Genomic DNA, 57,671 nt, shown 5'->3' on the forward strand with positions numbered 1-57,671 from the left:
TTCAGCCGCGGTCACTCCGTGCTGGAGGGCGAACTTGATCAGCGAGGCCATGTTGGGCACCCGGAGCTTCTCCATGATCCGGCTGCGGTACGTCTCCACGGTCTTGGCGGAAAGCGAGAGGGTAGTGGCGATGGTGGCGCTCGATTTCCCCTCGGCGACCAGTTGCAGCACCTCGCGCTCGCGCTGGCTGAGGCTCTCCAGCGGACTGGCCTCCCGGGCGACCGGCACCTCGGAACCGTAGTAGCGGCGCCCCCTCCCGACCGCCCGCACCGCGGTGAGGAGCTCCTCCCCGGCGGACTCCTTGAGCAGATAGCCGCGGGCGCCGGCCTGGAGCGCGCGGTGGACGTGCTCGGAGGTGTGGTGCATGGTGAGGATGAGGACGTAGGTGGAGGGGAGCTGCCGGGAGATGATCGAGGCGGCCTCGATGCCGTTGAGCCCCGGCATGGCGATGTCCATCACCACGACGTCGGGTTTTAAGTCCATCGCTTCCCTGACCGCGGAGCGGCCGTCGGCGGCCATGCCGACCACCTTGAGGTCCTCCTGGGCGTCCAGGATCATCCGGAGGCCGTCCCGCACCACGGCGTGGTCGTCGGCCAAAAGCAGCGTTATCGGCATGCACTCTCCTCCAGCTCGACGGTCACCGAGCACCCCTCGCCGGGAAACGCTTCCATGCGGAAACGCCCGCCGATGGTCATGGCCCGTTCTCTCATGATGGTGGTCCCCCACCCGCCCCCTTCCCTCTTGGGGGGAGCCGCCAGCGAGAATCCCTTGCCGTCGTCCACCACCGAAAGCGTGAGCATCCCCTTTTCGCACCCTAAGGTGACCGTGACCATCCCCGCCTCCGCGTGCTTGGCGGCGTTGGTGAGCGCCTCCTGGGCGATGCGGAAAAGCGCAGTCTCGCACTCCTGGGTAAGGCGCGGGAAGGGGTCGGCACAGAGTACCGAGATGGGAACCCCGCTCTTCTCCGAAAAGAACTCGGCGTACCAGGTGAGGGCGACCTTCAGGCCGTAGTCGTCGAGGACCGGCGGTCTCAGGTTCACCATCATGGTGCGCAGGGTGCGGGTGAGATTCTTGAGGAGGAGGGTGGCGTCGTCCAGTCGGCTTCCCAGCATCCTGCGGGAATCCTCCGGGAGCATCTCCTTCATGAGCGCCCAGTGGAGCCCCAGGGTGGTGAGATCCCTCCCCATCTCGTCGTGGATCTCGGCGGCGAGCTTTTTCCTGGTATCCTCGTCGATCTCCACGAGCCGCCGCGAAAGGTTCCGGAGCGAGCTCTCCATCCGTTTGCGGTCGGTAATGTCGCGCCCTACCCCCTGGGTTTCCACCAGCCTTCCCTCCCCGTCGAAGATCCCCCGGTTGACGAACTGCATCCAGCGGACCTCGCCGCTCCCCGCGTAGACCCGGTTCTCTACCGTCACCACCGGGTTTCCGGGAGACAGGGCGCTCAGGCGCTCCAGCACCATGGGGAGGTCCTCCGGGTAGGCGTCCGGCATCCAGGGATGCCCTTCCAGCTCCTCGCGGGACTTGCCGAAGAAACGGCAGAAGGTCTCGTTGACGAAGGTGTAGGTTCCGTCCGGGAGGTAACGGCTGATGACCTCGGTCTGGTCCTCGACCACCTTCCGGTAGCGCTCCTCGCTCGCCTGGAGCGCCTCGGCGACCGCCCTGCGCCGGCCGATCTCCTCCACCAGGAGCTCGTTCAGCTTCTCCAGCTCGCTCGTACGCGCCGCCACGTGCCACTCCAGGGCCGTCTCGCGCTGGCGGTACTCCCGCTCCTTCTCCACGTCGCCGCTGATGTCCTTGAGCAGGTGGAGCGAGGCGGCCATCCTCCCGTTGCCGTCGAGGATCGGGATGCTGACGATCAGAAAGGTCCCCCCCAGCCGCTCCAGGGTCCTCTCGCACCGGTGCTCACGCCCGTCCGCGAGGGTGCGCTGGTGAGGACAATCCTCCGGAGCATACTGCGGGCCGTGGAGAAGCTCGCGGCAGAGCGCTCCCCGGAAATCCCCGGGATCTCCGCCAAGACGCCGGGCCAGGACACGGTTGACCATGACGATGCGGGATTGGTTGTCGATGATGGCGACGGGATCGGGGAGGGTATCGACCACCCCTTCCCACCCGACACCGGGAAGCGGGTCGTTCCCGCTCCCCGGGTTGCGGCCGGCAGGCTGGACGCCCATCCTTTCCCCCTGGAAACTGCTTGGAATCAACTTGACGCGGCGCGGAAGTCTCAGACTTATTCTGATGAGCTAAGATTCTGTCTGTGATGAAGTGGGCATATGCCTTACAATAAATCTACCGGCAGAGCAACAGTATTGTCAAATTCGGATTTATGAATCAATAACGGGAAGGAAGGTGCGGCACAGTTCGAGCCGGGGAGATGAGAGAGACGTATCGGGCGGGAAAGGGTAATGAAAACGGCAAGAAAGAAGGGAAACGGGGCGGCCTCGATTCAGGTAGAGACCGCCCCGTTCGTCATACAGAAATTAGGAAAAATCAGCAGAGCCCGTGAGAGTTGAAAAGCCGGGAATAGCTGGAGTCGGTGCCGAGGATGTGGTTTTGCAGCCAGTCCTTGAGGAAGGAGAGTACCTCCAGGGTCAGGATGAAACCGTCCTCGTCCGCGCGGTTCTTGAGGTCGAGAGCCTTGGTGGTGAAGTCGTCGTGCTCGAGCTTGTGGGTCGGGTACTCGGGGTAATTGAAGCGCCGCATGTAGCGCTCTTCGGTGGAGAAGTGGATGGTCGCGTAGTCGACCATCTCGTAGATAATCTTCTTCTGGACCTCGCGCCCCTTGTTGGCCAGCATGGCGTCGTGGAGGGTATTGACCATGCCGAGAAGCACCTTGTGCTGGTCGTCGAGCTCCTTCACCTTCACCGAAAACGAGTCCTGCCATTGCATGTACGCCATGAAACCTCCTTCACACAATCGATAACAGGGTGCGCCGGGGGCACCGCAAAACAAACCTTAACGTGAGGGACAACGGGGGGATATTACCGTCCTTACAGATCAATTTCAACGGTTTTATCGATATCCCCGCAAAATCGGTCCCCTTCCCGTCCCCCCGCCACCGGCAAGAGCCGCCGCCCCCCTCCGGATAGCAGTGCCTCCGGAGGGATCCCCTTTTCCCTCCCTCACCGCGTCCTGATCTCTACGATACTGAGGTTGTACCGGTCGCCGGTTGGCGCCGTGTCGTTGATGGTCACCGTGCTCCCGGCCAGCGGCGTCGCCGCCGACTGGCTCTGCACCCAATAGGTGTCTCCGGTCCCGTTGGACAGGAACTGATGCACCATCGTCTGGTTGGCTCCCACCGTGCGGCCGATGGCCGCGCTCCAGTCGTTCCCGGTGCCGAACACCCACGAATTGGCCCTGGTGGTCACGAGCGAAGCCGTCGGCGCCCCCGACAGTGAATTTCCGCTCCCTACCGCCCCGATCGCCGAGGCCCCGCTGGCGGTTCCGGTGAAGGAAAGCACGGTCAACGACCCGGAGGAGACGTTTCTGCTCAGGGAGGCGGTGACCGTCCCGCTCAGCGTGGAGGGGGCATACGCCCACCAGATCTCCGCCGTCCCCCGCTGCCCGTTGGTGATCACCGCGCGGCTCCAGGTGAGCGGCGTCCCGCTGTTGGTTATCCCGGTGACCGAGGTGTTGGTCCCGGTGGCAGGAGCACTCGCCGTGACGAAGGCGACCAGGAGCTCGTTGGCCGCGTGGGTGGTCAGGGTCGGGGTCGCCAGGCTTCGCACCGTGCCGGGGGCATCGGTGGAGACCGAAGCATCAATGGCCAGCGGCGGCACCAGCGATACCGTCAGGTTCAGGGTCGCCGCCGCGGAGCCCTGGGCGCTGTCGGTAACCTGGATGGCGACCGCGAAGGTCCCGGCGGCGGACGGCGTCCCGCCGATCGATCCGCCGCTGGTCATGGAAAGCCCGGGAGGAAGCCCGGCCGCCGTCCAGCTGTAGGGGGGCGAGCCGCCGGTGGCGGCCATCGCCTGCCCCGGATAGGGGACCCCCACGGTCCCGGTGGCGAGTGAGGCAGTGGTGATGGAGAGCGGCAGCGGCCCGGCGGGGACCCGGATCTCCACCAGGCTCAGGTTGTACATGTCGGTGGAGGGGGCCGTGTCGTTGAGGGTCACCGCGGTCCCCGCGCTGGGGGTGGCCGCCGACTGGCTCTGTACCCAGTAGGTATCGCCGGTGGCGGTGGAGAGGTACTGGTGGACGAGCGACTGGCCGGGGCCGACGGTCCTGGCGACCGCCGCGCTCCAGTCGTTGCCGGTTCCGAAGACCCAGGAGTTGGCCCGGGTGGTGGTGAGCGTGGCGGCGGGTGCCCCCGAGGAAGCGCTGCCGCTCCCCACCGCCCCGATGGCATCGGCACCGGCCGCCGCCCCGGTGAAGGTCATCACGGTGAGCGAGCGCGAGGAGACGCTCTGGTTGAGGGTGGCGGTAACCGTCCCGCTCAAAGCGCCGGTCGCATAGGCCCACCAGATCTCGGCGGTCCCGCGCTGGGCGTTGGTGACCACCGCCCGGCTCCAGGTCAACGCCCCGCCGGTATTGGAGACGCCGGTCACCGTGGCGTTGGTGCCGGTGGTGGGGCCGGAGGCGGAGACGAAGGCGACCAGGAGCTCGTTGGCCGCCGCGGTGGTCACCGTCGGCGAGGTAATCGCGCTCCCCGCGGCGGCGGTATCGGTGGAGACGCGGACATCCACCGCGAGCCCCGAATTGGAGGCGACGGTGAGGCTGTAGCTCTGGGTCGCCGACGCCTGGCTGGCATCCACCACCCGCACCGTGAAACTGCTGGTCCCCGCCGCGGTCGGGGTCCCGGAGACCGTCCCGCTCCCGGCGTCGATAGCGAGTCCGGGAGGGAGGGTCCCGGCGCTGATCGACCAGCTGTAGGGGGGCTTTCCCCCGGCGGCGTTGATCGCCTGGCTGTAGGGGGTTCCCACGCTGCCGCCTGGAAGGGCCCCCGTGGTGATGGCCAGGGCGGGGGCCGCGGTGGCGAGGGGGCGGATCTCCACTAGGCTCAGGTTGAACATGTCCGCGGTCGGCGAGGTGTCGTTGATGGTCACCGCGGTCCCGGAGGCCGGGGTGAGGCCGGTCTGGTCCTGCACCCAGTAGGTGTCCGCAGTGGTGGAGGAGACGAACTGATGGATGAGCGCCTGGCCGCTTCCGGGCGTGCGTGCGGTTGCCGAGGTCCAGTCGTTGCCGGTCCCGAACACCCAGGAGTTGTTCCGGGTGGTGGTCAGGGTGGCGGTGGGGGCTCCCGCCGAGAGGCTGTTGCCGGCGGTGGCCCCCGGCAGGTCGGCGCCAATGAAGGTGAGCACGGTGAGCGAGCGCGACGAGACGCTCTGGCTCAAGGTGGCGGTGACGGTGCCGGTCAGCGGAGCGGAGGCGTAGGCCCACCAGATCTCGGCGGTTCCCTGCTGGGCATTGGTGGTCACCGCCCGGTTCCAGGTCAGGGCGCCGCCGGTATTGGCTATCCCCTGCACGAAGGTGTTAGCGCCCGTCCCCGGCGAGCTCGCCCCGACGAAGGCAACCAGAAGCTCGTTTCCCGAGGAGGTGGCGACCGTGGGCGACGTGATGGTGGCCCCCGCGGTGGCCGCATCGGTGGAGACGTTGACGTCGATGGCGAGCGTCGGGGCGACGGCGTAGATGCCGATGCTGAGGTTCCTGGAGGCGCTCGCCAAGGCGGCATCCTGCACCGTGACGGTGAAGGTGGAGGTCCCGGCCGCGGCCGGCGTTCCGGATATCACCCCGGTGGTGGGGTTGAGGGTCAGTCCGGCGGGAAGAGTTCCGGCGCTCACCGACCAGCTGTAGGGAGTCTGCCCTCCCCCCGCGGCCACCGCCTGGCTGTACCCCTCCCCTACCACCCCCGCCACAAGATAGCTCGAGGTGACGGTGAGTCCCAAAAGCCCGTAGGCGTGCAGCTGGTTGGAGAAGGTCGCCAGGTAGACCTTGCCGTTGGCGACCGTGGGCGGGGAGAACTTGGCGTAGTTCCCGACGTCGTCGCGCGCGGCGTTGAGCTTGCTGTTCCAGAGCTCGGCCGAGAGGTTCCCGGCGTCGAGGGCGCGCAGGATCCCCGGGACCGTCTGCTGGTTGGGGTCCTGCTGGTAGGCCGCCGAGGCCCAGACGATCCCGCTCCCCGCCAGGCTGCCGTTGGCCGAAAGCGACAGCGGCACCGAGTTGGAGCTCCCCCCGAACTCGGTCATGGTGCTCTGGGAGACCGGGGTCGTCTGCAGCGCGCTCCCGGTAAACCGGTACTGCTTGAGGTAGTCGTTGGGCCCCCAGACGTAGAGCGACGGCCCGCTGCCCGGGCTGTTCCAGTAGATCGTCCCCCCCATGAAGATCGATCCCGACGGTACCGCCTGGAACTCCTGGACGTCGTTGTTGGTGGTCGAGCTGAACTTCCCGAGGTTGAGGGTGTCGATGAGCCGCATCACGCCGTCTTTCCCCATGCAGGCCATGAGGTTGCTTCCGGGGATCAGCATCGGGCCACCGGAGCCGAGGTCGGCGTCATTGGCACTGAGGGTCGCCTGGTTGAAGGGGGTGAAGTAGTCGGCCACCGAGAGCCCGGAGGCGGTGGAGAGCTTCAGGACGCTGTCCCCGTAGTCGCTCCCCCCGGTGTTGGCGTCGAAGGTCCCGTTGCCGGTCATGAGGTAGATATTGCCGGCGGCGTCGGCGGCGAGTCCCTTCCCCGCCTGCCAGATGGCCCCCTGGCTCCCGTTGGGGGTGACGTTGAAGACGCTCGTCTGCTGCAGCGTCCCGGCGTTGTAGGCGAGTACCCAGCCGTGGTAGGGAGAGATGTCCCCTACCGAGCCGAAGCCGAGGTAGACGGTGCCGTTCAAAAGGAGCAGTCCCGGGCGGTTCAGGTGGTGCAGCGGGTCGAGGGTGACCACGCCGCCCGAGCTCCCGTCCCCGCTCCCCCTGACCTGGGCGGTGATCTCCACCGGGCCGCCGAACTTCTCCCCACCCGAGGCGGCGTCGAGGGCGTGGAGCCGGAAGTGATAGGTGCCGGTGGCGGTGTCCTTCGTCTTGGCCACCACGTAGATGGTGCCGGTGGCGGGATCGATGACCGGGGTGGCGAGGATCCCGATCTCGGGGGTGATGTCGAGGTAGGAGGAGCTGATGTCGGTGGCGGGGACCGGGGTGCCGAGATTGACCTGCCAAAGCGGGGAGGATGAGGCCGGGTCGTCGGCGTCGAAGGCGTAGACGCTGTTGTGCATGGTGGCCGCGAAGACCACGTTGCGGGAGGTACCCTGGATGGTGACGTTGGGGAGGTAGAGCGGCTGGGCGTAGATCTGTCCGTCAACCGAGCGCGAGAACAGTTTCCCGAAGGTGCTCACACTCACATTGGCGGTGGTGAGGACCGTTTCGCTCACATTCTGTCCGGTCCTGGCGGCATCGTTGTGTTGGGTGAGGACACTGACAGCGGACGACGAAGCAGGAAAAGAGAGCAAACAGAGCAGGGTCGCGGTGTGAATGGTGACAGCAAGACTTGCTATGCATGACTTCCTCATGGATCCCCCCGGTCTCACCATGGCTCGCGTGTGGACGGGGCGAAAGAATTAATGACAATGGGCATTACAGGATCAGACCGAAAACCATCAACCCCGCTACTCAATTGGGCGATGAACGATGCAATTGGCATTCCGCCGGGAAGTCGCTGAATTCATTGCGAGGGGAGAGTGGGAAGTGCGTGGAAAGTGTAAAGCTCACCGACTGTGTCGGCCTGGATGGCGACGGTTATCCCATTCCCACCCCTCCCCGAAGGGAGGGATAGGCAGGTGCCGATCGGGATGTGGGTAATGGAGGATGGTGCCAAGCACCTAGAGCCGGAAGGAACCGACCAGTTCCTGCAGCTCGCCGGACTGCCGGGCCAGCATCCCGGCCGCCCTCGAGGTCTCCTGGGCGCCGCTGGCCGTCCCCTGCACCACCTCGGAGACCTGCTGGACGTTGTTGGTGATCTCGCCGGTGGTGGCGGTCTGCTCCTCGGCGGCGGTGGCGATCTGGTTGATCTGCATGGTAAGGTCGTGGACCTGTTCGAGGATCCGCTCCAGCGCCTGTCCGGAGCGTTTCGACGACTCCGCTCCCCGCTCGGCCTCCTCGACCCCCTCCTCCATGGAACGGACCGCCTCCCTGGTCTCGCGCTGGATAGCGAGGATCATCTCCCCGATCTCCCGGGTCGCCTTGGTGGTCCTCTCCGCCAGCGCCCGCACCTCGTCGGCGACCACGGCGAACCCTCTCCCCTGCTCGCCCGCCCGGGCGGCCTCGATGGCGGCATTGAGCGCCAGCAGGTTGGTCTGGTCCGCGATGTCCTCGATGGTCCCGATGATCTCACCGATCTGATCGGAGCGCTCACCCAGGGTGCCCACCACGTCCGCAGAGTGTTTCACCCGCTCGGCGATCCTGGTCATCCCGCTGACCGTTTCCTGCACGACCTGCGCCCCTTGGGTGGCCATCTCGGTGGTGGAGCGGGAGGCTTCGGCAGCCATGCTGCAGTTGCGGGCGATGTCCTCGCTGGTGGCCGCCATCTCCTCGCTTGCGGTGGCCACCGAACCGGTCTGGGCGGCCACCTGGTGGGCCGCGGTGGCGATGTGATCGGCGGTGGCATTCAGCTGGGTCGAGGCCGATGCGATGCTTGCCGAGATGGTGACCGTGCTCTGGACGAGCCGCCGGAGGTTCTCGATCATGTTCTTCATCGACGCCATGAGCATCCCCGTCTCGTCCCCGGAGGTCACCGGGATCTCCTCGGTGAGGTCGCCGGTGGCGAGGCGGTCGGCGATCTCCACGCAGCGCCCGAGCGGGCGGGTGACCGAACGGGAGATGACCAGGCTGAGGAGGATCGAGGCGGCCAGGATCGCCAACCCCACCAGGCACAGGACGATCTCGGACAACCGCAGCGCCTTCGCGGCCTCCAGCTCGGACTTCTTGCAGAAATCGTCGCTCATCTTCACCAGCCGGTCGACCTGCTGGCGGTGCTGGCGGTAGCTCTCCTTGAGGGTGGTCCTCAAGAGCCGCTCGCTGGTGGCGGTGTCGTCCGCTAAAAGGGCCGGGAAAAACTTGTTGAGAGCCACCTCGTAGAAGGAGACCGCCGGGTTGTAGACGTCCTCCATCATCACCTTCTTCATTTCCCCTTCCGGAAGATCCTTCTTCCAGTGGTCGTGGCTTTCGTCGAACTCCTTCTTGAGCCTTTTGAAATCCTCGAACAGCCGCTGCCTTTCGGCGGCGTCACCCGCCTGGGCGAGCTGGAGATCCAGGTAGGACTCCAGGATGTACGACGGCGGCGGAAGAATGTCGGCGGCCAGATCCTTCCCCATGACGATCTGCCGGTAAATCGGCCCGTTCACCTTCACCTTTCCGATGATGCCCATGGCCAGGGCGAAAACGATCAGCAGCCCCCCTACCGTCACCCCGAGATTGATCTTCATTCGGGTTGTAATTTTCATATGTTCTCCTCCGGATAGTTCCGCTCACAGGTTGGGACAGGTATATGCGCTTATGGTCTGTTCGGAGAGGGCGGCGAAAACTTGAGTCAGGAAAAGCGAGGCAAAGCCTGCCGTGACGGCGGATTTTTACTGAGGGGGGTGGTGCAGCCCGCGGCCTGCGGCGGCGAAGAGAAGGGAGAAAACGGGGGAAGAGCCGGGAGCGCTCCCCTCGGCGGAGAGGAAAGCGCGGTGCTTGCTACCTTTTGTAATAGACCTTTCCGCTGGCGGTGACCGTAGCTCCCAGCGAAGGATCGATGACGTCGATGGCGGGGGTGTCCCCGGTCTGCGGCACGATGCCGCTACCCATCTGCTGGTAGTAGACGGCATCCATCCCGCTGGTGGTGACGAAATACTTTTCGCCTTCCCGGTGTTTGGTCCCGATGCTGTAGTAGTCGTGGCCGTCCGTCCCGCTGTAGTTGAGGGTGACCCCATTGGACGCGGTGAAGCCGACGCCGGCGGGAACGCCCTGTATTTGGAGCCCCACGGCGGCAAAGGTGCAGACGGCGGTGCCTGCCAGGAGAAGTCCGAGCGATATCGTTGCCTTCTTGCCCATCTCAATCCCTCCTACGGGTACTGCAGGTGATCGGAGTGGTACACCGACAGGGCCATCTTGAAGTTGGTCAGATCGGCCAGTGCCGCACTGTCGTAAACGGTCTTCTTGTACGAGGCGTACTTAGGAATGGCAATGGAAACCAGAATGGCTATGATTGCGACAACTATCAAGACTTCAATCAGGGTAAACCCCTTCTGCCCCAATACCAGTGACGACATTTCCCCCTCCTTAAAACCAGCCCCGGATTCCTTCCACTGATTGGCGATCCAGCGAGAGATAAAATATCCCTCAAACGGGGATCATGCCGTCAAAACTGTTACACAGAGATAACATAATATCGCATATAGCATCCATTTATCACTAAGTAAATAAAAGTTATTCTCAGGAGCGGTGGTAAAGAAGCAAACCGGCGTGGAGCAGCTCCGGCGAGAGAGAGTGGGGCAGGAGTGGGAAACGAGGGGGGGTGAGAGAGGGGCCGTGATTGAGAGAGTGGAATCGGGTCGTGGTTGAGAGAGGGGGCGTGATTGAGAGAGTGGAATCGGCTTAGAGTTCGCTTTTCCGCGGCCGGGCCGTTTGTGCTGCGGCCGGCTCGGAAGCGGTATCGGCGCTGACCCGGGTGACGATCCAGTACACCGCCATCGGGAGGGAAAGATGGACGATGCTCCCGATGGAAAGGAAGCCGACCGCCGCGCTTTTCCCGGCCGTGACGGCGAAGCCGCAATCGATGGCGATGAAGGTGGCACCCATCGCCATCATGCTGACGAGCCCCATCAGGGTCAGCACGGCGACGTTCCATCCTCCCCTCTTCTGCAGGGGCGCCATCAGCCCCAGGTAGGCGGCGATGTTGACCTCTTCGGTCATCGTGTGGAGGCTGAACCGCCTGCCGGCATGGACGTACTCCATGGCATCCCCGCTGCGAACGATCTGTCCCCCGTGGTCATCGTACAGGAAGCCGTAGATGAAGGTTCCTGCCCGCGCCATGAGGTCGCCGTAAGCGTCATGAACCAGGTGAAAGAGGCCGTAGACCCCAGCCGACACCGCGACCGCCAGGACGATCCCCCTCACCGCCTTGGACGAAGGGAGCAGACGGCCGTTCAGCCAAAGGGTCCAAAGTCCGAAGACGAAGAGGGCGAAGGCAACCACCCAGAGGTAATCGTGGGCGAATTCGAAGGCCCTCCGGGAACCGGTGCCGACCAAACCCGATACGACCAGGCGAACGGCATTGGCCAGTACGATAATGGGGACCGCCACCGCGACGCCCAAAAGCCGGTAGGAGAGACGGTGACGGCGATAGAGAAGGATGGCGATGGAGAGAAAGGCCAGGTAGTCGATGGCGGTACACTGGCGGATGATCCTCATGGAGAAGCCGTTGACGGTGAGGATGTCCCCGTCGCTCAGCATCGCCAGGCCGCAGAGGGCACCGACCCCCTTGGCGGCGGCGATGGTGACGTCCCGCAGCCCCGTCCAGATCGGCTCCGGCAGGTACAGCATGAAAGCGGCAGCCATGATCGCGCAGGCCATGAAGGAAAGCGCGAACACCAGTCCCGGCTGTCCTTCTTGCCCCTCTTGATCTACAGCCGCCAGCAATTTCATTGAACTATCCCTCCTCCGTGGCCGGCGTGAAGAACAAGCCGGCCGCCGCTCCGGAACCTGCGTCATTCGGCTTGTTGTGACCTGATTAAGAAAAGCGCTCTATCAGTAACTATGCCAAGCCTAACGGCCGGCGTATCTCAGTAATTTAAGCCTGTTACACATAACAATATTTTATGCTTCAGCAAGTATCACGCGAAAAGGCTTAGCCTCGCCGCTATATAGCGTCAACAGCTTGAATATATTGCAACAGATTTTTAAAATACTGTTAGCAACATGCAAAAGCATGTCAACCAGTATGGCACCAAGGCGGGCACCTCCCGGCTGTGAGAGGCCTAGGCATCCCGGTTGATCCATTGGCCATTTTTAGTTGAATTCACTTAATCGTTTTGCTATTCTGCCGCCACTTTCCGTGCCAATACAGCACCGATGATTGCAGGGCACAACCTGCCCTTACCTGGGATGACTCCGGCCGTTCCGATCGGGGAATCAAGATGCCTGCCACGCATGCCGTCTCCAGTCAGCTACGTTTGGTGAACGCTGCCCTCTTTCCGCTCACCACGCTCCTCCTAACCGTCCTTTGCGCCGTCGTCACCACAGCCAACATCATGCAGGGGCTCCCGCTCCCCCTCAACCTGGCGGTTTTGGCCTACGGCGCGGCGATCTTCTGGATGCACCAGGAGTCGCGCAAGGGACGCATCCGGGTACTTTCGTTCTACCTCGCCACCCTGGCCGTATTGGACACCAGCTGGTTCTTCAACGCGGGGTCCCAGGGCAGCGTGGCGTACTTCTTCTTCGCCGCCGGCCTCATCCCCATCATCTTCTTCGAGGGTGCCACCCAGGTTTCCCTCTTCCTGCTGGTGCCCGCCAACGGCTGCGTCCTGCTCGCCATCGAGGCCTACTCACCCGAGAAGATCGTCCCCTATCCCACCGCGGCGGCGCGGCTGCTCGACCTCTCCACCGGCTTCATCTTCAGCACGCTCACCGCGGGAGCCTTCGTCTGGGCCGTCCTTCTCGTCCTCAAAAAGGAACTGGCCGAAAGAGTCACTGCCGAGGAGGCTCTTGTCCAAAGCGAGGAGCGCTACCGTGCCCTGGCGACGGTAACCTCCAAGGTGCTCTACCGGATGAGTCCGGACTGGAGCGAGATGTACTACCTCAACGGCAACCGTTTCCTGACCGGCACCGAATCCCCCCGCACCGGCTGGATGGAAACCTACATACCTCCCTGCGACCGCGACCTGCTGGCCGCCGCCATCAGGGAAACCGTCGAGCAGGCCCGCCCCTTCCATCTCGAGCACCGGGTCTTCCGGATCGACGGTACCGAGGGATGGGTATCCTCGCGCGCCGTTCCGCTGTTCGACGAAAACGGGGATATCGTCGAGTGGGTAGGCGGGGCCTCCGACATAACGGATCGCAAGGAACACGAGGAAAGGATCCGGCGGCAGAACACCCTCCTGATGGGAATCGACCGCATCCTCAGGGCCTCCTTCACCGCCAGCGAAACCGAACTGTGCAAGCTTTGCCTGGAGGTCGCGGAGAAGGTGACCGCAAGCAGCTACGGGTTCATCGGCGAGATTGTGAAAGGTGGCGTGCTGGCCAATTTGGAGATCAGCCAGCGGGCAATCGAAGAGTGCGGAGGGGCTTCACCTTTCGACCCGCAAAACCCTCTTTTCCCGGTCCGCGGCCTCTTCGGGCACGCACTCGGTCAGAGCGAGGCATTTTTTACCAACTCTCCCTCCACCCACGCGGCATTCAGTGGTCTTCCCGGCGGGCACCCTCCGGTTGCCGCCTTCCTGGGGGTTCCGGTCAGGGACGGCGAGCGGATCATCGGAGTCATCGCCCTGGCCAAGCGGGAGGGGGGATACGACGAACAGGACCTGGAGACCATGAACGCCCTCTCCGCCGTAGCCGGCGAAGCTTTCACCAGGAAGCGGGCCGAGGATTCCCTGCGCGAAAGCCAGCTGCGCCTGATGCTGGCTCTGGACGGCGGGAAGATGGGGTTGTGCGAATTCGACCTGGAAAGCCGCGAGGCCACCTGGAGTCCCCTGGAGTACGAGCTCATGGGGCTGCCGGTGGGCGATGGGCACCCCTCGGTGGAGACCTTCTTCAGCCGCGTTCACCCCGAGGACCTTGACCTGCTGAGATCGTCCATCAGATCGGCCTTGAAGCAGTGCCGCAACTGGGAACACGAGTTCCGGATACTTTTACCGGGCGGGGAGGTCCGGTGGCTGATGGGGGCCGGCCATGTACTGATGAACGCCGAGGGGAAGGCGGTCAAGATGGTCGGGGTCAACTACGACATCACCGAGCGCAAGCTGATCGAGCAGGAGCTAAGACTGACCCACGACACCCTCGAGCACCGGGTCCTGGAGCGGACCGTCGAGCTGCGCGCCCTCAACCGGGAGCTGGAATCCTTCTGCTACTCGGTAACCCACGAGCTGGGGGCACCTTTGCGCGGCATGAACTGTTTCGCGAACATCCTTCTCGAGGAACACCGGGACAAGCTGGACCAGGATGGGGTGGAGCACCTGGTGAGGATCAGCTCGGCGGCGGGGAGGATGGGCTCCCTCATCGAGGACCTCTTGAAGCTTTCCCGGGTGACCCGCCGGAAGCTCGTCCGCGAAAACGTCTCCTTGAGCGACGTCGCGTCCCGGGTCGCCGGCGAACTGAGCGGCCAGGCCCCCGAGCGGGAGGTGGAGATCACCGTCCCCGCGGGGATCGAAGGGGAATGGGACCCGGCCTTAGCCGAGCTCGCCCTCCAGAATCTGCTGGGAAACGCCTGGAAGTACACCCGCAAGACCGCGACCCCGAAAATCGAATTCGGCTGTCTTTCCGGCCACTTCCCGGTCGTCTACTACGTGCGGGACAACGGGATCGGGTTCGACATGACCTACGCGGACAAGATATTCCTCCCCTTCGAGAGGCTGCACCGGACCGGAGAGTACGAGGGGACCGGCATCGGGCTCGCCACCGTGCAGCGGGTGATCACCATGCACGGCGGAAAGATCTGGGCCGAGGCCGAACCGGGCCAGGGAGCCACCTTCTACTTCACCGGGGGATGCTGATCCTCGTTTCCCTCCTTTGGTTGCACGACGACGAGCACCACCTCAGCCGGTGACGAAGGCTTGGGAGCCGGCATCGTATAATTCCCCTTTTGCAGATCGATCTCTTTGCCGTCCGCCGTCCTGACGGTCACCGCGATTCCTTTCGGGATCCTGGTACGCTCCGGTTGTATCTCCAGGGTCAGCGGCGTCCCGGCGGGGAGGCTGGAGGTGATCTTCAGCCGCCATTCCTGGCGGGGAGCCAGCGCCCTGATATCGCCCCGCATCTCGCGCAGGGACGGTTTCCAGCCGGGATGGAGCACCACCGCGCTAATGTAGGGCTCCCCCATGTCCGCGTTGAGGTTCCCCGGCGAGACCGTGTCGTAGGCGTTGTCGTACCCGTCGGTCGCCTTGGGATGCTCCCCGATCACCACGTAATCGTAAAGCGCCCCGCTGGAAACCCGCACGCTGGCGGTCACCGGCTGGTAACCCATGGCGGGCGCCAAGGCGAGGGTCATCATAATGAGGGCTGTCGGTAACATCCGGTTCGTCTCCCTTGGCTGTCAGTGTACCGGGCAAGAGGGTTTACATTTTCCGTGCCCACTCCGGCGCGGAAAAAGTGACAGTAAAATCGATGACTTGATTTGTGGCAAGGGTGAGAGGATTCCCTCTGCTGCGTTAAATGACCGCTAACGCGCGGTGAAAACACCCCACTGATTTTAGAAGGGGGAGAGGGTTCCCTCCCCTTCAAGGGGAGGGACAGGGTGAGGATGGGGATGGGGGTCCGTTCCGATGGGGCCTACGCCGGTTTCACCTTGGGGATGAAGATCTGCTCCGGATCGAGGACCTCGTGGATCAGGTGGAGCTCCTCCCTGGTGGGAGGGAGCGTTTCCCCGGAGACGCGGCTGATGTCGAGGTCGAAGTGGCACATCTCGCGGATCTCTTCCGGGCTCTTGCCGGGGTGACAGGTGTCGAGGTAGATCCTGCCGGTCTCGTCGTCGAAGCGGAAGACGCCGGCGGTGCTGATCACGGCGGAGGGGCCGCCCCGGTAGGCGGAGCCGTAGAGCTCGCGGCGGTGGACGAACTCCCCTTCCGGCCACTTCTTCACCCGCCACCCGGGGCTCGTGATGTAGCTCACCCGCGGGGTGAAGCGCCGCTTCTCGTGCACCATGATGAAGACGGTCCGCTTGGCAAAGGAGTTGATGTCCGGGTTGCCGCCGCTCCCGGTGAGTCTCAGCTCCGGGTTCAGATAGTCGCCGATGCAGGTGGTGTTGACGTTGCCGTATTCATCCACCTCCGCTCCCCCGAGGAACCCGAGATCGACATAACCGCGCTGGGCGATGCTGAAGGCGTCGTTCAACCCGGAGGCGCGGGAGGCCCCCATCTCGCAGCGGGCATCCCCTACCGAGGTCGGGATCTGGGGCGGCCGGCCGTCCAAGGTCCCCGCCTCGAAGATCAGCTTGAGGTTAGGGGCGTGGGTCTTCTGGGCCAGCATGATGGCAACCATGGGAAGCCCCGTCCCGGCGAAGACGATCTCGTTGTCCTGGACCTCGCGGGCGGCCGCGCAGCAGAGAAGATCCGCCAGCCCGAACTCTTCCGGTTTCGCATATTCACTGGTCATCTCATGCCCCCCTCTTCACGCTGGTCGAGTAGTTGACGGCGGTGTTGGCCTTCAGGTTCAGCATCCGCGGCCAGCCAAGTTTCTCCAGGTAGCTCATGTGGTCCTGACCGTAGATCCACTCCTTGGCGAAGGCGTCAAACCCTTCCTGGGTGCGGGTCTTGCCGTAGAAATCCTTCAGGAAGGCGCCGTCCACGTCGTAGCGCCCGAACATCCCGGTGGGATGGGCTCCGAACGGGACCTCGACGATGTGATCAACCTCGAAGCTCGTTATGGTGTTACGGTCGGCTTCCCGGCGCAGGTACTCCTCGGGGACGATCTCTTCGGCCATGACGATGGTGATATCCGCGGCGCGGGCCGCCTCGGGATCCGAGTAGTACTGGCCGGACACCCGGACGGTCCCCTCCTCCCCCACCTGCTGCACGCACATGACCGCCACGTCCACCTTGGCCGCCGGGACCAGCACCTGCGGCCCGGCGTCGAAGAAGGGATCGTGGCTGAAGACGTACTTCTGCTTGGGAAACCTCTTCCCGTCCCTGAGCCCCGCCCGCCCGAGGGTGTCGTACTCGGGGTTATGGATATCGGTCCCGAGGGAGGTCTGGGTCACCGCGTAGGGAGCACCCGAGGCCGCCGCGGTGAAGCGGAAGAGCATCTCCGCGTGGCTGTAATCCTCGACCAGGATCTCCTTGCTTCCCACCTTGCGCGACAGGTTGGCGCCGTACTTCCCGTAGAGCTCGTGCCCCACCCAGCAGGACTCCCAGATGTCCACGCACCCCGCGCCGACCAGGAACTCGGTCTGGGGGCCGCCGTTCACCTCGATGAGGTGCAGCCCCTTCCGGTGCTGGCGGATCAGCTCGTAAATGATGGCGAACGGCCGTCGCCAGATGGTGAAGCCGGAGAAGGTGAGGCTGGAGCCATCCTTGATGATCTCCGCCGCCTGTTGCAGGGTAATGCGCTTGCTGTTGCCCATCGTCTCCCTCCTTTGAAATCTCTCTGCCTGCCGCAGCCGCCCATTTAAAGAATCCCCCTTGAACTGGATCCCCCTCCCCCCTCGAGGGGGAGGGCCGGGGTGGGGGGGAGGCTGGCTGTGGCACTCCGTGGACGCTTCCCCCACCCCCTCGCCCCCTCCCTCCAGGGGAGGGGGGATGGTGGATCAAGGGGGAGATTGGCGGCCTGGCGCCTCTGCTTCAGTTGAAGTTTCTCAGAATCTCCCGCGAGATGATCACCCGCTGGATCTCGTTGGTTCCCTCGTAGATGGCGGTGATGCGGGCGTCGCGGGCGTAGCGCTCGACCGGGAAGTCGGCCGTGTAGCCGTAGCCGCCGAGCATCTGGACCGCCTTGTAGCACGCCTTGTTGGCCGCCTCGGTGGCGAACATCTTGGCCATGGAAGCTTCTTTCGCGAATGACTTCCCGCTCTGCTTCCGGAAGGCGGCATTCATCAAGAGGAGCCGCGCCGCCTCCAGTTCGGTGTATCCATCGGCGACCATCCACTGCAACGCCTGGAAGTTGCTGATCTTCTGCCCGAACTGGGAGCGCTCGGTGGAGTACTTCGTGGCGTAGTCCATGGCGGCAAGGCCGACCCCCAGGGCCAGCGAGCCGATGCCGATTCGTCCCCCGGCGAGTTCGGCCACCGCGGTCCTGAAGCCGTCGTTCGGTTTCCCCATCATGGCGCTCTTGGGAACCCGGCAGTCCTGGAAGATCACCTCGTTGGTGGCCGAGGCGTGCTGCCCCATCTTCTTCTCCTCCTTGCCGATCACGAGCCCCGGAGTCCCCGCCTCGACAAGGAAGCAGCTGATCCCCTTTCCTTTGGGCGCCTCGCGGTCGGTGACCGCCCAGACGATGAAGACGCCCGCGTAGGGGGCCGAAGTGATGAAGATCTTGGAGCCGTTGAGTATGTAGGAATCGCCGTCGTCGACCGCCTGGGTACACATACCCGCGGGATCCGACCCGGCGCAGTTTTCGGTCAGGGCGAAGCTTGCGGCGGCGAACTCGCCGGAACAGATCTTGGGGATGTAGGCGTTTTTCTGGGCCTCGCTGCCGATCGTCTGGATGACCTCGGCGGCCATGTTGTTGACCGAAACAGTGACCGCGGTGGAAGCGCAGGCGCGGGCGATCTCGGTCATGGCGACGCTGAAGGCGACCGTGCCGGCCTGCGAGCCTCCGAACTCCTCCCGCACGTTCAACCCCATGAAGCCAAGCTCGGCCAGCTTCTTGAGGTTGGATAGCATGAGGCTGCGGTCGCCCCCCTCGTCCAGTTGGGCCGCCACCGGTTCGAGTTCCGCGCGAGCGAAGTCGCGGGCGGTATCCTGGATCAGTTTCTGCTCCTCGTTGAGTTCAAGATGCATCGTCGCCTCCCTTATTAATTCGTGCTCGCTACTGACTTGCTTTCGTGCGCCATTCCCTCACCCCGTTACCCCTCTAGGCCCCCGCTACGGCGACAATGGGGATATCGCGCTCCTGTGCCCAGGCCTCCCACTCTTGCGAGCTCCGGGCAAGAAACGCCTCCCGGTAATCGGCCGCACCCGTAGCCGACAGCTCGACGTCGAGCCGTGACTTGAAGTGCGGTTCCAGAGCCGCCACCGCCACCCACCCCTCGCGGGCCTGATAGATGTTGTACTCGGGAATACCTCCGCCAAGAACCGCGCCTGCCGCGGTGGCGCCGTAGCGAAGAGGCTCCGCCATGCGCGCGGCCGCCTCCGACAGCGCGACCTCCGCGTACCCGCCCCCCTGCCCTTGCTCGCGCGCCAGCAGCAGCGACAGCGCCGCGGAAATAGTCTCCTCAGCCCCCGCCATGTCGGCCATGAGCGTGCGCGGCATCTGGGGCGGCGCGATGAGGCCGAGATTCGCCTGGTAGGTCAGATCGTGCCCGGCCTCGTTCTCACGGGGAGCGGGAAATCCGACGATGGCGACCTGGCAGAGACGGGGGAAACGCCGATGCAGGGTTTCGAAGTCGAGCGAGAGCCGGGCGAGCGCGGCAGGCCGGTTGGCGGTTATCAGGAGGTCGGCCCCCTCAAGGAGCGCATCCAGCTCGCGGCGCCCGTCCACGCCCTTCAGGTCGATGGTCGCCACCTCCTGCCCCTCGGCCATGTCCCGGTACCACCCTTCGTGGTAGCTTCGCATCGGATCACCAGCGGGAGGCTCGACCTTCACCACCTCGGCCCCGAGCTGGCGGAACCGCTGGGCGGCTGCCGGGCCGGGAAGATTCAAGGCGAGGTTGACGACCCGCAGGCCGGAGAGAGGCTTATTCGCTTCATTGGTCATGGCGGCTCCTCTTTTTCACATCTCGATGCCGACTCGCGCCGGAACGCCCTGGCGGAAGTAATGTTTCACCTCCCGCATTTCGGTCACCAGGTCGGCTGCTTCCATCACCCGCTCGTCCGCGCTGCGTCCGGTCAGCACCAGTTCGACCCCTCCGGGTTTGGCGGCGATAAGGGCGAGGATCTCGTCGACCGTGACCAGGTCGAACCAGGCAGCGCCGTTGATCTCGTCCACGATGACCAAGTCATACTGCCCGCAGGCGAGCGCCTTGTGCGCGAGATCGAGCGCCAGCCGGGCCTGCGACAGGTCCTCCGGATGGGGATTACCCTTCGTTACCCAGCCGTCGCGGCCGGTCCGGTGAATGGTGAGGTTCGGGAAGAGCCGTTCCGCGGCCACGTGCTCGCCGTAATCGCCGCTCCCCTTCATGAACTGGACGATGCAGACCTTCAGCTCCCTCCCGACTGCACGGAGAGCGAGCCCCAGCGATGCCGTCGTTTTCCCCTTCCCGTTTCCGGTATAGACCTGCACCTGTCCACCGCGCTGCTTCATCTTGGCCTCCGCTGGGTCAGCCACTTTCATGACCGCCCTATTTTTCCTCAATACTCTTCCCCCTCCCCTTGAGGGAGGGGGTCAGGGGGTGGGGGAGGCCTCAACAGAGGATGAAGCCGGCCTCTGCTGAAATCCCCCCTGTCCCCCCTTCGCAAAGGGGGGAACCCGATGCCCGCATTTCCTATCGTTCCCCCTCCCCTTGAGGGAGGGGGTCAGGGGGTGGGGGAGGCCTGCCCTACCCCGCCGCCCGTACCGGCTGTCTTTCCGCTTCCCCCTCCGCCGGCGGTTCGGCCGGACGGTGCGGAAGATGAATCACCGCAATCCTCTCGGCCACCACTTCCGCCAGGTCCCTGACCACGATCCCCCCTTCGAAACCGCCCGTCTTGATCCCATCCTCGAACATAGTGAGGCAGAACGGACAGTTGGAGATGAGGACCGGCGCGCCGGTGTCGGAGGCCATCTGCACCCTTTCCACGTTGATCCTTCTTCCGAGCTTCTCCTCGGCGAGGATGCGGCCGCCCCCGGCGCTGCAGCAGAAGCTGTCGTAGCCCGATCGGGACATCTCCTGGATCCGCCCCCCCGCCGCCGCCAGCACCGCACGGGGCTCGTCGATCACGTCCATGTACCTGCCGAGGTAGCAGGAATCGTGATAGGTTGCGACGAACGGTTCGGGGTGCAGGTGCAGCTCCCCCTCTTCCAGGAGGCGGTGGATGAAGGTGGTGTAGTGCTCGACCGGTACGTCCAGACCGAGGTCGCGGTAATCGCGCCCAAGCGTGTTGAAGCAATGCGGGCAGGTGGTGACGATCTTCTTCACGCCGTACCCCTTGATCAACTCGATGTTCTCGGCGGCAAGCGTCTGGTAAAGGTACTCGTTGCCGAGCTTTCTGGCCGGTTCGCCGCAGCACTTCTCCTCTTTGCCGAGGATGCCGACCCTGACCCCGGCGGCGTTGCAGATCCTGAGGAACTTCTCGGCGATAGCGCGGTTACGCTTGTCGAAGGAGGCATAGCAGCCGACGAAATAGAGGACATCGACCTCCTCCCCCTCCTCCATCAGCGTCGCGCCGTGGCCGGTAGCCCAGTCGCCGCGCCCCGCGTAGGCGAGCCCGAACGGATTGCCGTTCACCTCGATGTTGCCGATGGCAGTGCGCACCTCGTCGCCGGGGAAGCTTCCCTCCATCAGCATCAGGTTGCGGCGCATCTCGATAATCTTGTTCACGTGCTCGTTGTTGGCCGGGCAGATGTCCTGGCAGGCGCGGCAGGTAGTGCAGGACCAGACGGCGTCCTCGGCGATGGACTCCGCCAGCACCGTCTCCTGCCCGGCCTCTGCCGCCTCGCCGATCTGCTTGATCACCTTCATGGGCGAAAGCGGCTTTTCGGTGGCGTGGGCGGGGCAGCGGTCCTGGCAGCGGCCACAGCTCGTACAGGCGTCGGCATCGAAGATGTCCTTCCAGGTGAGATCCGCTACCTTGGCGGCGCCGAACTGCTGGAGGTCCTCATCCTCGAGATTGATGGTGGCCAGCGTCCCCTTTGGCTCCAGCGGAGCGAAGAAGGCATTGAGGCTGGTGGTGACGATGTGCCTGAGGCGGCTGTACGGGATCATGCAGATGAAGCCTGCCACGAGCCCCATGTGGATCCACCAGAGGACCTGGTGCGAAGTGCGGATCGACTCCTCGGTGAAGGGGAGAAAGAGGTTGGCGGCGAGGAGCCCGACCGGGGAGAAGCGCGCGAGAGTGGGATTCTGTACCACCTCGGTGGCGGCCATCCGTGCCCCTTCCACCATGAAGCCGGTGATAAGGATGGCGAAGAGAAGAAGGTGGATCCGGTAGTCGTCCTCGGTGATCTCCAGCGAGGCCGGCTGGATCACGAAGCGGCGGACGAAGAGCCCTCCCAGCATGAAGATGGCGGTAAGCCCGGCGAGATCCAGCACCGCCGAGAAGCCCTGGTAGAAGGTGCCGGAGAGGAGATTCACCTTGATGACCGGGGTGAGGTAATCGGCCTGGGCCATCACCAGCAGCGTCCCCGCGAAGAGGGTCAAAAAGCCCCAGAAAAAGAGGTTATGGAATATGCCCCCCGCCTTCACCCGGGCGACCTTCTCCTGGCCGAGGACCTCGGTGACCATCCGTTTGGCCCGCTCCGGAAAATGGTCGAAGCGGTCGAGCGGCTTCCCCTGCCGGTAGAGCGGGAGCCTTTTGATGAATCCCCAGCCGCAGACCGCGAAGGCGGCAAAGACGAGGATGTACATCGGCACCACCACCCCGTGCCCCACGTTCCAGTATATTTCCCGTGTCATTTCCATAGCATTCTCCACATCTTCAGACTTTTCTTCACTTCCCCTTCACTGCCCCTTCCCTTCCACTTCACTTCACCCACCCGCATCCCATAACCGATGCAGATGGCCCAACCGTCCCCCCCTTGTCAAAGGGGGGACAGGGAGGATTTGCATCTCAGAAATCAATTGAAGCCTTACCCCAGCAGCATCTTCGAGATAACCACCCTCTGAACCTCGTTCGTCCCTTCGTAGATCTCGGTGATCTTGGCGTCGCGGTACATCCTCTCCACCTCGTAATCCGCGATATACCCGTACCCGCCGTGGATCTGCACCGCCTCCTTGGTGACCCAGGTAGCCGCCTCCGACGCGCACATCTTGCACATGGCGCTCTCCATTGCGTAGTTCAGTTTGCTGTCCTTCATCCAGGCAGCCTTATGGGTGAGGAGCTTGGCCATCTCGATCTTCGAGTACATGTCGGCGAGCTTGAACTGGATCGCCTGCAGATCCGAAAGCGGAGCCCCGAACTGCTTGCGCTCCTTCGAGTAGGAGAGAGCCCGGTCGAAGGCGCCGCCGGCGATCCCGAGCGCCTGCGAGGCGATTCCGATCCTTCCGCCGTTGAGTGTTTCCATGGCGATCTTGAATCCCTGCCCCTCGCTCCCGAGGAGGTTGGAAGCCGGAATGCGCAGGTCGTCGAAAGCAAATGCGGTTGTGTAGCTCCCGCGGATCCCCATCTTCACCTCGTTCTTGAGGATGGTTACCCCCGGCGAAGAAAGATCGACGATGAAGGCCGAGATCCCTTTGTGTTTGAGGCTCTTGTCGTGGGTGGCGAAGAGGACGCCGGTACCGAGGAAGCCGCCGTTGGTGATGAAGGTCTTGCCGCCGTTGATGACGATCTCGTCCCCTTCGCGGCGGTAGGTGGTCGCCATCCCGGAGACGTCGCTCCCGACGTCCGGCTCGGTCAGGAGGATGCAGCCGATCTTGCGGCCGGTGGCGAGATCCGGGAGGTATTGCTTCTTCTGCTCGGGGGTACCGAAACGGTAGATGGGATCGCAGGCGAGCGAGGTGTGGGCGGAGATGAGAACGCCGCTGGAGGCGCAGGCCTTGGAGACCTCCTCGACCACGATAGAGTAGGAGAGCATGTCGAGCCCGGCGCCTTCGTACTCCTCGGGGATGTAGCTCCCCATGAGTCCCATCTCGCTCATCTTGGCGACCAGCTCCTCCGGAATCCGGTGCTCCTCGTCGATCTTGATGGCCAGCGGCTTGATCTCCTTCTCGACAAACTCGCGTACCGAGTCCCGCAAAACCTTGTGATCCTGGCTGAGTTCGAAATTCATGGTGCTACCCCCTTTCGATATGTTTTCGATTTAGACCAATTCGTAGATTCGTAGGGTGGGCAGCCCCTGCCCACCATTTACTTGTAAACCCGCTCGGTCAGCCCCGCGTGGGCACGGTGTGCCCACCCTACTCAAACCGATCCCCCCTCCCCTTGAGGGAGGGGGCCAGGGGGTGGGGGAAGCCTACCTCAAAGGAAAGGCCGGCCCCGCCTAAAATCCCCCCTGTCCCCTTCGCAAAGGGGGGAACGTAAGGGCGGCTACTTCCCGCTAAAGGCCGCCTTCCTCTTGTCAACGAAGGCCGCCATACCCTCCTTCTGGTCCTCGGTAGCGAAGAGGACGCCGAAGAGAGAAGCCTCGTAGCGGAAGCCGTCCTCTTTGGTCATGTTGAGACCGTTGGCGATGGCGTTCTTGGCGTAGGAAACGCCCAGCGTTCCGACACCGGCGATGGCAGCCGCCGTCTCTCTTGCCTTGGCCATGAGTTCCTCGGGAGCCACCAACTCATTGACGAGTCCCCAGGCCAGAGCCTTCTCCGCATCGATCATCTTTCCGGTGAAGATCAATTCGTTGGCCCGGTTGGGGCCGATCAGCCTGGCCAGGTTCTGCGTACCGCCGAAGCCCGGCATGATCCCGAGTGTCACCTCCGGGAAGCCGAGCTTGGCCTTGCTCGAGGCGTAGATGAAGTCGCAGGCCAGCGCCAGTTCCAGCCCGCCACCGAGAGCGTAGCCGTTGACCGCGGCGATGACCGGCTTGGTCATCTTCTCGATCAGCATCATGACCCGCTGCCCCTTCAGGCCGAACTGGTGCCCCTGGTAGGCGTTCATCGAGGCCATCTCCTTGATGTCGGCGCCCGCCACGAAGGCCTTGTCCCCCGCGCCGGTGACGATGACCGCCTTGACCGCCTCGTCGAGGTTGAGCTCGAAGAGGGCGCACTCGATCTCGCCGAGGACCTCGCTATTGAGAGCGTTCAGCGTCTTCGGGCTGTTGATGGTAAGCACCGCCACCCCGTGGGCAGCTTCAATGATCAGGTTTTTGAATTCCATGAGAGCTCCTTTGCCTCGCGTCACTCTCCCCCCTTTGAAAAAGGGGGGCTGGGGGGGATTTGTGGGCTTGTCAGCAGGAAAAAATCCCCCTAAATCCCCCTTTTACAAAGGGGGACTTTTCCCTGCTGCGGCTCACCTCAGTAGCTATAGAACCCGCGCCCGGACTTCCTTCCGAGGTACCCGGCGTTAACCATCTTCACCAGCAGCGGGCACGGACGGTATTTGGGATCCTTGAAGCCGTCGTAGAGGACGTTGGCGATCGCGAGCACCGTATCCAGCCCGATGAAGTCCGCCAAAGTCAGCGGCCCCATCGGCTGGTTGGTCCCCAGTTTCATACCCTTATCGATATCCTCCGCCGTGGCGATCCCCTCGTAGAGCGCGAAGACCGCCTCGTTGATCATGGGGATGAGGACGCGGTTGACGATGAAGCCGGGGTAGTCCTGGGAAACCGCCATCTCCTTCTCGAGCTTCGCCACCAGGGCCGCGGTCGTCTGGAAGGTCTCCTCGCTGGTAGCGTGGCCGCGGATCACCTCCACCAGCTTCATGATCGGCACCGGGTTCATGAAGTGCATGCCGATCACCTTTTCCGGGCGCTTGGTGACCGAGGCGATCTTGGTGATGGGAATGGAAGACGTGTTGGAGGCGAGGATGGCATCCGGCTGCACGACCTCGTCCAGCTTCCTGAAGATCTCCAGCTTGAGCGGCTCATGCTCGGTGACCGCCTCGACCGCGAACTGGACGCCGGAGAGGTCGGTGAGGTTCTGGGTGGTCCTGATCCGCTTCATGGTCTCCGCGACCAGCGATTCGGGGATCGCCCCTTTCTTGGCCTGCCGCTCCAGGTTCTGGCGGATGGTAGCCACCGCCTTCTCCAACTGCTGGCTGGCGATGTCGTAGAGCACCACGTCGTATCCGAACTGAGCGAACACGTGCGCGATGCCGTTCCCCATCTGTCCCGCCCCGAGTACACCTACCGTCTTAATCATCCTTCTCCTCCTTGAAGAGATTAGTTATTCATGTCCCCGCCAACAGTGCCCCAGTTGCCACGCCGGCGTCAGCCCCCCCCTTTGCCAAGGTTCTTCCGGCAATTCCGGTGGGAAAGAGGTCCCCCCCTTGTCAAAGGGGGGACAGGGGGGATTTTTCTACACCCTCTCGAAAACCGCCGCCACAGCCTCTCCCCCGCCGATGCAGAGCGTCGCCAGCCCGTACCGCGCCTTCCTGCGGTGGAGCTCATGGATCACCGTCCCCACCAGCCTTGCGCCGCTCGCACCGATCGGATGTCCGATGGCGCAGGCGCCGCCGTTGACGTTGATTTTCTCCAGAGGGATGCCGAGCTTCTTCATGGCGATAAGCGGCACCGTCGAGAACGCCTCATTTATTTCGAAGAGATCGACCTGGTCCACGGAGATCCCCGCCCTTGCGCAGGCGCGCTCGATCGCCCCCACCGGAGCCTCCGGGAATTCATCCGGATGGAGGCTGTTGGTAGCGGAAGCGAGCAGCCTCGCCTTGGGATGGAGGTTGTACTTCTTGAGCGCGGAGCCATTGGTGATCAGCGTCAGCGCGGCACCGTCGTTGATGGTGGAGGCATTGCCCGCCGTGATGGTGCCGTCCTTGCGGAAAACCGCCCTCAACTGGGTGATTTTCTCGAAATCGACCTTGAACGGCTCCTCGTCGCGGCCTACCACCGCCTCGCCGTTGCGGGTTTTCTTGACCACCGGGACGATCTCGTTAGCGAAGAGTCCGCCAGTCACCGCCCCCTGGGCAAGCCGGTACGAGCGGAGAGCGAATTCGTCCTGCTCCTGCCTGCTGATGCCGTTGCGGACGGCGCTGTCTTCACCGATCTCCCCCATGTGCCTTCCAGTAAAGGGATCCTGCAGACCGTCGTGGATCATCAGGTCGAAGAGCTGGTCATGGCCCATCCGGTAACCGTTTCTCCCCTTCTTGAGGATGAAGGGAGCAAGCGACATGTTCTCCATCCCGCCGGCGACCACCACCTCGGAGTTGCCGACGAGGACCGAGTCCGCCGCGAGCATGATCGATTTAAGGCCGGAGCCGCACACCTTGTTGATGGTGAGGGCCGGGACGCGGTCGGGGATCCCCGCCGCGCGCATCGCCTGACGGGCAGGAGCCTGTCCGCAGCCGCCCGAAAGCACCTGCCCCATGATCACCTCATCGACCGCCGACGGGTCCAGCCCCGACCTCTCGAAAAGCCCCTTCATAGCCGTAGCCGCCAGCGACGGCGCCTCGACATCCGAAAGTGCTCCGTTAAACGAACCGAAGGGGGTCCTGACGCAGTCAACGACGAAGATCTCTTCCATTTCCACTCTCCTTTCGTGCTTGGATGTCGGGGATTATATGGTCCGTTTACGTGAATGTCAACGATTTTTAGAACAGATTTTTATGTGTAGCAAACGTTAAAGTAACAACACGTCAAAGATTAGGTTTAACGGCAGGTTGAGAAGGAAAAAAGGTTATAGATGTGGGTGGAGCTGGAATGAAAAGGCGGGGTTCAGTTCCCTCCCCCCTTGAGGGGGAGGGCTAGGGTGAGGGGGAGGGCTAGGGTGAGGGGGAGGCGAGCTTCCGCACTGCGTAGACGCTTCCCCCACCCCCTCGCCCCCTCCCTCAAGGGACGGGGTATTAGTTACCAGCAAAGCAAGTACTTACAGGTACACGATCTGATCCACCAGCGGAGTCAGCTTTTCTCCCCCATTGGCAGTTACCGCGAAGGTGTTTTCGATCCCCACCACGCCGAGTCCTGGGAAGACGAACTTCGGTTCCACCGCGATGGTGTGCCCCTCGCTCAAAGCCCCCTTGAACCCCTGGGCGAGCACCGGCACCTCGTCGAGCTCCAGGCCGACCCCGTGACCGACGAAGCGGGCGTTTTCCCCGGGCGCCCCCATGAAGTGTTTCCCCAGCCCCGCCTCCTCCGCCATGCGCGCCGCCAGGAAGAAGAGGTCCTCACAGATCGCCCCCGGCTTAAGCTCCGCCTGGATGGCACCCTGGATGGCGAGTGCGGTGGCGAAAGCCCGCTGCAGCTCCGGCGCCAGTGTCCCCACCACGAAGATCCGGGTCATGTCCACGATGTAACCGTCGAATACCCCGGTGAAGTCGACCAGCACCGGCGCATCCGCCGAAATCACCTCACGCGAGGCGCCGTGGGGAGAAGCGGCAGAGAGCCCGCGCCCGGTCACCGCCCCGTCGAAGAAGCCAGGATCGCCCGAGGTCGCCGATACCGCCAGCCCCTGGAAGAGCTCCTGGTTGAACGCCCGCATCCGGACGTACCCTTCGCTCCCCGCCTTGCGGAGTCGGCATTCGAATTCCGCGGCCAGGTCGAGCTCCCGCATTCCCGGCTTGAGGAATTTCGGCACCTCCTCGAATACCGAGCAAAGAGCCGCCCCCGCCTTTCTCATCTTCTCCAGCTCCCACGGGGACTTCACCGACCGGATCTCCCGGTTGGTCTGCGAGATGTCGGCGAACTCCCGTCCGGGAAGGAGCTTCGCATAGTAGTTGTACTGCTGGACGGGGAGGACGTCGAAAGTCATCCCCACCCGCTTGATCTCCGGCCCGAAGAGCCCGGGGAACTCCTTGCTGGAGGGGAAAGCCCGGGTATCGGTGATCTGGCTCTCCTTGAGCGCACGGGAGAAGCTCTTTCTCACCATCAGCATCGCCTCGCCGTGGGCCGGGACCCAGAGCGTCGAGTTCTGGCGGGTGCCGCTGTAGTAATAGATGTCGATGGGATAGACGATAAGGGCACCGTCCAGCCCCGAAGCCTGCAACGAGTGCTGCAGGCGGCCGATTCTCTCTTGCGATTCTTTGCTCGTCAGCATGTCGCGTTCCCCCACTGGTTGACGAAGGCTATCTCGGAAAGCTCCTTGCGCGGCCGCGGTTTCGGCTCCTGGTCGGGATAGCCGAGCGGCGTGACGCCGACCACCCGGAGCCGTTCGGGAATCCCCAGCCCCTCCCTGATCTTCGGCTCGTCGTACCATCCCATCCAGCAGCTCCCGAGCCCGAGCGCGTGGGCGGCCAGGCAAAGATGCTCGAAGGCGATGGCCGTGTCGGCCACGTAGTATTCGATGCCGTTCTCGATCCCCGATTCCGCGGGATCGGCGCAGACCACGATGATCACCGGCGCCGAGGCAATGGCCCTTTTGCCGGGGTTGTCGTCCGGGAAGGCGTCGAGCAGCGCCTGCCTCCCCTTCCCTTCCGTGAGGACCAGAAAACGCCAGCACTGCATATTCTTCCACGACGGGGCGAGCCTCGCCGCGTCCAAAACCTGCTCGATCTTTTCCCACTCGACCGGCCGCTCCTGGTATTTGCGGATGCTCCGCCGGTCCCTCACCACCTGAAACAGATCCATATCCCCTCCGTTCCTTAGTTACATATTCCGCCGGTACTTGCCGCCCACCTCGTAGAGGGCGCGGGTGATCTGGCCGAGCGATGCCACCTTCACCGTCTCCATCAGCTCCGCGAAGATGTTCCCGCCCGCGACAGCCACCTCCTGCAGGCGCCGGAGCGCCGCCGGACCGGTCTCATTGTTTCTCTCCTGGAAGGCGCGCAGGTTGACGATCTGCTGCTCCTTCTCCTCCTTGGTCGCCCGGGCCAGCTCCCCCGGCACCTGGTACCCCTCCTCACCCGCGCGGGGATTGAGGAAGCAGTTGACGCCGATGATCGGGAGCTCGCCGGAATGCTTCTTGTGCTCATAGAGCATCGACTCGTCCTGGATCTTGGAGCGCTGGTACTGGGTCTCCATGGCACCCAGCACACCGCCTCGCTGGTCGATCCGCTCGAATTCGGCCAAGACCGCCTCCTCCACCAGGTCGGTCAGCTGCTCGATGATGAAAGAGCCCTGGGTGGGATTTTCGTTCCTGGCCAGCCCGAACTCCCGGCTGATGATCATCTGGATCGCCATGGCCCGCCGCACCGACTCCTCGCTCGGCGTCGTCACCGCCTCGTCGTAGGCGTTGGTGTGGAGCGAGTTGCAGTTGTCGTAGATGGCAGTCAGTGCCTGCAGCGTGGTTCGGATGTCGTTGAAATCCATCTCCTGCGCATGGAGCGAGCGCCCCGAGGTCTGGATGTGGTACTTAAGCTTCTGGCTCCGCTCGTTGGCGCCGTACTTTTCCCGCATCACCACCGCCCAGATCCGCCGCGCCACCCGCCCGATCACCGTGTACTCCGGATCGAGCCCGTTGGAGAAGAAGTAGGAGAGGTTCGGCGCGAAGTCGTCGATATGCATCCCGCGGGAGAGGTAGTACTCCACGTAGGTGAAGCCGTTGGCGAGCGTAAAGGCGAGCTGGGAGATCGGGTTAGCCCCCGCTTCCGCGATGTGGTAGCCGCTGATGGAGACCGAGTAGTAGTTCTTCACCTTCTTCCCGATAAAGTACTGCTGGATGTCCCCCATCATCTTCAGGGCGAATTCGGTCGAGAAGATGCAGGTATTCTGCCCCTGGTCCTCCTTGAGGATGTCCGCCTGCACCGTCCCGCGCACGGTCTGGATGGTGCAGTCCCGGATCCCCTCGTACTCGGCGGCGGAAGGCTCCCGCCCCTCGCGCGCCCGGAAGAGCTCAACCTGCTGGTCGATGGCTGCGTTGAAGAAGAAGGCGAGCATCATGGGCGCCGGCCCGTTGATGGTGATGGAGACGCTCGTGTTGGGGGCGCAGAGATCGAACCCGGCGTAGAGCTTCTTCATGTCCTCCACGGTGCAGATGGATACCCCGCTCTCGCCGACCTTGCCGTAGATGTCGGGGGGATAGTCCGGGTCCTCGCCGTAGAGGGTCACGCTGTCGAAGGCGGTGGAGAGGCGCTTGGCGTCGTCGTCCTTGCAGAGGTAATGGAAGCGGCGGTTGGTCCGCTCCGGGGTCCCCTCCCCGGCGAACTGGCGCTTGGGATCCTCATCGGCCCGCTTGAACGGGAAGAGCCCGGCGGTGTACGGGAAGAAGCCGGGAGCGTTCTCCAGCATGCACCAGCGGACGATCTCGCCCCAGTCGGCGAAGTCGGGGAGGCAGACCTTGGGGATCCTGGTCCCGGAGAGGGTGGTGGTGTAGAGATCGCTCCTGATCTCCTTGTCGCGGACCTTGGTGACCAGCTGGTCCTGGCGGTAAGTCTCCTTCAGGCAGGGCCAATCCTTGAGGATCTTCCGCGGCTCGTCGAGGAGCTTCTCCTTGTACGCCGCGATGTGGCGGTCGAGGACCGCGGCGGAAGTTCCCACCACCTCCTTGGCCCCCTCGAGCTGGAAGAGACGCCGCGCCACTTCCGCCTGCTCCTTAGCCTTCCTCCGGTAGCTGCGGGCAGCATGGACGATCTCCCCCAGGTAATGGATACGGTCGGGGGGGATGATGGAGGCGTTCTTGCTCCGGGCATCGATAACGGTGAGCGAGGAGGCGAGCTGCAGCCCCTTCTTCTCATTAATCTTGTCCAGGAGCGCCCGGTAGAGCACGTTGGTGCCGGGGTCGTTGAACTGGGCGGCGATGGTGCCGAAGACCGGGAGCTCCTCGTCCGGGAGATCGAAGAGATTGCGGTTTCTCTTGTACTGCTTCCGGACGTTTCTCAGGGCGTCCTCCGCCCCTTTCCGCTCGAACTTGTTGAGCGCCACCAGGTCGGCGAAGTCGAGCATGTCGATCTTCTCGAGCTGGGTGGGCGCCCCGAATTCGCAGGTCATGACGTAGAGGGCGACATCGGCGATCCCGACGATCCCCGCATCCCCCTGCCCGATTCCCGAGGTCTCCACGATGGCGAGATCGAACCCGGCGGCGCGGACCACGTCGAGGGCGTCATGGATGGCAGCCGAGAGCTCCGAGCGCGACTCGCGGGTGGCGAGCGAGCGCATGTAGACCCGGTTGGTGTTGATGGCGTTCATCCTGATCCGGTCGCCCAAAAGCGCCCCGCCGGTCCGCTGCCGGGATGGATCGACCGCCAGGATGGCCACACTCTTTTCCGGGAAATCCAGCAGAAAACGGCGGACCAGCTCGTCGGTGAGCGAGCTCTTCCCGGCCCCGCCGGTCCCGGTGATCCCCACCACGGGGACCTCGCGCCCGATTCCGCGTATCTGCTCGCGCACGCCGGCATACCCCTGCGACTGCTCGTGGACCGACTGCTCAGCCAAGGAGATCAGCGTGTTGACCGCCCGGATATCCTGGTCCTTGAGCTTGCCGATCTCCTCCTCGATTACCCGCTCCGGAGAGAAATCGCAGAGCTCCAGCATGTGGTTGACCATCCCCTGCAGTCCCATCCGGCGGCCGTCCTCGGGAGAGAAGATCTTGGCGACCCCGTACCCCTCGATCTCCCTGATCTCCTCCGGGATGATCACCCCTCCCCCGCCGCCGAAGACCCGGATGTGCCCCGATTCCCGCTCCTCCAGGAGGTCGCGGATGTAGCGGAAGAACTCGACGTGCCCCCCCTGATAGCAACTGACGGCGATCCCCTGGGCATCCTCCTGGATGGCGGCCGTCACGATCTCCTCCACCGAGCGGTTGTGCCCCAGGTGGATCACCTCCGCGCCGGAGGACTGGAGAATGCGGCGGATGATGTTGGTGGAAGCGTCGTGCCCGTCGAACAGGCTCGTGGCGGTAACGAAGCGGATCTTATGCTTGCTCTCGTATGGTATGGCGGCAGCCGTGTGCATGATGTTCTCCTTGCTCATGAAGATATGGGCCTTCCGGCCAACGGCACTGCACCCTGCTCAAGGCCCCCCCCTTTGAAAAAGGGGGGACAGGGGGGATTTAGCCGTTATTCGTTCCTTTACTTTCCTTCCACCCTGAACTCCCACGCGCACCAGTAGGTTTCCGGATGCGCGTCCGGCGGGCAGGCGATGCAGGTCGTCTTGATGCGCGGATCGACCGTGCGGGCGAACTCCGAGTACTCGACGATCCCGACGCTCTTGCAGGGAAAGTCGTTGAGACCCTTCCTCTTTCTGGCCGACTGCACGCGGCAGTCGAGCATCCGGAAGACCACCCTATTCTCGCTCTCTTCGATCGCGTCCTGGAGATTGAGGCGTGCATAGAGACGGTGCTTGAGGCACTCGACCAGCGCGGGAATCCCCCCGCCCGGCTTCATCCCCAGCCGCTCCATGATCCTCTTCGCCTCGATCACCGTGAAGTGGCGCCACGCCTCGCGGTCGGCGTCGATGGCCACCTCCATCCCGTGCGTCTTCTCTATGGCCTGGAACCAGAGACCGTCGTGGGCGAGCCAGTTCTTCGCGTCATCCACGATGATCCTGATCAGTTCCTCCTTGCTAAGGTCGTTAAGGAGCCGAAGCCCCACGTCCCCGATCACTGCGTTTGCTTCCATAAGCGGGTACCTCCCGTTGAAGTGAAAGAGTTTCCGGCCCCGCGGCGTCCCACGGAGCCGGAAAAGAAGTGACATGACATGGCAGTATTTGCCTGGAGACACGGAGGAGAATCGGAGAAGACCTTTTTAGCCACGGAGACACGGAGAAAATCTGAGAACGGCACAATCATTAAAGTTAAGGCAAAAGCTTTTAGTCTTGAAATTTACCCCAAAAGTTTTTGAGGTTCTCTCAGATGTTCTCCGTGTCTCCGTGGCTAGATGCAAGATTTTAGGTTCTCTCAGATTCTCTCCGTGTCTCCGTGGCTAAGAAGTCAGTGGTCCGACGCCCCCGAGATCCCGAGTCCGGTGATCTGCCGTACCTCTATCTCGTCGAACATATCCTCCGCCCGGCGGTTCCTGAACGCGAGCGCCCCGAACACGGCGGCGAAGAGCCCCAGCGGCAGCGAAACGATAGCCGGATTCTTGAGCGGGAAGAGCGGCGCCTTGAGCCCCACCATCGAGGTCCCGCCGTCGTTCTTCTTGAACTCGCCCCGAGCCTTATCCAGCGCCGCCAGGTCCTTCTCGGCCAGCGCCGCCCCTGCGGCCTGCTTCTTCTCCAGCGCCACGATCACCTTCTTCGCGTCGTCGGCGATCTTCTGCGGATAGGTCATGTTGGGCGAAACCAGCACGAGGCTGATGGCGCTCACGGTGCCGACCACGATGGCGCCCACGATACCGGCGGTGTTGAACCGTTTCCAGAAGAGCGAGAGCATGATGGCCGGGAAGTTCCCCGAGGCGGCCACCGCGAAGGCCAGCGCCACCAGCGCCACCACATTCTCCTTCTCGGCGGCAAGCCCCAGGCAGATGGCGACCACCCCGACGCAGAGCGAAGTGATCTTGGCGCAGCGGACCTGGGTCTCCTGGTCGGCCTGGCCTTTTTTGATGATGTTCACGTAGACGTCGTGGGCGATGGCGGCCGAGGCGGCGAGCACCAGGCCGGAAACCACCGCGAGGATGGTGGCAAAGGCCACCGCGCAGATGAAGGCAAGGAAGAGGTCGCCGCCGATGGAGCCCGCACCGCCCCCCATCTTCTGGGCCAAAAGCAGGGTCGCCATGTTCCCACCCTTGTCGACCGAGCTGATCAACTGCGGGGTGAGGTAGAGCGCCGCGCCGAAGCCGATCAGGTTGATCAGGAAGAAGAAGGTCGAGTTGATGAAGAGGGCGATGACGATGGATTTACGCGCCTGCTGCGCGTTGGGAACAGTGAAGAAGCGCATGAGGATGTGCGGAAGCCCGGCGGCGCCCAGCGCCCAGGCGATCCCGAGCGAGATCTGGTCGAGCGGGTTCTTGAGGAAGAGCCCCGGCTCCATGAAGCGCTGCCCGTAGTCGAAGCCCGGCTTGGGGATGGCGTCCTTCAGGACGTTCATCCTCACGTGCTCCTGGATGAACTGGCTGCTGGTCACCGAGTCGAAGAAGCTGAACGGGTTCATCCCCGCTTTGGCCATGACCAGCACGGCGAGGAGCACGGTGCCGGACATCAACAGCCCTGCCTTGATGATCTGCACCCAGGTGGTGGCCTTCATCCCGCCGAAGACTACGTATCCCACCATGAGGACGCCGACCCCGACCACCGAGACACGGTAGGGAATGTCCAAAAGGACCTGCATGAGCTTCCCGGCGCCGACCATCTGGGCGATCAGGTAGAAGAGCGAGACGGTCACCGTCGAGAGGGCCGCCACCGCGCGCACCGTGCGGGGAGCGGCCCTGAAGGAGAGGATGTCCCCCAGCGTGTAGCGGCCGGCATTTCTGCACGGCTCGGCAACCACCAAAAGGATGGCGATGAATGAGAACATGGGCCCGACCGCGTACATGAAGCCGTCGATCCCGTAGAGCGAGATGAGGCCCGACATGCCGAGGAAGGAGGCGGCCGACATGTAGTCGCCGGCGATGGCCCATCCGTTCTGAAGCCCCGTGATCCCCCCCCCCGCCGCGTAGAAGTCGGCGGCCGAGGTGGTCTGCTTGGCGGCCCAGACCACCACGCAGATGGTCACCCCGATGATGGCGAGGAACATGGTGAGGGTGATGGCGCGGTTGGGCTTCACCTTCGTCGCGGCCGGAGCCCCTTTGGCGGCGGGAGCGACGGCGGCGCCAGGGACCATCGCCTTCGCGGTGATGGCAGCGGCGGACGGCTGTACGGCCTGGCTCGCCTGGGCGGCGGGAGCGGCGGACTGGGCGGCGGGAGCCGGCACGGCGGGAGTGGCAGCTCCCAGCTTATCGGGGCCGGCGGCGAAGGTGGCGGTGGCAGCCGCCAGAAGTAACGAGATTGCTAACAGACTCATTTTCATCATGATCCCCTCCTTACGAGACGGCCTTGACCAGTTCGCTGGTCAGGCGGTCGAACTCATTGGCCACGCGGGTGTAATAGAGTGCCACGAAGATGGCCACCACGAACTGGGAGAGGATGAAGAGGTAGCCGAAGTTGATGGCTCCGATCACCCTGAGCCTGAAGAGATCAGGCGCATAGCCGGAAAGGATCGGCAATAGGAAGTAGTAGATGGTGGAGGCAATCCACCAGCCGAAGAGGAAATTCCTCTTCCTGTTCTTCAGTTCGAGATACTTGGGATGCTGCGCGACTTCGCTCCAATTGATTGTTGCACTAGCCATTGTGCGTTCCTCCTTTTTGTAAAGGGTCCCCTATCGCAGTTTCTTGCAGTAACTAAAAAATCAGTTTCTTGCAGTACCTGAAAGATGTTGATTGATCCGCGCCAATCCGCTCAATCCACGTCATCCGCGTTCTATTAGGTCTGCTTTTCAGATTCAATCCCAGTTCTGGATCTTCATGGTCCCGTGCTCGGCCAGGTGCTGCTGCATCTTGAACACCTTGAAAAGCATGTGCGGCTCGTGGCCGATGTTCCTTTCACAGCACTCGCGGCGGGAGCGCTCGAAGTATTCCTGCATGATCGGGCGGTAGTCGGGATGGACGCACTTGGTGATGATCTCCTTGGCCCGCTCGCGGGGGGAGAGGCCGCGCAGGTCGGCCAGCCCCTGCTCGGTGACCAGGATGTCCAGGTCGTGCTCGGTATGGTCGACGTGGGTGGCGAACGGGACGATGCAGGAGATCCCGGTCGGATCCGTCTTGGAGGGCCGGGTGGAGGGGCTGTGCATGATGGAGAGGTAGGAGTTGCGGAGGAAATCCCCCGAGCCGCCGATGCCGTTGATCATCCGGCTCCCGTTGACCAAGGTCGAGTTGGCGTGGCCGTAGATGTCGAACTCGGCGGGGGTGTTCATGGCGATGACGCCCAGCCGGCGGACCGGTTCGGGGTGGTTCGAATACTGGATCGGGCGGAGCACCACGCGGCTCGTGTAGCGCTCCCAGTCGGCGTAGAGGCGCTTGAAACCGGGCTCGGAAAGCGACAGCGAGGTGGCGGAGGCGAAGTTCAGTTTGCCGGAGTCGAAGAAGTCGAGCATGGTGTCCTGGAGCACCTCGGTCCAGACGTTGACGCCCGAGAACGGCCCCTGGGCGAGCCCTCCTACCACCGCGTTGGCGATGTTGCCGACGCCCGACTGCAGCGGGAGGAGGTTTTTCGGGAGCCTCCCCGCCTTCACCTCGGCCTGGAAGAAGTCGAGGATGTGGGCGGCGATCCGCTCGGAGAGCTCGTCCGGGGGAGCCAGCGGACGGCCGCGGTCCGGCATGTTGGACTCGACGATGGCCACGATCTTGTCGGGATCGCAGGGGACGGTGAGCGAGCCGACCCGGTCGTCGACCCGGGTGACCAGGTACGGCTTCTTGTTGGGCGGGAGCTCGGTCATCACGATGTCGTGGAGCCCCTCGAAGGAAGGGATGGCCGTGTTGATCTCGATGATGAGCTTGTCCGAGTTCTGGATCACCTCCGGCGCCACGCCGACCGATCCGCAGAGGATGATGGAGCCGTCCTCGGCGATCCCGGAAGCCTCGATGAGCCCGAGGTCGAAGCCACCTCCCCTCTCCTTGGTGTAGAAGCCGTAGACGAGATCCTGGGCGTAGAGCGAGAGGTGCTTGTCCCCCATCCTGACCGAGCCGTCGTTGACCTTCTTCTGGACCACCTTCCCGGTCTGGTAGGGCCAGCGCTTGTCGGTCATCCCGAGCTCCGCCCAGCGGTCCTCAACCTCCGCCCCGATGGAGGCGCCGATGAAGAGGTTGAAGCGCATCTTCCCCTGCAGCTTGTTCTGCTCCACGTAATCGGCCAAGGCCAGCGGCACCACCTTGGGGTACCCGACCGGCGTGAAGCCCGACCACCCGAGATCCATCCCGTCCTTGAAAAAGGGAATGGTGTCCTCCGGCCTCATGATCCTGGCGTGCAGGCTCTTCCTCCTGATCCTCGATTGCAGCTCCGACATGACAAACCTCCGTTCTATAATTTCGCCGTCATACAATCCAACCGCCCGAGTGCAGCCGGCTAAAAGGCCAAAAGATTAGAGATCACAATGAGATTCAAGAGAACCAGGCACACCCTTGCCAGCCATACCGCCCGTTTTTTCGATAAAAAGCGTGCTAGAACCGGCATTAACCACCTTTTACCTTAACTGCGGCATACGATATCGTCAGTTTACGTACATGTCAACAAAAAATAGAACATATTTTTATCGATCTCAAACAATCCGAAACTAATCCTCCCCTTAAGGATACGATCGGCCCCTCCCAGCCACAGTGCGGGCACGAAAAAGGGGACCGGCCTCTCTGTGCCAGTCCCCTTTGTGGGACGTCGATCCGGTTATGTATCTGCCGTTCCCCGTCGTTGCCGCTCCCTGCCAGCGAGCGCGTTATGAGGTACCGGCTCCCCTTTTTGTGCCGGCTTTGGCGGCTAACGGCTCCCGGTTTCCACTTGAAGTTTCTGTGCGGCTAGAGCCGGAACTTCCTGACGATGTGTTGCAGGTCGCCAGCCAGTCCCGAGAGGTTGGCGGCCGTGGTCGCCGTCTCCCGCGCCCCTTCCGCGGTCTGGTTCACCACCAGCGTCACGTGCTGTATGTTCTGGGTGATCTCGTGCGTCACCGCCGTCTGCTCCTCCGCAGCCGTGGCGACCTGGCTCACCTGGCCGGTCACCGATTCCACCTGCTCGAGGATGCTGCGGAGCGCCACCTCGATCTGGGCCGCCTCTTCGATCCCCCGCTCGGTTTCCTTCAATCCCCCCTCCATGGAGGATATCGCCGCCGTCGTCTGCTGCTGGATGTCGCGGATCATGTCGCTGATTTCCTTGGTCGCGCGGGTCGTCCGCTCCGCCAGGGCCCGCACCTCGTCGGCCACCACCGCGAATCCGCGCCCCTGCTCCCCTGCACGGGCCGCCTCGATGGCCGCGTTAAGCGCCAGGAGATTGGTCTGGTCGGCTATGTCCTCGATGGTAGCGACGATGGCGCCGATCTGCTGGGAGCGCTCGCCCAGCGAGTAGATGGCGCTGGCGTTCTCGCGGGTCTGCTCGCCGCGCAGCCGGATGCCGTCCACCGTTTTCCTGACCACGTTGAATCCCGACTGGGTACTGTCGGCGGCCTGCTTGGCGCTATCGGCAGTGAGATGGCAGTTATTGGCGATATCGGAGGCGGTGGAGGCCATCTCCTCGCTGGCGGTGGCGATGGTCGCCGTCTGCGCCGCCACCTGGTCGGCCCCCTGCGAGATATGCGAGGAGGTCGCGTTGAGCTGCTGGGATTCCCTGGTGAGCGAGCTCGAGGTATCGGCGATCTGGACGATGATGCCGCGCATACTGCCGATGAAGTGGTTCAGCTTCTCGGCCAGCATCCCGATCTCGTCGCGCCGCTCGCCGACGTCTATCCGCTTGGTGAGATCCCCCTCCCCTTCGGCAAGGTCGGCCACCCGCTCGTAGAAAATGCCGAGCGGCTTGAGCAGGGTCCTCAAGGCGACCACGATCACCGATAGCCCGATGGCCAGGAAGACGAAGCCGATAATGGTGAGCGCCGCAAGCTGCTTGGTCACCGGCGCGAAGATCTCCGCCTTATTGACGGTCACGCAGAGGTACCAGCCGGTGGAAGGGATGCGCGCCCAGGACATGAACTTCGCGTCCCCGTCGGAGCGGTATTCGGCATGCCCGTTAGGAGTGGCGGCCAGTTTGGCCTCCATCCCGGCAAAGTCGGCGGAGACATCCTTGAGGCTCTTCTTGAGAGTGTAGTCGGCGTTCGGGTGGATCAGGATCTTCCCGCTTTGGTCGACCACGAAGGCGTATCCGGTTTGGCCGACCTTGATGGCCAGCACCTTGCTGACGATGTCGTCGAGCTGGATGTCGGAGCTGAGCACGCCGGCAAACCCGGTGGGATAGACGATGGGGCTCATGAAGGAAAGCGTGAGCTTGCCGCTCGAGGCGGCGATGTACGGCGGGGTAAGTCCCGTCTTCTGATCCGCCTTGGTCTGGGTGTACCATGGGCGTTTGCGCGGGTCGTAGTCCGCGGGAGCCTTCCACTCGTCCGAGAAGATCACCGTGCCATCCTCGTAGCCTGGATAGACCTTCTTGAAATTGCCCGCCGCGTTGAGGATCTTGACCAGGTTAAGGATGTACTCCTTGGGCTGGCTGGGGTACTTCGACAGGTCCTTGGCGCCCGCGTCGATGACCGAGAGCTTTCCTTGGATCCAGGTATCGACATTGGCGGCATTGTCCCGGGCCAGCGCGACCTGGCTTTCCTGAAGCATGGTCGCCATGATCTTGCGCGAGCTGACAAAAGCGACCGCAACCAGGATGATGATCGCGGCTGCGAATACCGACACGACGGTGACATTCAGCTTCATTCCGAGTTTCATAGCTCTTCCCTCTTTCTGCCACAACGGCACGATGGCAATCGATTCCGCTTGGCCGTCCTCACTTAAGTGACGCAGCGCGGCTTCTCACTCAACCGGAGCTCTTGATCCAGAGAGGGAGCGGAAAGAGAGTTGAGAGAGAGAAAGCGCGGGCAAGACGGACGGCTTAGCTTTATCGCTGATCGGCGTTTCGAGAGAAATCTTTAGAAATTTCTGAGGGAAGCGACGTGGACTGTTGACCCGGTAGTACATTAGTGTACATTAATTCGATTGGGCATCCGAAAACGCCCCTGGCAACTGCAGACACAACCGGTGACGGAGGGAACGCATGACTGGGCCCCCTGCGGGATCAACGCACCATCCGCTTATCGAAGAGCTGATCTCCCGGGGGCACGAGTTTACCTTCGACCAGGTCATGCGCGTGGCCAGGATGCGTCTCACCGCAGGCAGCGCCGAGGAACTGCCGGAGATAACCTGCCAGGAACGAGTACGCATCCGCCCCGACCTCTCGCTCTCCTTCCCCGCCGGCGACGTATCGCGTGTCGAATCCACTGGTGAAGACGGCGTCGACCTCCTGGTCACCGCCACCTTTCTCGGCCTGTATGGCACATCCTCTCCCTTGCCGGCCCACTACACCGAGGATCTCCTCGACGAGGCCGCTGCCGACTCCTCAGTAACGCGCGACCTCCTCGACCTGCTGCACGAGCGGCTCTATCATCTCTACTTCCAGTGCTGGAGCAAGTACCGCCTCTTCATCAGGATCGCCGAGGAAAAAAATCCCCGCGACCTGGAGAGGCTCTTCTGCCTGATCGGCCTGGGCCATAAGGAGCTGCGAGAGAGCCTGCCGGATGCGGCGTCGCTTCTGCGTTATGCAGCCCTTTTCAACCAGTATCCCCGCTCGGCCACCGGGCTGGAGGCCCTGCTGCGTCAAGCACTCGGGATAGCCAGGATCGAGGTCGAAGAGTGCGTCCTTCGCAAGGCAAAGATCCCCGAGGATCAGCGGATCCGGGTCGGTCTCACCAACGCCGCACTCGGGGTGAACACCGTCCTGGGGAGCGAGATGGCCGACGGAATGGGAAAGCTCCGCATCCACGTAGGCCCTCTCTCCCGCAAGGATTTCGACTCCCTTCTCCCCGGCCCCCCCCGCCATCGAAAGCTCGCCAGCCTCGTCCGCCTCTACCTCCTCGATCCCCTCGACTATGACTTGAAGCTGACCATGGCGGACGGCGAACCCCGCTCCATCGTTCTGGGGGACCCGGAGGCCCCGCGGCTCGGATTGAACAGCTGGTGCGGCGAAGCGCCGGGAGAAGTGAGCGCCGTTTTCCCGATGGCCAGTTCCGCCACGCGCGCCACCTCACCCGCGCCTTCCGAAGATGTCGACGCGGAGGCAGCATCGAAGGGACCGTCAACCCTGGTCGAGCATTACCTGGAAGAACTGGCACGTCTGCGTGAGCTAGCCGCCAGCTATGCCAACGCCCATCCCACCGTGGCCTCCATGGTGCTCGGCAACCCTGCCGACCCGAGCGTGGAGCGTCTCTTCGAAGGAGTCGCCCTCCTGAACGCCCTCCTGCAGCACAAGCTTAATGACGACTGGCCCAAGATCATCCATGACCTCACTACTGCCATAACGCCCGGGAGCTTACGGCCGATACCGGCCACCACCATCGTCGTCTTTTCTCCGAAACAAAACTGCAGTGGACCGGAGTCCATACCCGCGGGAACCGAATTAAAGTCGGTGCCGGTCGACGGAACCGCGTGCAGGTTCACCACCCGCTACCCGGTAGAGATGCATCCTCTGACCGTCACCAGTGTCACCTTCTCCCAGCCACCCGCCAGTTCCCCCACCATTACTTTGAAGATGAAGCTGGCCGCGACCTGCCTGGACGACTGGATGGTGAAGAAACTACGCCTTTTCTTGGCAGCCGATTACACCCGGGCGTCCAATCTCTACCTGGTGTTATTCCGCTATCTCAAGCGAATAGTCCTGGCACCGCTCATCGGCGGGGAGCCGGCAACACTTTCTCCTACCCATCTTAAACCGGGTGGCTTTGACGACTCCGAACGCCTTTTCCCTTCCGAAGGTCACGGGGATACAGGCAAAGAGGTGATGAACGAGTTTTTCATCCTGCCGGAAAAATTCCTTTTCGCCGACCTTGAGGGGTGGGAGACCTGGGGCTGGCGCGGAAAAGGGACCGAGTTCGAAATCCGGTTCGAGCTGAAAAAGCTTCCTTTCGAGCTGCACCAGGTCAGCAGGGAAGATTTCGCCCTTTTCGGAACACCGGCAGTAAACGTATTCGAGCACCAGGCGGAGCCGATTAGCGTAGAGAGCCAACACCGCGCTTACCGGGTACTCCCCGCCGATACGATGTCAGCCGGTTTGGAGATCCACTCGATATCCTCCGTTAGCGGGATAAGCCGGGGAACCAACCGGAAGGTGATATTTGCTACCAGCCATTTAGGGCATCCGGCACCCGCCAACGGCGCCACCTACCGTATCACACCGGAGAGGGGCCCTTTTCACAACGAAAGCCATATCTCCATCTCGTCGTCCACCACCCCACTCGAAGAAGTCAGCACCCTCCTGGTCGATCTCACCTGCACTAACGGAAAGCTGCCGGAACAGCTTCAAGTTGGCGACATTTGCGAGCGGACCGACAGATCACCGAATTCTGCCGATTTCTCAAACTGCAAACCGGTCACGCGGGGCGGCGTTCCGGCCAGGGGCAGCAACCTCCTCTGGAAGGAACTGGCGATGAACGGCCTGAACCTGTCGCTCTTGGACGCAAAGGTCTTGCGGGCAATGCTCCGCTCGTTACCCGGTTGTTCGCCTCCCTTCCGGAGGAGAATGGACCAAACAGATCCAATCACTGCAATAACCTCTGTGCGTGTAACCGAAGCCGACCGCTTGATGGGAAGATCGATGGTGCGCGGATGGGATATCACCATACGGCTGGATGACGCCTCCTTCCTCTCGGCAGGCGATCTTTACCTGTTTGGGGCACTGCTCGACCGCGTCTTGAACGGCTTTGCCTCCGAAGCAAGTTTCACCAGAACGACCATCGAGCCCACACGTGGGGAAAGGTATCAATGGCCTGCGCGACCCGGGCGGAGACCGTTGCAGTAACGGCCCTCCCCCCCCTTACCAGGAGACCATCATGAAGCTCCTTACAATTCTGATCATCACCTTCCTCATGGCAGCATCATCATTTGCGGCTGACATTGCCAGTTCGAAGATAAGCAAACCAGCGCCCACGAGGCTCAACATTAAATTCACCTCGCTGTCCGACGACCACTGCAAAAAAAGCCAAGAGCTTATTGATATCACCGGCGAGGAATATGCCGCTGAATGCGCTGCAGCGGGTAAATGGAGGTTATTCAAGATATATGACAGCGAAGGTCGCTCCTGGATCGACATTTCGAAGGATCGGTCATTATGGAGCCCCATGGATATTATCAGTTACGATCCTCAATATAATTTTGGATATTTCCCTACCGTCGATGGCTTTCAAAATGTCGAATGGATCCTCAATGATCAATCGACGCCAAATTGGGTAATCATAGGAGTTGCTGGCCAAAACCGCAGGGACAACCTACCCGCCACACGTTATTTGATCGTAAAACTTACCGAAACTACAGTCAAAATTTGCGGTTTGACTGACTCTATCAAACAAGCTGAAGAGTTCATAACATCCACCCCCGCCTGTTCTATAACGGTAAACACAACAAAAATACCAGAGATACTAAAAAACAAGTCAGGACGATAAAATCTGGCTGGCCTTTAACCTGTGCATCGACGTTCTAGGGAGACCATCATGAATATTTTCATCGCTCTGATCATCACACTCATCATGACAGCTCCGTCGTTTGCTGCCGACCTTACCGAGAAAGAGCTGGAGGCCTTTCTCGCGGAATGGGTCGCGGCTCAGAACTCAGGGGCTTTCGAGAAATATGCCAGTATGTATTCGAAACAATTTTCCGGGATACGAAGATCGGGAGGAAAAACCGTCAAACTAGACAATAACGCATGGCTGAAAGACAGGAGAAAGATGTTCCAGAAAAGGATGGTGGTGCAGGCAATCAACCCTGAAATTGTGCTCGACGGCCAGAAGTCATCACTCAAATTCGAGCAGGTTTGGGAATCTAGCACCTACAAGGACAGGGGCAACAAGTTATTGATAGTGGCAGTCGAAAAAGACGGCATAAAGATCGTCTCCGAGGAGATGATGGATTCCAAGGTGGACGCAACACAAAATAAGGCTAGTAAAGAGCGCTTGGGCGCAGTGCCTGCTACGCCACTCGTCACCTCCATCGATAGCTCTGCCTGCAAAAAACTTCCCCAAAAAATAGCTGTAGGTTTCGACAAGTTGGGCCTTTACGCCGACGAATGTCCTGCACCTACTGGTTGGCGTCTCTTCTTAGTAGTAGGTGGAGACAGATCTTGGATTGACCTCGGGCATGATCACTCAGTCTGGACAACAGAACAAGAGGTTGTCTACAACGACAAGAACTTCTTCGGTTTCTTCCCCAATGTGACTTCGAAACAAGTTGAATGGGTAGTTGATGGCAATGACGCACCAATATTCTTAATTTTTCCAGTTACAGCCCAAGATCCTCAAAAAGCTGGTCACAGTGTATTGCAGTACTTTGTTGTTACAACCCAAGGTATCCCTCGTTTCTGTGGAACAGCAAAAACTATTAAGGAAGCAGAAAAGATCACTGGTGCAAAAAATTCATGTCCCCCCCTCTCCAAAAGACCATTTTCGTACTAGGGTCTGCTGCCGATAACACAGATTACAAAGAGAGTCACCGATGACAGGACGCGCCCCAAACCTTACCGATGAAGTTTCGGTACCTGAAAATATGAACGTCGGCTTGACTGTTGCGACGCAAGATTTCATGACAACCCTTCTTGGTAGGCCTAGAAAACTGTTGACACAGGAAGATCAGCCTATAACGAATTCTACTCTTGCAGCTCTTATGGTTGAGGCCAATGTTGGCCGTTTCACAGTAAAAGGATTGCGTCCAGCCGTACAGAGTCTCACCAGTGTCATGGTAGATATCGCAAAGGAACAGCCTGCAGTGTATGCCGGGCTGCAGGGATACGGCATGCTGGTCGTCCGAAACATGCGGCCAAACAAAAACAAACCAGGCGCGCCTTCCAAGATAAGTAATCATGCATGGGGGACGGCCATTGACCTGCTGCTGAACAGAAAACTCGACCCATACAACAACGGGAAAACATTTTATGGCCTTACCCTCATTGCACGTATTTTTAACCGCCATGGCTGGTTCTGGGGTGGACGTTACCGTACGTCCGAAGACGCTATGCACTTCGAGGTGAGCAAGGAGAAGTTGATCGAGTGGCAAAGAGCCGGGATGTTGGGCCCCATTTCCAAAAACAGACAAGAAACAATCCCTCCTGCCGGTTCCGATCGGGCCGGCACACCGTCGTCATCACACGACGCGTTTAGCCTGCGCAAAGGCGACAAGGGGCCCACCGTTGCCGTCCTGCAAAACGCCTTGATAACAAGAAAATACCATCTCGCTGCGGATGCCCGCTTCGGAGCGAGAACGGAAGCAGCCGTAATCGATTTCCAGCGCAAACACGGCATCCCCGCCAACGGCATTGTCGGACTTAAAACCGCCTTGTACCTCGGCCTCTACTGACGCGCGGACGGTGAATCCAGCAACATTTTCAGGTAACAAGACAAAATCGGAGGGTATCGCCATATGAGCCGGCCATTAAGTCATCCAACGCCCGTCTTCTCTTTCAGCGTTTTCGGACTCCCAGTCGACTTGCCGGTAGTGAACTTCGATGCTTCCGAATGGATGTCGCTTCCCTTTTCTGTCACCGTCGCTATTGCCACGGCCAGTGAACTCGGCAACCCCGACGACATCCTCGCCAGCCCCGCCCTCCTGACCATTACCCGCAACGACACCGTCATGCGCGGCGACGACCGGTATTTCAACGGTGTCATCCGCAGATTCGAACACACCGGCAAGAGCGGCCGGAAGTTTCTCTACGAGGCAGAGGTAGTGCCGTCCCTCTTCTTCCTCTCGCTCCGCAGGAACTGCCGAATTTTCCAGGATAAGAGCACCCGCGACATCATCGCCACCGTTTTGGAGAAGGCCGGTATTACCTCCGACCGCTACCGCTTTGCCCTCGTCAACACCGACCGAACGCGCGGCAACTGCGTCCAATACCAGGAGAGCGATCTCGACTTCATCAGCCGCCTCATGGAGGAAGAAGGGATCTATTACTTCTTCGAACACTACCAGGACAAACACGTCCTCGTCATGAGCGACAACCAAGCGGTCCACATCCCCATCCCGGGAGACGCATCGATCACCTGCAACCCAGGTGGAGGGATGGTAGCCGAAAAGGAAAGCGTCACCCATTTCACCTTCTCCCACCGGAAGACATCCGACGCCTTCGCACACAGCAACTTCTACTTCAAAAAACCCGGCTTAAACCTCACCACCAAGGAGACCACAGCCAAAGAGCCCCAGTGTGAGGTGTATGAATATGCCGCCCGCCATACGTCCCAGGCCGATGGCGCTGCACTGGCCAAAGTCCGGATGGAGCAACTGGTCGCGCTGGAAAAGCAGGGGCACGGCCACAGTTCCTCATGCCGGCTTACTCCCGGCTACACTTTCCTCCTTACCGATCACCATTCCGCGAGCCTCAACGCCCAATACCTCATCATCGAGGTCTCTCACACCGGTTCCCAACACCAGACACTTGAGGAAACGTCCTCAGGCGGCACCTCGTACGACAACCAATTCACCGTCATTCCGGCCAAGACCCAGTACCGCCCGACCATCCGAAGCTTGAAACCGGCCGTGCCAGGCCTGCAAACAGCCATTGTGGTCGGTCCCAAAGGGCACGAGATCCACACCGACCAGTACGGAAGGATAAAGGTTCAGTTCCACTGGGACAGAGATGGAAAGAGCGACGACAAAAGCTCCTGCTGGCTCCGTGTGGCACAGGCTTGGGGAGGAAATGCCTGGGGAGCCCAATTCATCCCCCGGGTCGGCGACGAGGTGCTGGTCGACTTCCTCGAGGGCGATCCCGACCGTCCCATCGTCACCGGCTGCGTCTACAACTCCGACAACCTCCCCATCAATCCCCTCGAAAAGAGCGTCACCCAAAGCGGTTTCCGAACCAAAACCCACCAAGGCGAAGGCCACCACGAGCTCCGTTTCGACGACGCCAAGGGCGCCGAAGAAATCTACCTCCAAAGCCAAAAAGACTGGAACATCCTGGTCAAAAACGACAAGACCGAAAGCGTCAACCAACACAGCACCACCACCATCGGCGGCAACTGCACCACCACCGTGAAAGCGACCTCCTTACAAGCAGCCGACCAGATCACCCTGACCGCCAACTCCAGGATCACCCTGCGATGCGGCGCTAGCACAATCGTGCTGGATCCTTCCTGCATCGAGATAAAGGGAGTCGTCGTGAAGGTTAACAATTAACCAAAACGGCTCCAACGTTGGCAACTTGACGGAAGGAAAGATTAATTCATACTAACCAATCACCAAATTGAAAGACGACCTAGTACCTCAGGAGGGTGCCATGGGAAAACCAGCCGCACGCGTAGGTGACATGCATACATGTCCTATCACGGAGAATTCCACTTCACATGACGGAGGGCCCATTCTGGAAGGCTCCCCCAACGTCTTCATGGGAGGTCAGCCGGCGGCACGGGTCGGGGATCGTATCCACTGCAACGGATCAGCCGACACCATCATCGAAGGCGAGCCGACTGTGTTGATCAACAACCGGCCAGCCGCGCGCACAGGAGATAAAACTGCCCATGGGGGAATCATCATCGGAGGATGCGGGACGGTCCTGATTGGGACGAGCTCAGGGGGACGCTGTGCCGAGGAAGCTGCCGCCACCGAAAGTCCGCTGATCGTCATGGAGAAATAGGATGCGCGGGGACTCTTGCGAGGATACCGGATCGGCGATGTCTCTGGAGGTGCATCGGTTCCTAAGCCGTCTCAATACACCGCTCTATGCAATCATTGACACCGCCCGAGACCGCAGAACCTTTTCGGTACTGGATGAACTAGACAGCCCCTACGAGATCCTCTACCCCCAAAGACTTGCCTTTGACATGGACGGTCGTGGCCCACACCTGATATGGATGCCCGCCGTTTCACCCAGTCTTGAGCAGCTCATAAAGGCGGGCTGGGGAAATAGCTGGGGGATTTATTTCGCCAGCCCGAGTGACTTCGCCACGGTTCGACGCCACCTGCGAATGCTGCTCTTCGTGAAGCTTTACGATGGCCGGCAAGGACTGTTCAGGTTCTATGATCCGCGAGTGTTGCGAGACTATCTGCCGACCTGCAACGAGAAGGAGCTCGACCAGTTCTTTGGCCCGGTCACCACGATTTACCTTGAATCGGAAAATGACCGGGAGCTGCTTTGCCTTTCGGTCGAGAAATCCACCGATAAAGGGGAGGAACCTTACCCAGGAAGGCTCCTCAGATACCGTTTAAACCTATTCTAACGAGTTCATCATGCTCTCCGGTACAACCAGCCAATGGGGGCGAGGCAAGGGGGAAAGTCATGCTCACGATTCGAAAAGAGCAAATTGAGGCCATGGAACGGGCGGGGATGAAGCGCTTCATAGGCAAAACGATCGACTTCATCAGGACCAACTCCCCTGAGTGGAGGCGACAATCAGACGAAACCCTAACCGCCTTCGTAGAGACCATGATCAGCTTCGCCGAAGAACACGGCCTGCGCAAAGAGATCAGCATTCAAAAGCTGATAGCGTACAAGATTACTGACCAGTTCGCCATCCCCTTGCCATCGCAGTTGGAGCTGATTTTGAGGAGGCCCGGCTTGGACGAAGATAGCAGGTTGGAGTATTTCTTGCGCCAGCTTGAGGACATGTCTCCGCTGATTAAGCTGAGGTTGGAAGACGTGGCGGAGAACTAAACGGCCATATATCAGATATACCCGCTATGGAGTGCCCTCTGCGTCGGGTCAACCCCGGAAGTCGGCTTAGCCAGTTCCGTCACGTAGCACATCAACTTAGCGAGGCGTTGTTGCCATAGACAACGACAAAGGAGGGAGAATTGAAAACCATTCTGTTGACTATCTCGGTATTGATTATGCTGGTAGGTACGGTCGCCGGTGCCCCGAAAACCAAGACAGAGGTGTCCAAGAACGAAACGGCGACGGAGCAGCAGCAGAAGAAGCGCTTCATCGGAATGACGGTGAACTTCATCAGGAAAAACTTCGGCGAGTGGAGCGGCAAGCAATCCGACAGTGACCTGACCAAGTTCATTGAGAACATGATCGAATTCGCCGAAAAACACGACGTGCTCTCAGGGCCCAGCATTCAAAAATTGATCGCGTACAAGATCATATACGACTTTAGTATCCCATTGCCGCCTCATCTACGTTTCATTTTGAAGAGACCAGGCTTGGACGAATATGCCAGGCTGCAGTATTTTGAGCGGCAATTTGAGGACATGTCACCGCTGATAAAGTTGCAGTTGGAAGACAACCTGGAGAGGTTGCCATGACAAAGACGCCCTCGCGAATCGAATATGCAAGCAATTCCCAGGAAGCCGGATCGGTATGTCACCACTGCCAACAACCTCATAGTCAACCAGCAGACAATCCGGCGAAGATACGAGCGGCTATCTTCTTTGACGGAACGCTTAATAACAGGACAAATACCGAGCAAGGCCAGAACGGCATAATCAAAGGTGACAGTTATAAAAATGATTTTACCAACATAGCCATCCTGGAACGGCACTACAATGGAACTGCTGATTATAATTATTGCTTTTCTCAATATATAGAAGGAATTGGCACCGAAGATAAAGAAAGTGACACCGTGAACGGGAAAGCTTTTGGTTGGGGTTCAACTGGGATACGGGGCAAAGTAGAAAAAGGAATTACTAAGGTAATGGAGAACATCACACACCGGCTTGAGAACAGCCAGAGGATTGAATTTTTACATCTCGATTGTTTTGGGTTCAGCCGCGGCGCAGCTGCAGCCAGACATTTCATACATGCTGCCCTTTTCAGAGAAAAAGATACGTTAGTTTCAAAGTTGCAATCGAGCGGTCACTTTGTTGGTGAAGTTAAAATAAGGTTCGTTGGATTGTACGATACAGTCGCTTCATATGGGTTATCAAACCACAACGACACCTTTGATCTCGATTTAGACGCAATAAGACATGCCGAATACGTGGTTCAGTTGGCTGCCGCAGAGGAACATCGTCAACATTTTGCTCTTACAAATATAGATAGCGCACCTCACGGCATCCAGTTATTCCTGCCAGGCTGTCATTCAGACATCGGTGGTGGCTATGCAGACAATGAGGATGAGGTAGATCATCAGGTAATGGTGGTTTACGGGAAAAATGGTCTCAGCACCGCTGACGAAGCTGCTCTCGTGAGAGAGAGGGAATGGTTACTAGCATCGGGATGGTATCATAAGGATGAGATTCAAGAAGTCGATATTTTTAATAGGTTGAAGGTGACTCGAAGGTCGATTAGCAACTGGTTTCATCGAATACCTTTAAAGATTATGGCTGAGCACGCTACTGAGAAAGGTGTTATTTTCCGACCAGCTCTGATGAGAAACTATAAAATTCCTTCTTGTCTCAAAGAAATAGAAAGTTTTATTCTTGGATCACCTATGTCTTCGCCCGATTATTGGTTGAACCTGAACACGGATATGATGAAACGATTGAGGCATGATTTTCTTCATTTTTCTGCTTGTTTTGAGGAATTTTCCGGTTGCAACCTGCCACGGTTCACCAACGATGACCTTGTAAATGGCAGTAGAGAGCGGGAGGTGCTTAATGGCTAGAGTTATATTAATTTTTTTGTTCGTGGCACTATCCTTTTCACCACTCGACGCAGGAGCTTGGGGGATATTCTCTATGTTAACAACAGAAAAGTTTGATTGGCTCCCAACCGAATGTGCCCACCGAAAATTTCCCATGACGTTAATAAAAGGAGACCTGATTCTTAAAGACGGCCACTCGCTATACGTCCCAGCCAAAGCTATCATCGACAACGGATGGGGTGAACTTGGCTCGACCCACATCGTCGGAGAGACGATGAAATCTCTTCCCGTAAAGCTGACGGCTACCTGGTTTTCCTATACAGAGAACAAATTTTTTTCAGGTGATTTCGAATTACCATACGACTCGATCTTGAAGCTAGTTCGGACAATGATAAGCTCTCGAACTGGTAAAAAACCAACAGCTTACTGGTTCCTGGTTGGCTTTGGGCCGGAGGGCGCTGTGTCGGTTTGGGTTGCAGCAGAAGGAATCACCGAAGAAGTGGGTAATTATAAGGCCAAAGAAGTGACTTTGGACTGGAAGGTTGTTTTAGATAATGACGATATCTCAAGATCCGATTACATCAATGAGGTTCTCCGCGACTCGCTTACTTCTCAGCAACAAAAAGAGCTAAAGGAACACGGCGTGCTTCAAGGGATATCCGGTTATTACAGTAAACAGTACAAATACAATCTCTCGGTCGGTGGGCAGACAAAACGGGAACTGTGGCTGAGGACGTTGAATGGGGAGCAAGAATATTTCGATTTTAACCACACTTCGAACGTACGGACCTATCGTGGGTTACCCCAAAACATAACGGTCTACTGGGAAAACAAAACCGGTCTCGGAATCGGTGCACACATTTTCTTTGATGAGGCAGAGATCAACGCTGCCTATAAGAGGCTTTCTGCCGAAACGGGTGATCGTCCTATGGAACTGAAGCTCGAGATCAGCGACAATCCTTGGGTCATCCACAACTCCTTGAACGACGGAAAGTACATAATCCTTCTAAATAAAACGGAGGTAAAACCCTACAGCTTGCCGTGATTGAAGAGAGGGACTGTTTCATTGTGACTCCCCCTACTTTGGTCGTCTGTCGGCCCAGAGGTGACCGCCCCCACACTCCGTCGCTGCCACTCCCAGGAAGAAATCTTCCTGCAACTCGACACGCTGATCGTCGAGCCTGATCATGCCCGGGTTGTCCTCGTCTGGCGGGGAGCCATCAACGTCCACGGCAAAGCCCATGAGTTGGGCGCAATGCGCGTCGCAGTTTAGGCTGAGGCCTTACAGGAGAGAGTAAGAGAGCCGAGCAATGTGGCCGGGCTGTCACCACTAGGCGCGACTCCCACTACGTTGGGCCCAGAGAAAAAAATGGCCCCTGCCCCCGATGCCGGGACAAAGGCCGAAGGTCGCGATCGTTCCGCCGGGGCGGAGGCGACAACTTGACCGAAAAGGAGAAAAAGACACGAACGGGCGGCGATCCGCTCGTGCCTGAGGCGTCGCCCCCGTCCGCGACCGTAGCCCCTCGCCCACCGGGAGAGGGCAGAGGTGAGGGGCAGGTCCACACCCGGAAGCATCAGGGAGGGGTGACGGGAGTCAGTGCGAGTTGAAGAAGCAGTTTATTTACGAGCTTTCCACACCCCATAGGCGGCCATTCCGATGGCGGTGGCGATGTACACCCCCTCCCCTCCCAGCGGCGTGACCGGGATGACGGCACTGGACGGCGGAGGCGGTGGAGTCGCATACACCGTGTCCGCAGCGGCCACTATGGCAAGGGCAATACTCTTTTCCCAAAGCGTCAGTCTCCTCAGCATATTCAATCTCCTTTCATTCATTTCATTCATCACTTGATAGTCAGGGTATGGTTGACCGAGTCGAGGTTGAGGATCCAGTATCCCTTCCATGGCTCGATGACCGGATCGCTCGCCACCGTCCAGGAATCGTAGGTGGTGCCGTTCCACCAGTAGAAACTCCCCCCGATCTGGTTGGCGGCGATGGCGTCGGTCAACGGCTTGCCGTCGATCTGCCAGACGCTCCCGACGTTGGTCTTGTTGACCGTGTTCGGGTTGGCTATCATCGTCCACCCCGGTTTGAGGGGCACGGTGGCGGTGGCAGGCCCCGCCGTCCCGCTGTAGGTGAGCATCGTGCTGCTGTTGATCGCCTTGACGAAGTAACCGTTACCGGGGTTTAAACCGGACACGACGTTGTAGGAGCCGAGCACCGTGGTGCTGTCTTCCGAGGTCGCGCCCGAGGGGACCCACTGGTAGATGACGCTGACCGTGCTGGCGAAGAACCTGGACGGGTTGACCCCGGCGGTCTGGTAGGGCACCGCCACGATGTTCCACCCGTTGTACAGCGGAGTCCGGATGGTCATGAAGACGGTCTCGGTCGGGTCGGTATCGGAGACGACCGAGTACTGGTACACGGTGTTGGGCAGCAGCGCCGAGGTGTCGGTAAAGGTCGTCTCGGTGGTATTGCTTGCCAGCACCTTGGCAGCCCCCCCTGCCGAGATGCGGCTCACGGTGAAGCTGGCACCGGACTTGACCGCCGCGAAGGAACCGCTCGGCGGCCCAGCCACGGCGGGCGGGATGGGTACCGATTTGCTGGCCGTGCAGAAAGCGGTGGAGGCGCCATTGGTGCCGCTGCAGCTCCATCCCCACGGGCCGGAGCCGGAAATGGAAGATGCCGTCCCCGACGAGCAGAGGTTCGAGGCCGGAGCCGACGCGAACGTCTGCCCGTTGGCGCTGCCGCAGACGCCGCTGGTCACCTGCGCGATGATCATGGTGCCGGTGGCGCTTCCTGAGTAGTTGGCATCGCTGACCGTTGCGACCACGGTGTAGCTTCCCACCACGCTCGGGACGGTTGCGCTCCCGTTGTAGGTGATTCCGACCGCCAGGCCGCCCGGCGACGTGCTGGCCGTGGCACTCTTCGCACTCCCGTTGTAGAGCTGGTTCAGCCCGCCGAGGGTCACGGTGGCGGCCGCCTTGGCGATCGTCAGCGTTCCGGAGGCGTTCCCCTGGTAATTGGTGTCATTGACCGTAGCGGCGGCCACATAGCTTCCCGCCGCAACCGGTACCGTCGCGCTGCCGTTGTAGGTTAATCCGACGGCGAGTCCCGCAGGGGTGGTGGTTACGGCCGCCGGGAGCTCGTTGCCGTTGTAGACGCGGGAGAGCCCGCCCAGCGTCACGGTCGCGCTGGCCTTGGAGATCACGAGCGTTCCGACCGTCCCCCCTTCGTACCGGGAGTCGTTGACGGTGGCGAGTACCGTGTAGCTCCCCGCCACGGTGGGGGGGATCACGCTCCCGTTGTAGGTGATGCTGGCCTCGAGGTTCCCCGGGGAGGTGGTGACCGTGACGCTCTTCCCGTTCCCGTCGTAGACCTGGTTCAGGTTCCCAAGCGTCACCGTCGCCGTCATCTTGGCGGCCACGTTGATCGCGACGCTCTTGGAGGTCCCCGCATAGTTGGCGGGGTCGTCGGGGATGAATTCCACCGTCAGCGTTTCCGCACTCCCTACCGGCAGCACGGTTCCCAGTGCCGGTGTATAGCTGAAGGATCCCGGGACGGAGGCGGCTGCGTTCAACTGGGTTGCCGACAGCGGCGTACCGGTGAAGATGTCAGCCGGGTTCCCCCAGGTAATGACCGGTGTCGCCTTCCCGACCGTCAGCGTCCCGTTGAGGTAGCTGAAGGTGTAGTTGTTCGAGGAGAGGTTCCCGACCGTCGCGATGATCGGGTACCCTCCCACCGGGCTCGATGCGGTTGCCGCGCAGGACAGAGCCGGTGCGCCCTGCAGCGAGGCTAAGGTGTCGTTATTGACGAATCCGGTGAAGGTGGCGGTCAACTCCGGGTTGGCCGTGTTGTACGGCCGGGCCGCATCAGCCGCGGTCACCGTGAGGGAAGCCTTCTGGACGTTCAGCGTCAGCTGGTTGGTGGCTGGCGCATAGTTGGCGTCCCCGGCCTGGCTTGCGGTGATGGTGGCCGTTCCCGCACCGGTTATCGTCACCGTGTTCCCGCTGACGGTGGCCACCGCCGCGTTGGAACTGGCGAAGGCAACCGGGTTGCCGGAGGCGCCCCCGGTTGCGCTGAGGTCGAACGGGGCGTCGCCGTACACCTTGCCGGGGACCTCCCCAAGAACGATGCTCTGGCTGGCCTGGTCGATGGCGAGGGTAGCGCCCACGAAGGCGAAGCTGTAATTCGCCGCCGAAAGCGATCCTTGGGCCACCGTGATCGGGTAACTCCCCACCAGGCTTCCGGCGACGGCGGTGGTGCCGATGGCCGGAGTGCCGGTGAGAACCGCCTCGGTCTGGCCGTTGACGAACCCGCTGTAAAGGTAGGTCAGTGGCGGGTTCGGCGCATTGTAGGCGCGGCTGGCATTCTGGGCGGTGACGGTGACGAGCGCCTTGGCTACGTTGAGATCCTGCTGCGCGGTGGCGGAGGCGTAGTTGGCGTTCCCCGGCTGGCTGGCGGTGATGGTGGCGGTACCGGCCCCGACGATGGTCACCGTGGCCCCGCTCACCGTGGCGACGGATGAATCGGAGCTCGCAAAGGTCACCGGCTCGCCCGAGGCGCCCGGGGTGAAGGAGAGGTCGAAGTCCGCGGCGCCGTAGGTTTTCGCAGGGACCGGGTTGAAGGTGATGGTCTGGCTGGCAAGCCCAACCGCAAAGGTGCCGTTGACGAAGGCGAAGCTGTAGTTAGCCGCAGTCAGGGTGCCGAGCGCCGGGGTGAGGGTGTAGCTTCCGGCGGGGCTGGCCGCGTCCGCGTTGGTGCTGAAGGACGGCGCGCCGGTGAGTACCGAGGCGGTCTCCCCGTTGACGAATCCGGTGTAGGTGGCGGTGAAGACCGGATCGGGGGCACCGAAGGCGCGGTTGGCGTTGCCGGCGGTGACGGTAAGGAGCGCCTTGTCGACGGTCAACGGCTGGGCGACCTCGGCAGCCTGGCTGTAGTTGTCGTTACCCGCCTGGCTCGCCGTGATGGTGGCGGTACCGGCCCCGGCGATGTGGATCAGCCCCCCCGCGGTGATGGTGGCCACCGCCGGATCCGAGCTCGTGTAGGTGACGGCGTTCCCCGAGGCTCCCCCGACTGCGCCCGGTCCGAAGTCGGCATCCCCGTAACTCTTATTGGAGAGTGCGGAGAAGGCGATCGACTGGGCAGCCGGTGCGATCACCAGGGTGACGTTGGCGCTTCCCTGGTAATTGGCATCGTTGACGGCGGCGGCCACGGCATAGCTCCCGGCCCCGGCCGGTGCCGAACTGGAGCCCGCGTAGGTGATGGTGACGGCCAGCCCGCCGGGATTGGTGGTGACGGTCACCGCTTTAGGCGTCCCGTCGTAGGTCTGGCTGAGCGCCTCCACGGTCACGGTGGCGGCGGCCTTCCCGACTTCCACCTCCACGCTTCCGGCGGCGCTTAGGTAGTTGCCGCGGTCCTCCGGGGTGAAGGTGACCGGCGCGCGGTAGGTCCCTGCCGCCGAAGGCACGGTCGAAGGGGTGGTGAAGGCGAAACTGCCCGGCACCGAGGCCGTCCCGCCCGAAAGCGTCGAGGAGGAGAGCGCCTGGTTGAAGGTGATCCCGCTCGCGGCAGGCAAGGTAGTGATGGTTGGCGTCGCCTTGGCCACCGCGACATTGACACTCCCCGCCACGGTGTTGTAGTTGCTGCTGTCGGGCGTAAAGGTGATCGACGCGCTGTACGTCCCTGCCGCCGGAGGGATCGTCGAAGGTGCGCTGAAGGCGAAGCTGCCGGGCACCGAGGCCGCCCCGCCGGAAAGGGTCGAGGAAGAGAGCGCCTGGTTGAAGGTGATCCCGCTCGCAGCCGGAAGGGCCGTGATGGCCGGGGCCGCCTTGGCCACCGCCACCTCGACGCTCGCCGTCACAGCGCTGTAGTTGCTGCTGTCCGGGGTGAAGGTGATCGCCGCGCTGTAACTCCCCGCAGCCGAAGGCACGGTCGAGGGGGTGGTGAAGGCGAAGCTGCCCGGCACCGAGGCCGCTCCGCCCGTGAGGGTCGAAGCCGAGAGGGCCTGGTTGAAGGTGATCCCGCTCGCCACCGGCAGGACCGTGATGACCGGGGACGCCTTGGCCACCGCCACGTTGACGCTATCGCTGACCGTCCCGTAATTGGTGGTGTCAGTCGGGGTGAAAGTGATCGAGGCACTGTAACTTCCTGCTGCCGGAGGTATCGCCGACGGAGTGGTGAAGGCGAAGGTCCCGTCCACCGAGGCGGTCCCGCCGGAAAGGGTGGAGGCGGAGAGCGCCTGGTTGAAGACGATCCCGCTCGCGGCCGGAAGCGCCGTTACAGCCGGGGTCGCCTTGGTGACGGTGAGCTTCCCGTTCACGTAGCTGAAGTCGTAGTTGTTCGAGAAAAGGTCCCCGACCGTGGCGAGGATGGTGTACTCCGCCACCGGGCTCGAGGCGTCGGCCGCGCAGGAAAGCGAAGGCGCCCCCTGCAGCGAGGCGGCGGTGTCGTTGTAGGCGAAGCCGCTGAAGCTTGCCGTGAAGGCCGGATTGGAGCTTCCGTACGGGCGGGTCGCGTCGGCCGCGGTCACCGTGATGGTCCCCTTGCCGACATTCAGGGTCTGCTGGGCGGTGGCCGGGGCGAAGTTGGCGTCCCCCGCCTGGCTCGCGGTAATGGTCGTGCTCCCCGCGCCGACAATGGTCACCCTGCTCCCGTTAACCGTGGCGACCGCGCTGTTAGAGCTTACGAAGGTCACCGGGTTCCCCGAGGCGCCGCCGGTGGCGGAGAGGTCGAAGGCCGCGTCGCCATAGACCTTGGCGGGTACCGCAGTGAAGCCGATGCTCTGGCTGGCCTTGCCGACGGCGAGGGTCCCGGGTACGTACGTGAAGCTGTAGTTGACGGCGGAGAGAGTACCCTGGTCGACGGTAATGGGGTAATCGTCCACCGGACTGTCGATGACGGCGGTGGTGGAGATGGCCGGGGAGCCGGTGATGACGCCCTGGTCCTCGCTGTTCACGAAGCCGCTGTAACGGTAGGTGAGCGGCGGGTTGGCGGTGTTGTAGGCGCGGCTCTGGTTGTCCGCGGTGACGGTGATGACCGCCTTCGCCACGTTGAAGGTCTGCTGTGCGGTGGCCGGGGCGTAGTTGTCGTTACCGGCC

At 61.6% G+C, this 57,671-nt stretch carries 41 protein-coding genes (2 of these 41 cut by a window edge); 12 read left to right on the forward strand and 29 right to left on the reverse strand.

The features are described 5' to 3' along the window. From L4X63_RS21665 to L4X63_RS21700, 8 genes are all read right to left on the reverse strand, one after another. Positions 1–615: the 5' portion of a response regulator gene (locus L4X63_RS21665; RefSeq protein ID WP_250680755.1), read on the reverse strand. It extends 3 nt beyond the left edge of the window; 615 of the gene's 618 nt are visible here — the first part of the coding sequence; the start codon lies at positions 613–615; its stop codon lies beyond the left edge, outside the window. Further along, on the reverse strand, positions 606–2,171 hold the full coding sequence (locus L4X63_RS21670) for a PAS domain-containing sensor histidine kinase (protein WP_250680756.1): 1,566 nt from the start codon (positions 2,169–2,171) through the stop codon (positions 606–608). Before L4X63_RS21670 ends, L4X63_RS21665 begins: the two co-directional genes overlap by 10 nt. 316 nt (positions 2,172–2,487) lie before the next feature. Continuing rightward, positions 2,488–2,895 carry a bacteriohemerythrin gene (locus tag L4X63_RS21675; RefSeq protein ID WP_250680757.1) on the reverse strand — a complete coding sequence of 136 codons (408 nt, stop codon included), beginning with the start codon at positions 2,893–2,895 and terminating at the stop codon, positions 2,488–2,490. A 224-nt stretch (positions 2,896–3,119) separates the two neighbouring features. Beyond that, positions 3,120–7,352: a beta strand repeat-containing protein gene (locus L4X63_RS21680; protein ID WP_350339209.1), complete on the reverse strand. Its 4,233-nt coding sequence runs from the start codon at positions 7,350–7,352 to the stop codon at positions 3,120–3,122. A gap of 447 nt (positions 7,353–7,799) precedes the next feature. Further along, the gene (locus tag L4X63_RS21685; protein WP_250680758.1) at positions 7,800–9,419 is read right to left on the reverse strand and encodes a methyl-accepting chemotaxis protein; all 1,620 of its coding nucleotides are present in this window, start codon (positions 9,417–9,419) and stop codon (positions 7,800–7,802) included. Positions 9,420–9,654: 235 nt separating this feature from the next. Further along, a complete protein-coding gene (locus L4X63_RS21690; RefSeq protein ID WP_250680759.1) occupies positions 9,655–10,011 on the reverse strand; it encodes a hypothetical protein in 357 nt (118 codons plus the stop codon). Positions 10,012–10,022: 11 nt separating this feature from the next. Further along, on the reverse strand, positions 10,023–10,181 hold the full coding sequence (locus tag L4X63_RS23795; RefSeq protein WP_502799935.1) for a type IV pilin protein: 159 nt from the start codon (positions 10,179–10,181) through the stop codon (positions 10,023–10,025). A gap of 373 nt (positions 10,182–10,554) precedes the next feature. Further along, complete coding sequence (locus tag L4X63_RS21700; protein ID WP_250680760.1) at positions 10,555–11,604, reverse strand: exosortase/archaeosortase family protein; 1,050 nt, start codon at positions 11,602–11,604, stop codon at positions 10,555–10,557. 491 nt (positions 11,605–12,095) lie between these two features. Between L4X63_RS21700 and L4X63_RS21705 the strand changes: the two genes are divergently transcribed. Then, positions 12,096–14,666 carry a PAS domain-containing protein gene (locus tag L4X63_RS21705; RefSeq protein WP_250680761.1) on the forward strand — a complete coding sequence of 857 codons (2,571 nt, stop codon included), beginning with the start codon at positions 12,096–12,098 and terminating at the stop codon, positions 14,664–14,666. On the opposite strand, the gene L4X63_RS21710 is transcribed toward L4X63_RS21705, so the two are convergent. The 19 genes from L4X63_RS21710 to L4X63_RS21800 all read right to left on the reverse strand — a co-directional run bounded on the left by L4X63_RS21710 (position 14,645) and on the right by L4X63_RS21800 (position 39,747). Further along, positions 14,645–15,184 (reverse strand): hypothetical protein, encoded by a 540-nt coding sequence (locus L4X63_RS21710; protein ID WP_250680762.1) that lies wholly within the window; start codon positions 15,182–15,184, stop codon positions 14,645–14,647. The genes L4X63_RS21705 and L4X63_RS21710 overlap by 22 nt on opposite strands. A gap of 257 nt (positions 15,185–15,441) precedes the next feature. Further along, on the reverse strand, positions 15,442–16,263 hold the full coding sequence (locus tag L4X63_RS21715; protein ID WP_250680763.1) for a CoA-transferase subunit beta: 822 nt from the start codon (positions 16,261–16,263) through the stop codon (positions 15,442–15,444). A 1-nt stretch (position 16,264) separates the two neighbouring features. Continuing rightward, on the reverse strand, positions 16,265–17,230 hold the full coding sequence (locus L4X63_RS21720) for a CoA transferase subunit A (RefSeq protein WP_250680764.1): 966 nt from the start codon (positions 17,228–17,230) through the stop codon (positions 16,265–16,267). A 217-nt stretch (positions 17,231–17,447) separates the two neighbouring features. Next, complete coding sequence (locus L4X63_RS21725) at positions 17,448–18,605, reverse strand: acyl-CoA dehydrogenase family protein (RefSeq protein WP_250680765.1); 1,158 nt, start codon at positions 18,603–18,605, stop codon at positions 17,448–17,450. 73 nt (positions 18,606–18,678) lie between these two features. Next, positions 18,679–19,521 carry a CoA transferase gene (locus L4X63_RS21730; RefSeq protein WP_250680766.1) on the reverse strand — a complete coding sequence of 281 codons (843 nt, stop codon included), beginning with the start codon at positions 19,519–19,521 and terminating at the stop codon, positions 18,679–18,681. A 15-nt stretch (positions 19,522–19,536) separates the two neighbouring features. Further along, entirely contained in the window at positions 19,537–20,118 is a 582-nt protein-coding gene (locus tag L4X63_RS21735; protein WP_284694762.1) for a cob(I)yrinic acid a,c-diamide adenosyltransferase, read from the reverse strand. Between the two features lie 184 nt (positions 20,119–20,302). Then, on the reverse strand, positions 20,303–22,363 hold the full coding sequence (locus L4X63_RS21740) for a heterodisulfide reductase-related iron-sulfur binding cluster (protein WP_250680768.1): 2,061 nt from the start codon (positions 22,361–22,363) through the stop codon (positions 20,303–20,305). 167 nt (positions 22,364–22,530) lie between these two features. Further along, on the reverse strand, positions 22,531–23,670 hold the full coding sequence (locus L4X63_RS21745; protein ID WP_250680769.1) for an acyl-CoA dehydrogenase: 1,140 nt from the start codon (positions 23,668–23,670) through the stop codon (positions 22,531–22,533). 257 nt (positions 23,671–23,927) lie between these two features. Further along, on the reverse strand, positions 23,928–24,710 hold the full coding sequence (locus L4X63_RS21750) for an enoyl-CoA hydratase-related protein (RefSeq protein ID WP_250680770.1): 783 nt from the start codon (positions 24,708–24,710) through the stop codon (positions 23,928–23,930). Between the two features lie 137 nt (positions 24,711–24,847). Beyond that, entirely contained in the window at positions 24,848–25,693 is an 846-nt protein-coding gene (locus L4X63_RS21755; protein ID WP_250680771.1) for a 3-hydroxybutyryl-CoA dehydrogenase, read from the reverse strand. Between the two features lie 156 nt (positions 25,694–25,849). After that, positions 25,850–27,025 (reverse strand): thiolase family protein, encoded by a 1,176-nt coding sequence (locus L4X63_RS21760; RefSeq protein ID WP_250680772.1) that lies wholly within the window; start codon positions 27,023–27,025, stop codon positions 25,850–25,852. A gap of 342 nt (positions 27,026–27,367) precedes the next feature. Continuing rightward, complete coding sequence (locus L4X63_RS21765) at positions 27,368–28,534, reverse strand: M24 family metallopeptidase (RefSeq protein ID WP_250680773.1); 1,167 nt, start codon at positions 28,532–28,534, stop codon at positions 27,368–27,370. Then, positions 28,528–29,064 (reverse strand): nitroreductase family protein, encoded by a 537-nt coding sequence (locus tag L4X63_RS21770; protein WP_250680774.1) that lies wholly within the window; start codon positions 29,062–29,064, stop codon positions 28,528–28,530. Before L4X63_RS21770 ends, L4X63_RS21765 begins: the two co-directional genes overlap by 7 nt. Before the next feature lie 18 nt (positions 29,065–29,082). Next, positions 29,083–32,325: a fused isobutyryl-CoA mutase/GTPase IcmF gene (icmF, locus tag L4X63_RS21775; protein ID WP_350339211.1), complete on the reverse strand. Its 3,243-nt coding sequence runs from the start codon at positions 32,323–32,325 to the stop codon at positions 29,083–29,085. Between the two features lie 116 nt (positions 32,326–32,441). Beyond that, on the reverse strand, positions 32,442–32,990 hold the full coding sequence (locus tag L4X63_RS21780) for a DUF6125 family protein (protein WP_250680776.1): 549 nt from the start codon (positions 32,988–32,990) through the stop codon (positions 32,442–32,444). A gap of 311 nt (positions 32,991–33,301) precedes the next feature. Further along, on the reverse strand, positions 33,302–35,314 hold the full coding sequence (locus L4X63_RS21785; RefSeq protein ID WP_250680802.1) for a solute symporter family protein: 2,013 nt from the start codon (positions 35,312–35,314) through the stop codon (positions 33,302–33,304). A 13-nt stretch (positions 35,315–35,327) separates the two neighbouring features. Continuing rightward, positions 35,328–35,633 carry a DUF485 domain-containing protein gene (locus tag L4X63_RS21790; RefSeq protein ID WP_250680777.1) on the reverse strand — a complete coding sequence of 102 codons (306 nt, stop codon included), beginning with the start codon at positions 35,631–35,633 and terminating at the stop codon, positions 35,328–35,330. Between the two features lie 153 nt (positions 35,634–35,786). Continuing rightward, positions 35,787–37,346 (reverse strand): succinyl-CoA:acetate CoA-transferase ScpC, encoded by a 1,560-nt coding sequence (gene scpC / locus L4X63_RS21795; protein ID WP_250680778.1) that lies wholly within the window; start codon positions 37,344–37,346, stop codon positions 35,787–35,789. A gap of 502 nt (positions 37,347–37,848) precedes the next feature. Beyond that, positions 37,849–39,747, reverse strand: coding sequence for a methyl-accepting chemotaxis protein (locus L4X63_RS21800; protein WP_250680779.1), 1,899 nt, complete (start codon positions 39,745–39,747; stop codon positions 37,849–37,851). Between the two features lie 325 nt (positions 39,748–40,072). On the opposite strand from L4X63_RS21800, the gene tssF reads away from it, so the two are divergent. From tssF to L4X63_RS21855, 11 genes are all read left to right on the forward strand, one after another. Then, positions 40,073–42,868 (forward strand): type VI secretion system baseplate subunit TssF, encoded by a 2,796-nt coding sequence (gene tssF / locus L4X63_RS21805; protein ID WP_250680780.1) that lies wholly within the window; start codon positions 40,073–40,075, stop codon positions 42,866–42,868. A gap of 31 nt (positions 42,869–42,899) precedes the next feature. Then, positions 42,900–43,508 carry a hypothetical protein gene (locus tag L4X63_RS21810; protein ID WP_250680781.1) on the forward strand — a complete coding sequence of 203 codons (609 nt, stop codon included), beginning with the start codon at positions 42,900–42,902 and terminating at the stop codon, positions 43,506–43,508. Positions 43,509–43,556: 48 nt separating this feature from the next. Then, a complete protein-coding gene (locus tag L4X63_RS21815) occupies positions 43,557–44,513 on the forward strand; it encodes a L,D-transpeptidase Cds6 family protein (RefSeq protein ID WP_250680782.1) in 957 nt (318 codons plus the stop codon). 40 nt (positions 44,514–44,553) lie between these two features. Next, the gene (locus L4X63_RS21820) at positions 44,554–45,411 is read left to right on the forward strand and encodes a M15 family metallopeptidase (protein ID WP_250680783.1); all 858 of its coding nucleotides are present in this window, start codon (positions 44,554–44,556) and stop codon (positions 45,409–45,411) included. A gap of 63 nt (positions 45,412–45,474) precedes the next feature. Continuing rightward, complete coding sequence (locus L4X63_RS21825; RefSeq protein WP_284694763.1) at positions 45,475–47,226, forward strand: type VI secretion system Vgr family protein; 1,752 nt, start codon at positions 45,475–45,477, stop codon at positions 47,224–47,226. Positions 47,227–47,356: 130 nt separating this feature from the next. Then, positions 47,357–47,683 carry a PAAR domain-containing protein gene (locus tag L4X63_RS23980; protein ID WP_502799937.1) on the forward strand — a complete coding sequence of 109 codons (327 nt, stop codon included), beginning with the start codon at positions 47,357–47,359 and terminating at the stop codon, positions 47,681–47,683. Between the two features lie 37 nt (positions 47,684–47,720). Beyond that, entirely contained in the window at positions 47,721–48,266 is a 546-nt protein-coding gene (locus tag L4X63_RS21835; RefSeq protein WP_250680785.1) for a DUF4123 domain-containing protein, read from the forward strand. Positions 48,267–48,325: 59 nt separating this feature from the next. Beyond that, positions 48,326–48,700, forward strand: a complete 375-nt coding sequence (locus tag L4X63_RS21840; RefSeq protein WP_250680786.1) for a hypothetical protein — start codon at positions 48,326–48,328, stop codon at positions 48,698–48,700. Between the two features lie 140 nt (positions 48,701–48,840). Then, a complete protein-coding gene (locus L4X63_RS21845; RefSeq protein WP_250680787.1) occupies positions 48,841–49,293 on the forward strand; it encodes a hypothetical protein in 453 nt (150 codons plus the stop codon). Further along, on the forward strand, positions 49,290–50,594 hold the full coding sequence (locus L4X63_RS21850; protein WP_250680788.1) for a phospholipase effector Tle1 domain-containing protein: 1,305 nt from the start codon (positions 49,290–49,292) through the stop codon (positions 50,592–50,594). The genes L4X63_RS21845 and L4X63_RS21850 overlap by 4 nt, the downstream gene beginning before the upstream one ends. After that, positions 50,587–51,618: a DUF2931 family protein gene (locus L4X63_RS21855; protein ID WP_250680789.1), complete on the forward strand. Its 1,032-nt coding sequence runs from the start codon at positions 50,587–50,589 to the stop codon at positions 51,616–51,618. The genes L4X63_RS21850 and L4X63_RS21855 overlap by 8 nt, the downstream gene beginning before the upstream one ends. Before the next feature lie 572 nt (positions 51,619–52,190). Here the strand turns inward: L4X63_RS21855 and L4X63_RS21860 are convergent. Both L4X63_RS21860 and L4X63_RS21865 read right to left on the reverse strand, forming a co-directional pair. Next, positions 52,191–52,385, reverse strand: a complete 195-nt coding sequence (locus L4X63_RS21860; protein ID WP_250680790.1) for a hypothetical protein — start codon at positions 52,383–52,385, stop codon at positions 52,191–52,193. A 29-nt stretch (positions 52,386–52,414) separates the two neighbouring features. Beyond that, positions 52,415–57,671: the 3' portion of an MBG domain-containing protein gene (locus L4X63_RS21865; RefSeq protein ID WP_250680791.1), read on the reverse strand. It continues 1,838 nt past the right edge of the window; only the last 5,257 of its 7,095 coding nucleotides appear in the window; the start codon falls outside the window, past its right edge — the gene reads right to left on this strand; the stop codon is at positions 52,415–52,417.

This window comes from Geomonas sp. Red32 (assembly GCF_023652955.1).
Lineage (GTDB): Bacteria > Desulfobacterota > Desulfuromonadia > Geobacterales > Geobacteraceae > Geomonas.

Excerpts from the sequence above, each read along its gene's own strand:
- L4X63_RS21670 (WP_250680756.1), bottom strand. The coding sequence starts at position 2,171 with ATGGGCGTCCAGCCTGCCGGCCGCAACCCGGGGAGCGGGAACGACCCG.
- L4X63_RS21675 (WP_250680757.1), bottom strand. The coding sequence starts at position 2,895 with ATGGCGTACATGCAATGGCAGGACTCGTTTTCGGTGAAGGTGAAGGAG.
- L4X63_RS21685 (WP_250680758.1), bottom strand. The coding sequence starts at position 9,419 with ATGAAAATTACAACCCGAATGAAGATCAATCTCGGGGTGACGGTAGGG.
- L4X63_RS21690 (WP_250680759.1), bottom strand. The coding sequence starts at position 10,011 with ATGGGCAAGAAGGCAACGATATCGCTCGGACTTCTCCTGGCAGGCACC.
- L4X63_RS21700 (WP_250680760.1), bottom strand. The coding sequence starts at position 11,604 with ATGAAATTGCTGGCGGCTGTAGATCAAGAGGGGCAAGAAGGACAGCCG.
- L4X63_RS21705 (WP_250680761.1), top strand. The coding sequence starts at position 12,096 with ATGCCTGCCACGCATGCCGTCTCCAGTCAGCTACGTTTGGTGAACGCT.
- L4X63_RS21710 (WP_250680762.1), bottom strand. The coding sequence starts at position 15,184 with ATGTTACCGACAGCCCTCATTATGATGACCCTCGCCTTGGCGCCCGCC.
- L4X63_RS21715 (WP_250680763.1), bottom strand. The coding sequence starts at position 16,263 with ATGACCAGTGAATATGCGAAACCGGAAGAGTTCGGGCTGGCGGATCTT.
- L4X63_RS21720 (WP_250680764.1), bottom strand. The coding sequence starts at position 17,230 with ATGGGCAACAGCAAGCGCATTACCCTGCAACAGGCGGCGGAGATCATC.
- L4X63_RS21725 (WP_250680765.1), bottom strand. The coding sequence starts at position 18,605 with ATGCATCTTGAACTCAACGAGGAGCAGAAACTGATCCAGGATACCGCC.
- L4X63_RS21730 (WP_250680766.1), bottom strand. The coding sequence starts at position 19,521 with ATGACCAATGAAGCGAATAAGCCTCTCTCCGGCCTGCGGGTCGTCAAC.
- L4X63_RS21740 (WP_250680768.1), bottom strand. The coding sequence starts at position 22,363 with ATGGAAATGACACGGGAAATATACTGGAACGTGGGGCACGGGGTGGTG.
- L4X63_RS21745 (WP_250680769.1), bottom strand. The coding sequence starts at position 23,670 with ATGAATTTCGAACTCAGCCAGGATCACAAGGTTTTGCGGGACTCGGTA.
- L4X63_RS21750 (WP_250680770.1), bottom strand. The coding sequence starts at position 24,710 with ATGGAATTCAAAAACCTGATCATTGAAGCTGCCCACGGGGTGGCGGTG.
- L4X63_RS21755 (WP_250680771.1), bottom strand. The coding sequence starts at position 25,693 with ATGATTAAGACGGTAGGTGTACTCGGGGCGGGACAGATGGGGAACGGC.
- L4X63_RS21760 (WP_250680772.1), bottom strand. The coding sequence starts at position 27,025 with ATGGAAGAGATCTTCGTCGTTGACTGCGTCAGGACCCCCTTCGGTTCG.
- L4X63_RS21765 (WP_250680773.1), bottom strand. The coding sequence starts at position 28,534 with ATGCTGACGAGCAAAGAATCGCAAGAGAGAATCGGCCGCCTGCAGCAC.
- L4X63_RS21770 (WP_250680774.1), bottom strand. The coding sequence starts at position 29,064 with ATGGATCTGTTTCAGGTGGTGAGGGACCGGCGGAGCATCCGCAAATAC.
- icmF (WP_350339211.1), bottom strand. The coding sequence starts at position 32,325 with ATGCACACGGCTGCCGCCATACCATACGAGAGCAAGCATAAGATCCGC.
- L4X63_RS21780 (WP_250680776.1), bottom strand. The coding sequence starts at position 32,990 with ATGGAAGCAAACGCAGTGATCGGGGACGTGGGGCTTCGGCTCCTTAAC.
- L4X63_RS21785 (WP_250680802.1), bottom strand. The coding sequence starts at position 35,314 with ATGAAAATGAGTCTGTTAGCAATCTCGTTACTTCTGGCGGCTGCCACC.
- L4X63_RS21790 (WP_250680777.1), bottom strand. The coding sequence starts at position 35,633 with ATGGCTAGTGCAACAATCAATTGGAGCGAAGTCGCGCAGCATCCCAAG.
- scpC (WP_250680778.1), bottom strand. The coding sequence starts at position 37,346 with ATGTCGGAGCTGCAATCGAGGATCAGGAGGAAGAGCCTGCACGCCAGG.
- L4X63_RS21800 (WP_250680779.1), bottom strand. The coding sequence starts at position 39,747 with ATGAAACTCGGAATGAAGCTGAATGTCACCGTCGTGTCGGTATTCGCA.
- tssF (WP_250680780.1), top strand. The coding sequence starts at position 40,073 with ATGACTGGGCCCCCTGCGGGATCAACGCACCATCCGCTTATCGAAGAG.
- L4X63_RS21810 (WP_250680781.1), top strand. The coding sequence starts at position 42,900 with ATGAAGCTCCTTACAATTCTGATCATCACCTTCCTCATGGCAGCATCA.
- L4X63_RS21815 (WP_250680782.1), top strand. The coding sequence starts at position 43,557 with ATGAATATTTTCATCGCTCTGATCATCACACTCATCATGACAGCTCCG.
- L4X63_RS21820 (WP_250680783.1), top strand. The coding sequence starts at position 44,554 with ATGACAGGACGCGCCCCAAACCTTACCGATGAAGTTTCGGTACCTGAA.
- L4X63_RS21825 (WP_284694763.1), top strand. The coding sequence starts at position 45,475 with ATGAGCCGGCCATTAAGTCATCCAACGCCCGTCTTCTCTTTCAGCGTT.
- L4X63_RS23980 (WP_502799937.1), top strand. The coding sequence starts at position 47,357 with ATGCATACATGTCCTATCACGGAGAATTCCACTTCACATGACGGAGGG.
- L4X63_RS21835 (WP_250680785.1), top strand. The coding sequence starts at position 47,721 with ATGTCTCTGGAGGTGCATCGGTTCCTAAGCCGTCTCAATACACCGCTC.
- L4X63_RS21840 (WP_250680786.1), top strand. The coding sequence starts at position 48,326 with ATGCTCACGATTCGAAAAGAGCAAATTGAGGCCATGGAACGGGCGGGG.
- L4X63_RS21850 (WP_250680788.1), top strand. The coding sequence starts at position 49,290 with ATGACAAAGACGCCCTCGCGAATCGAATATGCAAGCAATTCCCAGGAA.
- L4X63_RS21855 (WP_250680789.1), top strand. The coding sequence starts at position 50,587 with ATGGCTAGAGTTATATTAATTTTTTTGTTCGTGGCACTATCCTTTTCA.
- L4X63_RS21860 (WP_250680790.1), bottom strand. The coding sequence starts at position 52,385 with ATGCTGAGGAGACTGACGCTTTGGGAAAAGAGTATTGCCCTTGCCATA.